Genomic DNA, 57,671 nt, shown 5'->3' on the forward strand with positions numbered 1-57,671 from the left:
CGCCCGGTTACATTCCGAACCCGGAAGCTAAGCCTCACAGCGCCGATGGTACTGCAGGGGGGACCCTGTGGGAGAGTAGGACGCCGCCGAACAAATATTGGGAAAACCCCCGCATCTACGGATGCGGGGGTTTTCTGCGTTACAGGTCTTTGCGGCCCGGCCCCAAGGGGGCCTGACCAGGGATTCAGGGGATTCAGGGATTCAGAGTCGTCCCGCCGCCTTCAGAGCCAGGTACGCGTCCGCCAGTGCGGGGGCGAGATCGTCCGGTGTCGCGTCCACGACGGTCACCCCGTGCCGACGGAGTTGCTCCGCGGTCCGGTGCCGTTCGCTCTGGGCCTGGGCGGCTGCGGCTGCCTCGTACACCGCGTCGGTGTCGCCACGGGCCGTCGCCATCCGGGCGATGCCCGGGTCGGCCACAGAGGCGAGGAGCACGGTGTGGCGTTGGGTCAGCTGGGCCAGGACGGGAAGCAGCCCCTCTTCGACCGGGGCGGCGTCGAGCGTCGTGAGCAGCACGATCAGTGAGCGTCGGGGAGCCGTACGGAGCGCCGTCGCGGTGAGACCCCGGGCGTCGGTTTCCACGAGCTCCGGTTCGAGCGTCGCCATCGCGTTGACCAGGGAGGGAAGCACATCGCCTGCCGCGCGGCCCTGGACGAGAGCGCGGACCCGGCGGTCGTAGGCCAGCAGGTCCACACGGTCGCCGGCGCGCGAGGCGAGGGCGCCCAGGAGAAGCGCCGCGTCCATCGAGGCGTCCAGGCGCGGAGCGTCGCCGACCCGGCCCGCCGAGGTGCGGCCGGTGTCGAGAACGAGCAGGATGTGCCGGTCGCGTTCGGGACGCCAGGTGCGTACCGCCACCGCCGACTGCCGTGCCGTGGCCCGCCAGTCGATGGAACGGGTGTCGTCGCCCGGGACGTACTCACGCAGGCTGTCGAACTCCGTGCCCTCGCCTCGGGTCAGGACGCTGGTGCGGCCGTCGAGTTCACGCAATCGGGCGAGTTTCGACGGGAGATGCTTGCGGCTGGTGAACGGGGGGAGAACCCGTACGGTCCAGGGCACTTTGTGGCCGCTCTGGCGGGAGAACAGGCCCAGGGGGCCGTAGGAGCGAATCGTGACGCGGTCCGCCTGGCGGTCGCCGCGGCGGGTGGGGCGCAGGCGGGTGGTGACACGCCGGCGTTCGCCCGGGGGGACGGTCAGGGAGTGACGTGAGGCCTCGGCCTCGGTGCCGGGTTGCCAGCTGCTGGGTGGCCAGCCGTCCCTGAGGCGGGCCCGGAGCAGGCGCCGGGAAGGGTTGGTGATCGTCAGGGTGACGTCCGCGGTCTCGCCGAGGCGGGCCGATGTGTCGCCGGAGCGACTCAGCACGAGGCGTCGTACCGGAGCCGCGAGGGCGACGTCGCAGGCGCAGGCCAGGGCCAGCGTGCCGTCGACCGCGAGGATCCCTGTCCACCCGGGCCCCCACAGGCCGACGGGAATCGATCCGATGGCCGCGATCAGGGCGGCCCGTCCGGTGAGGGGCATCAGCGGGGAACCGGGACGTGGGCGAGGATCGCGTTGATGACGGAGTCGGCGGTCACGCCCTCCATCTCGGCCTCGGGGCGGAGTTGGACCCGGTGGCGGAGGGTGGGCAGGGCGAGGGCCTTGACGTCGTCGGGGATGACGTAGTCGCGGCCGGTCAGCCACGCCCAGGCGCGTGACGTGGCCAGCAGGGCGGTGGCGCCGCGTGGGGAGACGCCGAGCGTGAGGGACGGCGACTCCCGGGTGGCGCGGCAGATGTCCACCACGTAGGCGGTGATCTCGGGGGACACGGCGGTCTTGGCGACCGCGGCCCGGGCGGCTTCCAGGTCGTCGGGGCCTGCCACGGGCCGTACGCCGGCGGCGCGCAGGTCGCGGGGGTTGAAACCCCCGGCGTGGCGGGTGAGGACGTCGATCTCGTCCTGGCGGGAGGGGAGCGGGATCGTCAGTTTGAGGAGGAAGCGGTCGAGTTGGGCTTCGGGCAGGGGATAGGTGCCCTCGTACTCGACGGGGTTCTGGGTGGCGGCGACCAGGAAGGGGTCGGGCAGCGGGCGGGGTGTGCCGTCCACGGTGACCTGGCGTTCCTCCATGGCTTCGAGGAGGGACGACTGGGTCTTGGGCGGGGTGCGGTTGATCTCGTCGGCGAGGAGGAGGTTGGTGAAGACCGGGCCGGGCTGGAAGGAGAACTCGGCGCTGCGGGTGTCGTAGACGAGGGAGCCCGTGACGTCGCTCGGCATGAGGTCCGGGGTGAACTGGACACGTTTGGTCTCCAGTTCGAGGGCGGAGGCGAGGGCGCGGACGAGCAGCGTCTTCGCGACTCCGGGGACTCCTTCGAGCAGGACGTGTCCGCGGCAGAGAAGGGCGACGACGAGGCCGGTCACGGCGGGGTCCTGGCCGACCACGGCTTTCGCGATCTCGGCGCGCAGGGCCTCCAGGGCGGCCCGGGCGTCGGCCGGGTTCCCGGTGATCCCGGCGTTGTCAGTGGTCGGGTCCATCATGGACGGCGTACCTCTCTTTCGAGGGCGTCGAGCTGGTCGGTGAGGGCGACGAGGGCCGTGTCGTCGCCGGGCGGCGGTCCGAAGAGCAGGGGGTGCAGGGCCTGTGCGTCGCCGTGCAGGTGGGCGGAGAGGGCGGGGATCAGCGCCTCGGGCGCGTGGGCCTGGGAGACGGGGACGCCTACGAGGGGGGCGAGGCGGGTGCGAGTGGTGGAGCGAAGAGCGGCGGCCGCGCGGTCGCGGGCGTTGGCCTTGCGGTAGAGGCGGGCGCGGCCTTCGACGGTTTCGGAGGCGCGGATCGCCACGGGGAGTTTCTCGGGCACCAGGGGGCCCAGTCGGCGTGCGCGCCAGAAGGCGGCGAGGCCCGCGGCGACGAAGAGCTGGAGTGTGGCCCAGAGCCATCCGGAGGGGAGCAGGTCGAACAGGCTTTTCTGGTCGCCCGTGCCGGTGGCCGAGGTGTCGGAGAGCGAGGGGAGGTACCAGGCCAGATGGGGGCGGGAGCCGAGGAGCTGGAGGGCGAGCGAGGCGTTGCCCTGCTTGTCGAGGTGGTCGTTGAGCAGGATGTCGGGCGAGCCGAGGACGACGGTGTCGCCGCCTCCGGAGGCGGCGGGGACGCGGATCAGCGTGGCCAGGCGCTGGCTGGGGTAGCAGGAGTCCGCGTCGAGGTGGGTGGTGGTGTAGCGGACGCCACCGGTGTCGGCGCTTCCCGCGCGGCGGGCTTCGGCCAGCTCGCAGTGCGGTTCGAGGACGGACCTGGAGCTGGTGGCGGGGTCGGCGGTGACGCCTGGGGCGAGTCGTTCGACGGACGTGCTGCCTGCGGCGACCAGGACGGTGCGACCGCCCGACGCGCCGGTCGCCGCCCGCAGTCCGGACTGCTGGCGCGGTGTCAGCAGGTCGGGGACGGCGACGAGCAGGGTGGTGTCGGGGCCGGTCGCCGCGCGGGCTTCGGCGAGGGTGGTCACCACGCGGGTGGACACGCCCCGGTCGGCGAGGAGTTCGGCGACGGCGCGGCTGCCGGAGGGGTCCGCGGAGCGTGGGTCGAGGACGCCGTGCCGGGTGTCGGAGCGGATGACGGCGATGGCGACCGCACCGACGAGCAGCAGCACCACGGCGAGGACGACGCCTCGGGACCGGGTCCACACCTGGCGGCCGCTGGGCGCGGTGGAGGTGGTCGGGAGAGGGGCCGCCACCTCGGGGGCCGTACCGGTGGTCATCGCGCGGCTCCCCGGTGGGCGTCGTGGGCCGTGGTGGGGGTGCTGCTGGTGAGCATCGGCCTGGTGCGTTCCAGGTCGCGGTCGAGTTCGGCGATGCGCTCGTACGATGCCTGGGTCGCCCGGCGTCCGCCGTATGTCACGTCGTCGAACTCGCGGGCGGCGGCGCGCAGCCGGTCGGTGTGGGCGGGCAGGGCGCGGCCGGCTTCGGCGGCGGCCTCGTCGGCGGTGCGGCCCGGGCGGACGTCGAGCAGGGCGCGTTCTTCGAGGGCGCGGACGACGGCGCGCATGCGTTCCTGGAGGGCCTGGCTCCAGTGGCCCTGGGCGGCGTGCGCCTCGGCGGCCGCGCGGTGTTCGGCGGCGCTGCGGGGGCGGTCGTCGAACAGGGTGGCGCCGGAGGCGGGCTGGTGGCGGGGGGTGCCCAGGCGCCACCACAGGGCGCCCAGCACGGCGACGACGGCCAGGACCACGATGACCAGGCCCAGGGTGCCTCCGGGGGTCGCGGACGCGGCGGCGGAGAGCAGGCGGTCGATCCAGTGGAAGATCGCGCGCAGCGCGCGCATCAGCAGCCCGGGGTCGTTCTCGTGGTACATCCGTTTGGACAGTTCGCGCCGTGCCGCCTCCCGCGCGGGGTCGCGCGGGAGGGTCACGGGTGGCTCGTCGCCCGAACCGGTCAGCGACGTCAGGGCCGCTTCCCGGGCGTGCAGCAGGCCTCGTACGGCTTGGCCCGCGGCGCGCGGCAGGGCGGCGGGCACCGCTGTGAGGACTCCCCCCGTCCCGTTCACCGCATCAGCTCCCTGGGACGGCGCCGGGAGTGGCGGTGCCGTGGGTCTCGACACCGGAGGCGCGGGCCAGTTCGAGGTCGAGGGCCTCGCGGCGGATGCGCTGGTCGATGTAGAGGAGCACGGTGACGCCGGCGTTGATCGGGAAGGTGAGCATCGAGCCGATCACCGAGCCGATGCCGCTGATGACGAGGAACGTCCAGCCGGTGTTGTCGCCGGTGCTCTCGAGGAAGCCGGAGAAGCCGTTGCCGCTGACGACGGCTCCGAGCAGGGCGAAGGGGATCACGGCGAGCGACGAGACGATGTTGGCGATGATGCCGGCCAGGAACTGGATGCCGAAGACCCGCCACCAGGAGCCGCGGACGAGCTTGGCGGAGCGGCTCAGCGACTTGGTGATGCCCTGCTTCTCCAGCATGAGGGCGGGCGAGGCCAGGGAGAAGCGGATCACCAGCCACCCGGCGACGACGGCGCCCGCGAGGATGCCGAGGACGAGCAGGGCGGCGATGGCGCCGCCGGGGCCGCCGGCGATGGCGACGACGATGCCGGGCAGGGCGCCGGCGAGCAGGACGCCGACCGCGATGAGTCCCAGCAGGACGATGAGCCCGAACAGCCTGAGGACCTGGGGGCGGGCGTCGCGCCAGGCCTCGCCGATGGTCACGGACCTGCCGAGTACGGCGCGGCTGGTGACGGTGGTCAGCAGGGCTGTCGCGATGATGGTGCCGACCAGGGTGATCAGCAGGACGGCGCCGGAGCTGGCCATGACGCCGGCCGCGGCGCGGCTCACCTCGCTGAGGGAGGCGTTCGGGTCGTTGAGGGCGTCGGTGGTCTGCGTGTCGTTCAGGACGAGGCCCTGCAGGAGGATCACCGCGACCTCGGTGACCACGGCGACCGTGAGCGAGATGCCGAGGACGGTGCGCCAGTAGGTGCGCATGGTGGAGACGGCGCCGTCGAGGATCTCACCGACGCCGAGCGGGCGCAGGGGGATCACGCCGGGCTTGGCGGCGGGTGGGGGGCCGCCCCAGCCGCCGCCCCAGGCTCCGTATCCGCCGGGCGGCCCGTAGCCGGCCGGGCCGCCGGGCGGGGTGGGTCCGCCGTAGCCTCCGTAGCCGCTGGGGGGCCGGCCGCCCCAGCCGGAGCCGGGGGGCGGTGGGGGCGGTGGTGCCTGGCCCGGTGCCGGGGCGCCGGTGGGCGCGGACCACTGGCCGGGCGGTGGCTGTTCCTTGGACCACTTCGAACCGGGGCCCTGTGGATCCGTGACCGGCTGGTCGGCTGGCTGTTCGGCGGGCCCTGCGGGGACGGGGCGGTCGGCAGGGGCGGACGCGCCGGGTTCCCGCCCGTCGGACGGGTCGGATCCGGGCGAGGCCCAGCCCGGAGTGTCGTTCATCGAAGCTCCTTCACGGTGCCCGTCCGCGGTCGCGGTGGCAGGTTGGCTGCCATCGTGCCATGGGGCGGTCGCCCGGTGACCTGCCGCGGTAGAGGCTGCACACCTCCAATTGTCCGCGGGATACGGGGAAGACTGACCGCATGGCTGATCAGTACGCGCAAATCGGCGAGGACAAGCGGCCGGCGGGCATACCCGCGATCCGGTGGGAGGAGCCGCCCGAGGGGCCGGTGGTGGTCCTTCTCGACCAGACCAGACTGCCGGCGGAGGAGGTCGAGCTGGTGTGCACGGACGCACCGGCGCTGGTGGAGGCGATCCGGTCGCTTTCGGTGCGGGGGGCTCCGCTGCTCGGGATCGCGGGGGCGTACGGCGTCGCGCTCGCCGCCGCGCGGGGCTTCGACGTGGACGAGGCGGCGGCGGCGTTGGAGGGCGCCCGGCCCACCGCCGTGAATCTGTCGGTGGGGGTGGGCAGGGCCGCGTCGGCGTACCGGTCCGCGCTCGCCGCGGAGGGCGATCTGGGGGCGGCGGCCGCGGCCGCGCTGGCTGCGGCGCGGGCGCTGCACCGGGAGGACGCCGAGGCCAGCGGCCGGATGGCCGAGCACGGGCTGGCGTTGCTGGACGAGCTGTTGCCCGGCGGAGGGCATCGGATCCTGACCCACTGCAACACCGGTGCGCTGGTGTCGGGAGGGGAGGGCACGGCGTTCGCGGTGGCCCTGCGGGCGCATCGGGCGGGGCGGCTGCGGCGGCTCTGGGTGGACGAGACGCGTCCGTTGCTCCAGGGCGCCCGCCTGACGGCGTACGAGGCGGCTCGCAGCGGTATGGCGTACACCTTGCTCACCGACAACGCGGCCGGTTCGCTGTTCGCGGCGGGGGAGGTGGACGCGGTGCTGGTAGGGGCGGACCGGATCGCGGCCGACGGTTCGGTGGCGAACAAGGTGGGGAGCTATCCGCTCGCGGTGCTCGCGCGGTACCACCATGTGCCGTTCATCGTGGTGGCGCCGCTGACGACGGTTGATCCGCGGACGCCGGACGGGGCGGCCATCGAGGTCGAACAGCGTCCGGGATATGAGGTGACCGAGGTCACAGCGCCGCAGGTGCCCATGACGGGGGCGGGGGGCGGGATTCCGGTGGCACCGTTGGGGACCCAGGCGTACAACCCGGCCTTCGACGTGACGCCGCCCGAGTTGGTGACGGCCGTCGTCACCGAGGAAGGGGCCGTTTCGCCGGTGACAGCCGAGGCGCTTGCCGAACTGTGCGCCAGGTCGCGCCGGGTCACCACGAGTCAGTGAGGACATGGGTTGATCACACGTGCCGTTGCCGGTGCTCTGCTGCTGTGCGGTGGGTTGCTGAGTGCGCGGGAACTCGAGCGGCGGGCTTCCGGCCGGAGCCGGCAGAAGGGCCTGATGTGGCTTGCACTGGCTCTGTGTGCTGTCGGCGTGCTGATCAGCCAGGCGTAGTGGGCGACGTACGGGCGGGTGTCGGCATCCCCGCCTGACGTCGTCGTCGGCGGACCGGGGGCAGACAGTGACGGTTCCCTGCGACTATGGTCACTGGCCGGTGACCCTGGTCACCTGCGCAACCTTCACTGTTATGAGAATGGGATGATGTCGTTTATGAAGGGACGAGTCCTTGTCGTCGACGACGACAGCGCACTGGCCGAGATGCTCGGCATCGTGCTGCGTGGTGAAGGTTTTGAGCCGTCTTTCGTAGCCGACGGTGACAAGGCGCTGGCCGCTTTCCGTGAGACCAAGCCGGATCTGGTGCTGCTGGACCTGATGCTGCCCGGTCGGGACGGCATCGAGGTGTGCCGCCTGATCAGGGCGGAGTCCGGGGTGCCGATCGTGATGCTCACGGCGAAGAGCGACACCGTCGACGTGGTCGTGGGCCTGGAGTCGGGCGCGGACGACTACATCGTGAAGCCGTTCAAGCCGAAGGAGCTGGTCGCCCGGATCCGGGCGAGGCTGCGGAGGTCGGAGGAGCCGGCTCCCGAGCAGCTCACCATAGGTGACCTGGTCATCGACGTGGCCGGGCACTCGGTGAAGCGGGACGGGCAGTCGATCGCGCTGACGCCGCTGGAGTTCGACCTGCTGGTCGCGCTCGCCCGCAAGCCGTGGCAGGTGTTCACGCGTGAGGTGCTCCTGGAGCAGGTCTGGGGCTACCGCCACGCGGCGGACACCCGTCTCGTCAATGTTCACGTCCAGCGGCTGCGCTCCAAGGTCGAGAAGGACCCGGAGCGGCCGGAGATCGTGGTGACCGTCCGTGGCGTCGGATACAAGGCAGGACCGAGCTGACATGTCCGAGGACAGTGCCGCTTCGGCCCCCGGCCGGTCCGGGGACCGCCCGGAGCGGCCTGTCGGCGGAAACCGGCCCGGTTCGCGCTGGCGGTTGCTCTTCGAGGGCGGCCTGCTCGAGGGCGGGGTCCAGGGCAGCCCGGTGCTGCGGCTGCTCATCCGCTGGGTGCGTCGGCCGCTGCTGCCGGTCATGCGGCTGTGGCGGCGCAACATCCAGCTCAAGGTCGTCGTCACGACCCTGCTGATGTCGCTGGGCGTGGTTCTCCTGCTCGGCTTCGTCGTCATCGGCCAGGTGCGCAACGGCCTGCTGGACGCCAAGGTGAAGGCCTCGCAGTCCCAGGCCACCGGCGGCTTCGCGGTGGCCAAGCAGAAGGCCGACGAGGCGGCCGCGGCCGGCGCCGCCGACACGGCGGACGGACGGCAGTCGCAGACCCTCATCTCATGGATGAGCGACCTCGTGGAGTCCCTGTCCAGCGGCGGACAGGGTGCCTTCGACGTCGTGACGCTGCCCACCGGTGACAACAACAGCGGCGGCGGCCGCACCCGGGCCTCGGGGTTCGTCGACCCGACGGCCAGCGTGCCCGCCGACCTGCGCACGCGGATCAACGGCAGCATGACCGCCGCGCAGAGCTACACCCGGATCATGTACACGGACGACAAGGAGTCGCAGCCCGCTCTGGTCATCGGCAAGCAGGTCACCGACCCGAACAACAACCCGTACGAGCTCTACTACCTCTTCCCGCTCACCCAGGAGGAGAAGTCGCTCAGCCTGGTCAAGGGCACGCTCGCGACCGCCGGGCTCTTCGTCGTCGTACTCCTCGGGGCCATCGCCTGGCTGGTGGTGCGGCAGGTCGTCACACCCGTGCGGATGGCGGCCGGGATCGCCGAGCGGCTGTCGGCGGGGCGGCTCCAGGAGCGGATGAAGGTCACCGGCGAGGACGACATCGCGCGGCTCGGCGAGGCCTTCAACAAGATGGCGCAGAACCTCCAGCTGAAGATCCAGCAGCTGGAGGACCTGTCGCGGATGCAGCGCCGGTTCGTGTCGGACGTGTCGCACGAACTGCGCACCCCGTTGACGACCGTACGGATGGCCGCCGACGTCATCCACGAGGCGCGCGAGGACTTCGACCCGATCACCGCGCGGTCGGCGGAGCTGCTCGCCGACCAGCTGGACCGGTTCGAGTCGCTGCTCGCCGACCTGCTGGAGATCAGCCGCTTCGACGCGGGCGCGGCGGCGCTGGAGGCCGAGCCGATAGACCTCCGGGAGGTCGTACGGCGGGTGGTCAGCGGCGCCGAGCCGCTCGCGGAGCGCAAGGGCACGCACATACGCGTGGTCGGCGACTTGCAGCCGGTGGTGGCCGAGGCGGACGCGCGACGGGTGGAGCGGGTGCTGCGCAACCTCGTCGTCAACGCCGTCGAACACGGTGAGGGCAGGGACGTCGTCGTCAAGCTGGCCTCGGCCGGTGGCGCCGTCGCGATCGCGGTGCGCGACTACGGCGTGGGTCTCAAGCCCGGTGAGGCGACCCGGGTCTTCAGCCGCTTCTGGCGGGCGGACCCGGCACGCGCGCGTACCACCGGTGGTACGGGGCTGGGTCTTTCGATCGCCCTGGAGGACGCACGGCTGCACGGCGGCTGGCTGCAGGCCTGGGGAGAGCCTGGCGGCGGATCGCAGTTCCGGCTGACCCTGCCGAGGACCGCGGACGAGCCGCTGCGGGGCTCGCCGATACCTCTGGAGCCCAAGGACTCCCGGCGCAACCGGGGCCTCGACGACGCCGGTCTCCCGCGCGGCGGCGAGGACAAGCGGGCGACCGTGCCGGTGCAGTCCGGCGGCGGCCAGCCGTCACCGCTCGCGTCGATGACGCAGCGGGCGGCCACCGTGGCGCCGACCGCCGACCCGACCGCGCTGCCGGGCAGCGGCGCGCGCGTGGTGCCCCGGCCGACGCAGGGCGCCGGACGTCAGGAGGGCCCTGGGGCCGGCCGGGCGGACGACTCGAACAAGCCAGGGGAGGCATTTCGTGGGCGCTGACCGCGAGGGGGGCGCCCGACGCAGACCGGTGCGCGCGGTGGCTTACGCGGCCTGTGGTGTCGTCCTGCTGGCGGGCTGTGCCTCCATGCCGGACAGCGGCGACCTGCGGGATGTCGAGTCCACGCCACGGCAGGACACCCAGGTGCGGGTGTTCGCCATGCCGCCGCAGCAGGACGCCTCGTCCACCGAGATCGTGCAGGGCTTCCTGGAGGCCCTGACCAGTGACGACCCGCACTACGACACGGCGCGCAAGTACCTGACGACAGCGGCGGCGAAGACCTGGCGGCCGGAGTCGCAGGCGACCGTGCTGGCGAACGGGCCGAGCATCCAGGCCACCGGACGCCCGGCCGACCAGGACGACGCGGACAGCGTCACCTACCTGCTTCAGGGCAGCCGGGTGGCGACTGTCGACGCGGCGCAGGCGTACGCGCCCTCCGACGGGGCGTACCGCAAGACCGTGCATCTGACGAAGGACGCCAAGAGCGGTCAGTGGCGGATCGACGCGCTTCCGCAGGGTGTCGTGCTGGGCAAGTCGGACTTCCAGCGCAACTACACCTCCGTCGACAAGTACTACTTCGCCTCGGACACCTCGGCGGGGGAGACCGGGCAGCCGGTGGCGGTCGCCGACCCCGTCTTCGTACGCAGCACGGTGGATCCCACCACCCAGGTGGTGCGTTCGCTGCTGAGCGGTCCCACCACCTGGCTCGGCCCGGTGGTCCGGTCGAGTTTCCCGACCGGTACGGCGCTGAAGAAGGGTGTGTCCGGGCTGGCGCCCGACGACCAGAACCGGGTCACCGTGCCGCTGAACGTGCGGGCGTCCCGGATCGGCGCGGCCAAGTGCACCGAGATGGCGACCCAGTTGCTGTTCACGCTGCGGAATCTGACGCCCACCGTGGACTCGGTCGCCCTGCAGTCCGTCACCGGCGCCCACATGTGCGACGTCGACGAGGACCAGGCCGAGGCCACCGCCTGGCGCGCCTCCACCAAGCGGCCCGAGTACCTGTACTTCCTCGACAGCAAGCACCGGCTGGTGCGGATGCCGACCGCCGGCACCGGTACCGGCGCGGTGGCGGTACCGGGTCCGTTCGGTGCGGGCACCAGGCCGCTGCGGTCGGTTGCGGTCGCCCGCGACGAGCGCACCGCGGCCGGGGTCACCGGCGACGGCCGGGACCTGTACGTCACCTCGCTCGCGTCGGACGGTTCGCTGGGCGGCGCGGTGCTGACCAGCCACGGTGCGACCGCCGACGACCGGCTGACGGCGCCGAGCTGGGACGCCCGGGGCGACCTGTGGGTGGCCGACCGCGACCCCGGCAAGCCGCGGCTGTACGTGCTGGCGAAGGGCGTCGGGCAGCCGCTGACGGTGCAGGTGCCCGAGCTGAACGGCCGGATCAAGGACGTGCGGGTCGCCGCCGACGGGGCGCGGATCGCGCTCGTCGTGGAGAAGGACGGCGAGCAGTCGCTGTACGTCGGACGGATCGAGCGCACCAAGTCCGGTGACCAGCAGGAGGTCTCGGTCCTCGAGCTGCGCTCGGCGACTCCCGGCTCCGAGGAGGTCACCGCGATGTCCTGGGCCGGTGACAGCCGGCTCGTGGTGGTGGGGCGGGAGCAGGGCGGCGTGCAGCAGACGCGTTACGTCCAGGTCGACGGTTCCACGCCGGACGGGCCGGCGCCGGCGGCGCTCACGGGTGTCCGCGCGATCGCCGCGTCCGAGGACGACCGGGTGCCGCTGGTGGCCGACTCGCAGGACGACGGGATCGTCCGGCTGCCGACGGGGGACCAGTGGCAGAAGGTGATCAAGGACGGCTCGGCGCCGGTCTATCCGGGCTGAACCTCCTCCTCACCCGTGTGGGTGACGTGTCGCGTGGCGCGTACGGAGATGTCCACAGGTGGTTGTCCACAGGGGTGGCCGGTCCGGGTGCGGATGGGCACAGTGGGCACATGCGGGGGTGGTGGCAGGACCTCACCGACCTGGTGCTCCCGGCCGAGTGCGGAGGCTGTGGGACGCCTCGCACGGTGCTCTGCGCGCAGTGCCGTGCCGCCCTGAGCGGGGCCGCACCGCGCCGGGTGCGACCGGTGCCGGAGCCGCCCGGGCTGCCGGCGGTGTACGCGGCGGCTCCGTACGCGGACGCGGTGCGGGCGGCTCTCCTCGCCCACAAGGAGCGGGGCGCGCTGGCGCTCGCCGGAGCCCTGGGCGCGGCCCTGGCGGGAGCCGTGCGGGCCGGGTCGCGGGAGGCGCGGGCCGTGCGGATCGTCGCCTCCTGGCGGGACGGCGCGGAGGGTGCGGGTACCCGGACAGGTGACGGAAGGGACTGCGCCGGTGCCACGGACCCCGTGCTGCTCGTCCCGGTGCCGTCGGCGCGGTGGGCCGTGCGGGCGCGGGGACACGATCCGGTGCGGCGGATCGCCTTCGCGGCGGCCGCGGAGCTGCGGCGCTGCGGCGTTCCGGCCCGGGTGGTACCGGTGCTGCGGCACCGGCGGGCCGTGGCCGACCAGTCGGGGCTCAACTCCCGGCAGCGACTGGCCAACCTCGCGGACGCGCTGGAGGTGACGGGGAGCGGTGCACGGTTGCTCGCCGGGGGCCGGGTCGTCCTCGTCGACGACCTGGTGACCACCGGCGCCACTCTTGCGGAGGCGGCGCGCGCGGTACGGGAGGCGACAGCGCCTGGTGGGACAGGAAAGACGACAACGGCTGTGTATCGGCGCGCGACCTGGGAAGTAAGGGAGGAACGGACGGCCGGATCAGCAGAAGAACCAGCGAAGTGGACACGAGACGCACCGGGAATGGCCGCAGGGAACGCCCTCGCGGGGCCGGTCCGTGCCGCAGTGATCGCGGCCGCACCAGATTCTTTCGAAAAGAACCGGAACTGACTGCCAACGAACATCGTTGCAGGTAGTGACAGGACCAATTCACTGGAATGGAGGTACGCATCAGTAGAGGGTGACGACATCCGTCCGGGCGAGATATGTTCGGTTGTGAGGGAGAAAGCCGCAGGCCATGCCTCTCCTATCCGAATGCCGTGCCGCGGGTTTTCCGTAATCATCGCGGTGCCGGGGTGCAGATCTTGCCCATGGGGGGAGGAGGAGGTGAAGTCGCCGAGTCCGAGGCTCCGGGGTTCACCGGAGTCGGGTGCAAAAAGGGAGATGCTCCGCCAGTGGAGCGGAGCGATCCGGGAACGGAGTTCTGCGTGGACATCGTCGTCAAGGGCCGCAAGACCGAGGTGCCCGAGCGGTTCCGCAAGCACGTGGCCGAGAAGCTGAAGCTGGAGAAGATCCAGAAGCTCGACGGCAAGGTGATCAGCCTCGACGTCGAGGTCTCCAAGGAGCCCAACCCCCGACAGGCCGACCGTTGTGACCGAGTGGAGATCACGCTCCGCTCCCGCGGTCCGGTGATCCGGGCGGAGGCAGCGGCCAGTGACCCGTACGCGGCGCTCGACCTGGCGGCGGAGAAGCTGGACGCGCGGCTGCGCAAGCAGCACGACAAGCGGTTCTCGCGTCGCGGCGCGCGGCGGATCTCGGCCGCCGAGGTCCCCGACCACGTCCCGGGCGCGGCCACACTCAACGGGAACGGCACCCCCGTCTCGTCGGAGGACACGGACGGCGTCCCCACCAAGAAGATCGGCTCGCTGGAGGTCCGGGGCGAAGGCCCGCTGATCGTCCGCGAGAAGACCCACGTCGCCTCCCCGATGAGCCTCGACCAGGCCCTCTACGAGATGGAACTGGTCGGACACGACTTCTACCTGTTCGTCGACTCCGAGTCCAAGGAGCCGAGCGTCGTCTACCGGCGGCACGCGTACGACTACGGCGTCATCCACCTCAGCACCGACCCGATGGTCACCCAGGCGCAACCCCCGGCGGCGGGAGGCACGCTGGGCGGCTGACCCGCCCGGCAGACAGCTGAGCCTGTGCCCCTGGAAGCGCGTGTGCGCCCCCGGGGGCACCGGTGTGCGACCACTTCGCGCCCCGCTCTGGCACCGCGTTGTCGGCCCGGCATGGAATCATGGCCGCAGTGACCCAACCGGTGGGCCGCTGCCTTGGGTTGGCGATGGCACCGCACCACAGGCCACAGCCTTCAGGGGGAGGAACGATGGCGGAAAGCTTCGGACCGATGCAGGACGGGGGCGCCCGCGACGGCGTCGTCGGCATGGGCCCGGACGCGGGCGGCACTCCACGCAAGGAACCGATCAGAGTCCTTGTCGTCGATGACCACGCCCTCTTCCGCCGCGGTCTGGAGATCGTGCTCGCCGCCGAGGAGGACATCCAGGTCGTCGGGGAGGCGGGCGACGGCGCCGAAGCCGTCGACAAGGCCGCCGACCTGCTGCCCGACATCGTGCTCATGGACGTCCGGATGCCCAAGCGCGGAGGTATCGAGGCCTGCACCTCCATCAAGGAGGTCGCGCCCAGCGCGAAGATCATCATGCTGACGATCAGCGACGAGGAGGCCGACCTCTACGAGGCGATCAAGGCGGGCGCGACCGGTTATCTCCTCAAGGAGATCTCCACCGACGAGGTGGCCACCGCCATTCGCGCGGTGGCCGACGGACAGTCGCAGATCAGCCCGTCCATGGCGTCGAAACTCCTCACCGAGTTCAAGTCGATGATCCAGCGCACCGACGAGCGCCGGCTGGTGCCGGCGCCGCGGCTCACCGACCGGGAACTCGAGGTGCTCAAGCTCGTCGCCACGGGGATGAACAACCGCGACATCGCGAAGGAGTTGTTCATCTCCGAGAACACCGTGAAGAACCACGTGCGCAACATCCTGGAGAAGCTCCAGCTGCACTCCAGGATGGAGGCGGTGGTCTACGCGATGCGGGAGAAGATCCTCGAAATCCGCTGAGGCCCCCGGCCCCGTCAGCGCAGCGCGGCGATCAGGGAGCGGGTCACTTCCTTCATGAGCGGCTCGCGCAGCTCGGGAGCGTCCACGCGCTCCACCCGCACCGTCGTGCAGTCCACCCAGCTCGCCGCCTCCACCAGCGCCTCCGCGACGGCCGGGACCGCCTTCGGGCCGTCCAGCGTGACCTGGCGGGCCACCAGGACCCCGCCGGCCTCGCGTGCCGGATCCACCCGGCCCACCAGACGGCCCCCGGCCAGCACCGGCATCGCGTAGTAGCCGTGCACCCGCTTCGGCTTCGGTACATAGGCCTCCAGCCGGTGGGTGAAGCCGAAGATCCGCTCCGTGCGCGCCCGGTCCCAGATCAGGGAGTCGAACGGGGAGAGCAGCGTCGTACGGTGCCGGCCGCGCAGCGGCGCGGCCAGGACCGCGGGGTCGGCCCAGGCGGGCTTCCCCCAGCCCTCCACCTCCACCGGGACCAGCCCCGAGTCGGCGATCACCGCGTCGACCTGCTCACCCTTCAGCCGGTGGTAGTCGGCGATGTCCGCACGCGTGCCGACCCCCAGCGACTGCCCGGCCAGCCGCACCAGGCGGCGCAGGCACTCGGCGTCGTCCAGGTCGTCGTGCAGCAACTCCTGCGGGACCGCGCGCTCGGCGAGGTCGTACACCCGCTTCCAGCCGCGCCGCTCGACACACACCACCTCGCCGTACATCAGCGCGCGCTCCACGGCGACCTTGGTGCCGGACCAGTCCCACCACTCGCTGGTCCTCTTCGCGCCGCCCAACTCGGTGGCGGTCAGCGGGCCCTCGGCGCGCAGTTGCTTGATGACCTGGTCGTAGACCCCCTCGGGAAGGTCGTGGTTCCAGTGCGGGCGGTCGCGGTAGGCGCGGCGGCGGAACGCGAAGTGCGGCCATTCCTCGATGGGGAGGATGCAGGCCGCGTGCGACCAGTACTCGAAGGCGTGGGCGTCCTGCCAGTAGGCGGCCTCCACCGCCCTGCGGCCCACGCGGCCGAGGCGGGCGTACGGGACGAGCTCGTGGGAGCGGGCGAGGACCGAGATGGTGTCGAGCTGGACCGCGCCGAGGTGGCGGAGCACGCCCCGGACGCCCGAGCGGCGGTCGGGGGCACCGAGGAAGCCCTGTGCCTTCAGGGCGATACGGCGGGCTTCGTCCGCCGAGAGGGCGGCGGGGCGCGGAAGGGTCGTCATGTCCCGGACCCTAGAGGGTGCCACTGACAGTACGGAACGAGCTGCGGTTTCAGTCCCGGGAAAGGGCGGGGAGGTAGGGCGCGGCCGACGGCAGGCCCAGGTCCGAGGGGAGCAGGGAACCCACCCAGCAGTCTCGTCGTACGCCCTTGTTGTTGAGGCAGGAGCGGAGGGTGCCCTCCATGGTGAAACCCGCGCGTTCCGCGACCGCGCGCGAGGGGTGGTTGCCGACCTCGGCACGCCATTCGACCCGGTCGATCGCCATCTCGGTGAAGGCCCAGCGGGCGACGGTGCGGGTGGCCTCGGTGATGTATCCGCGGCCACGGTGCTCCTGTGCCGCCCAGAAGCCCACCTCGGCCGTCCCCAGCGAGCGCATGGTGAGCGCGAGCATCCCGGCCAGCCCCTTGGTGGGGAGGAAGACCCCGAAGGTGAACATCGAGCCGTCGGACCAGCCGTCGGGGACCATCTGCTCCGTGAAGCCGCGCGCGTGCTCCGGGAGGTAGGGGGAGGGAATCGTCGTCCAGCGCTGGATGTCGGGATCCTGGACGGCCGCGTACACCGCGTCGGTGTCCTGCGGGCCGACCGCGCGCAGCAGCAGACGAGGAGTGGTGAGCGTGACGGGTTCCATCGGTTGATTCTGCTCGGCCCGGCGCCCGGCCCGCCATCTCTTTCGCGCTCCGTGAGCGGGTGACCACATTTCGCGCAATTCCTCGGCCCTGCGCGGCACCATCTGCGCACCCCGGCCGTTGTCCCGTATGAATCGGAAAAGCAGCCGACGGTCGTCGGGCCGCCAGGCCTCCCGGCGCGCCCGGGTCCTCGCATACGATGGCCGTTGCTCAGTAAGTCAAATGGAAACCGACCGTCCCAGGCCCGACCGGCAAGGAGACAAACCCCCGTGTCCGTCCTCTCGAAGATCATGCGTGCAGGCGAAGGCAAGATCCTGCGCAAGCTGCACCGCATCGCGGACCAGGTCAACTCCATCGAAGAGGACTTCGTCGACCTCTCCGACGCCGAGCTGCGGGCCCTCACCGATGAGTACAAGCAGCGCTACGAAGACGGCGAGAGCCTCGACGACCTGCTCCCCGAGGCGTTCGCGACCGTCCGCGAGGCCGCCAAGCGCGTCCTCGGCCAGCGCCACTACGACGTGCAGATCATGGGCGGCGCGGCCCTCCACCTCGGCTACGTGGCCGAGATGAAGACCGGTGAGGGCAAGACCCTCGTCGGCACCCTGCCCGCGTACCTGAACGCGCTGGCGGGCAAGGGCGTGCACCTCATCACGGTCAACGACTACCTGGCCGAGCGCGACTCCGAGATGATGGGCCGCGTCCACAAGTTCCTCGGCCTGACCGTCGGCTGCATCCTGGCCAACATGACGCCGGCCCAGCGCCGTGAGCAGTACGCCGCCGACATCACCTACGGCACGAACAACGAGTTCGGCTTCGACTACCTGCGCGACAACATGGCGTGGGCCCAGGACGAACTGGTCCAGCGCGGCCACAACTTCGCCATCGTCGACGAGGTCGACTCCATCCTGGTCGACGAGGCCCGGACGCCGCTGATCATCTCCGGCCCGGCCGACCAGGCCACCAAGTGGTACGGCGACTTCGCCAAGCTGGTCCTGCGCCTGAAGAAGGGCGAGGCCGGCAACCCGCTCAAGGGCATCGAGGAGACCGGCGACTACGAGGTCGACGAGAAGAAGCGCACGGTCGCCATCCACGAGTCCGGTGTCTCCAAGGTCGAGGACTGGCTGGGCATCGACAACCTCTACGAGTCGGTGAACACCCCTCTGGTGGGCTACCTGAACAACGCCATCAAGGCGAAGGAGCTCTTCAAGAAGGACAAGGACTACGTCGTCATGGACGGCGAAGTCATGATCGTCGACGAGCACACCGGCCGTATCCTCGCCGGCCGCCGTTACAACGAGGGCATGCACCAGGCGATCGAGGCGAAGGAAGGGGTGGACATCAAGGACGAGAACCAGACCCTCGCCACGATCACGCTCCAGAACTTCTTCCGCCTCTACAAGCGTCACGACCACAACGGCAAGGAACTGCCCGGTCTGTCCGGCATGACCGGTACGGCCATGACCGAGGCCGCCGAGTTCCACCAGATCTACAAGCTCGGCGTGGTGCCGATCCCGACGAACAGGCCGATGGTCCGCAAGGACCAGTCGGACCTGATCTACCGCACCGAGGTCGCCAAGTTCGAGGCGGTCGTCGACGACATCGCGGAGAAGCACGAGAAGGGCCAGCCGATCCTGGTCGGCACGACCTCCGTCGAGAAGTCGGAGTACCTCTCGCAGCAGCTCTCCAAGCGCGGCATCCAGCACGAGGTGCTCAACGCCAAGCACCACGAGCGCGAGGCGTCGATCGTGGCGCAGGCCGGCCGCCGGGGCGCCGTGACGGTGGCCACCAACATGGCCGGCCGTGGTACCGACATCAAGCTCGGCGGCAACCCCGAGGACCTCGCCGAGGCGGAGCTGCGCCAGCGCGGCCTCGACCCCGAGGAGCACATCGAGGAGTGGGCGGCCGCGCTGCCCGCCGCCCTGGAGAAGGCCCAGCAGGCGGTGAAGGCGGAGTTCGAGGAGGTCAAGGAGCTCGGCGGGCTCTACGTCCTCGGCACCGAGCGGCACGAGTCGCGCCGGATCGACAACCAGCTGCGCGGCCGCAGCGGCCGTCAGGGCGACCCCGGCGAGTCCCGCTTCTACCTCTCCCTCGGCGACGACCTGATGCGCCTGTTCAAGGCCCAGATGGTCGAGCGCGTGATGTCCATGGCGAACGTGCCGGACGACGTGCCGATCGAGAACAAGATGGTCACCCGCGCGATCGCGTCCGCGCAGTCGCAGGTGGAGCAGCAGAACTTCGAGACCCGTAAGAACGTCCTGAAGTACGACGAGGTGCTCAACCGGCAGCGCGAGGTCATCTACGGCGAGCGCCGCCGGGTCCTGGAGGGCGAGGACCTGCAGGAGCAGATCCAGCACTTCATGGACGACACGATCGACGCGTACGTCGGCGCGGAGACCGCCGAGGGCTTCCCGGAGGACTGGGACCTCGACCGGCTGTGGGGTGCCTTCAAGCAGCTCTACCCGGTGAAGGTCACCATCGAGGAGCTGGAGGAGGCGGCCGGCGACCGTGCGGGCCTGACCGCCGAGTACATCTCCGAGTCCATCAAGGACGACATCCACGAGCAGTACGCCTCGCGTGAGGCGCAGCTCGGCTCCGAGATCATGCGTGAACTGGAGCGCCGGGTCGTGCTGTCGGTCCTGGACCGCAAGTGGCGTGAGCACCTCTACGAGATGGACTACCTCCAGGAGGGCATCGGCCTGCGCGCGATGGCCCAGAAGGACCCGCTGGTCGAGTACCAGCGTGAGGGCTTCGACATGTTCACCGCGATGATGGACGGCATCAAGGAGGAGTCCGTCGGCTACCTGTTCAACCTGGAGGTCCAGGTCGAGCAGCAGGTCGAGGAGGTCCCCGTCGAGGACTCCGGGGCGGCCCCGGAAGGCGTCCAGGACGCCGTGCCGGCGCAGGCGGGCTCCTCGCGTCCCGAGATCCGTGCCAAGGGCCTGGAGGCGCCGCAGCGGCGGGGCATGCACTTCTCCGCGGCCACCGTGGACGGCGAGGGCGGCCTCGTCGAGGGCGACTTCGACTACGACGACGAGAAGCCGGCCCGTTCCGAGGCCGACGGCCTGACCCGCGCGGAGCGCCGCAAGCAGGCGAAGGGCAGCCGCCGCCGGAAGTGACGGCGACGACAGCGCCTTGAGGAGGGCCGGCCATCCCGATGGGGGAGGGCCGGCCCTCCTTGTCGTGGATCTCAGTCGGCCCGGGGTGGGCGGGGGCCGCCCAGTTCCACCGCCGTGCAGCGCCAGCGGAGGTCGGGGCCCTGTTCCAGGCGGAAGGCCATGGCGCGGAGCTGGTCGCCTGCCGCGATGCGGGCGAAGACCTCCAGGGCGCCGGTGCGGGGGACGAAGTAGCCGATGTCGCGGACGACGGGGTCGGTCCCGCGGGTGCGCAGGGGGCCGCGTTCGGCGAGGCGGGCCAAGTCGTCGTAGGCGGCGCCCGCGGTGTGCCGGAGCATCCAGTGGACCGGGCGGCGCCCGCTCAGCACGGCCAGCAGACGCTCCGCGAAGAGGTCGGTGGGCCGTGGGCCGGTCGGGGTCGCCGGTGGGCCGAGCGGCCTGCGGGACGCGGGACCGGCCGGGCGGCGGGAGTCGCGGCGGCCGGGTGGGCGGGTGGCGGTGGGGCGGGGCTGGGCGGTCCGGGTCATGACCTTGTTCATGGGGGGTCCCCGTTCGGCGGCCCGGCTGGTACCGGGCGGTAACTTGAGGTTGGGGATCTTGTACGGGGACCGGGACGGCGGCGGCAAGGCGAGAGCGGCCCGTGTCGGGAGTCCGGGGAATTCACCTATCCGAGTGATCGCGGGCGGGGAAAACCCGCCGGGCAGGCGCCGGTACCGGGTGAATCGAGGGGTGCCGGGTGGACGCCCGCGGAGTCACCGCCCGGGACCCGAAAGGGGACGCCCGCACGTATCCTGAAGGCCGTCTCCGGAAGGCCCGTCGGCTTTCGGGAGAGCGGCACCGGCAGAGTCGAAGCGTCCAGAGAGAGCGGCCAGCATGCGCGTCTATGTCCCCCTGACCCTCCCCGCGCTCGCCGAGGCGTACAAGACGGGCGAGCTGGGGACCGGTCCGTTCGTCGCCTACGCCGTCACACCCGCCCTGCGTGAGTGGTACCTCTCCGACGACATGGAGGAACTGGAGTACGCGGCGCTCAACCGCGCCGCGCTGGCCTCCCTGCGGCTGCTGGCCGCCGACCCGGACGCGCCGCGGCGCCGGGTCGTGGTCGCCGTGGACGTGCCCGACGGCGCGGCGGCGTCCGATCCGGACCGTGGCCTCGACCCGGCGGCCCTGGGCGAGGTGCGGGTGGCCACGACGGTGGCGCTGGCCAGGGCGGCCGCCGTGCACGTCGACTCCGACGACGCGCAGGAGGACGTGACCGCGGCGGCCGGAGCGCTGCCGGCCGCGGACGGCGGGGACGACGACGCGCAGTTCGTGGTGGACGGGGCCGAGGACCACGAACTGCTCTGGTACGCCACGCAGGAGATCCCCCACCTGGTGGGACTCGGCTGACCCCCGCGCGAACCGCTTCCCTGTCAGTGACGGCGGGTAGCGTTTTCGGCATGGGGAAGCAGGAACGCGCACACATCGTCTGGGACTGGAACGGGACGCTGTTCCACGACAACGACGCGATCATCGGGGCGACGAACGCGGCCTCGGCCGAGCTGGGCCTGGCGCCGATCACCCTCGAGCAGTACCGGGCGCTGTACTGCGTGCCGGTGCCCAGGTTCTACGAGCGGCTGATGGGGCGGTTGCCGACGCAGGCCGAGTGGGAGGTCATGGACGAGATCTTCCACGCGTACTACGCCGAGCACCGCGGCCGGTGCGGGCTGACCGAGGGGGCGGCCGAGCTGCTGGCCGGGTGGCGTTCGGCGGGGCGCAGCCAGTCGCTGCTGAGCATGTACGTGCACGACGAACTCGTGCCGCTGGTGCGTGGGTTCGGCATCGAGCCGCACTTCCTGCGGGTGGAGGGGCGGATCGGGCCGTCCGGGGGCAGCAAGGCCGAGCACATGGTGCGGCACCTGCGGCAGCTGGAGGAGGTGGCGCCCGGCCGGACCGTGGTGATCGGGGACGCGGCGGACGACGCGGTGGCCGCGCGGGCGGCGGGCGCGAAGGCCGTGCTGTACACCGGGGGGTCACACGGCCGGGCGAGTCTGGAGGAGGCCGGCGTGCCGGTGGTGGACTCGCTGGCGGAGGCGGTCGAGGAGGCGGAGAGACTCGTGGCGTGAGCCGGGGGCGCGGGGGGCGCCGTTTTACCGCGGTATTGCCTAGGTGGGCGGCCGTCGCTGTGCAGAACGTCAAACTTGCACCCCCTGTTTTGTACACATACGGCTCATGACGGGCCCCCGGTCATGGGCGATAGCCTGGTGGCGTGATCAGCGCGATAGTTCGCGGGGGCGTCGCCCCTGCCCTGCGCCCGGTGAGCACGGAACAACTCCGTGACCGGGTGGCGGTCGCTGGTCTTCTCGGGCGGAGGGCGTCGATGACGGCCCTGGCAGTGGTGGCGCCGAGAGCGACGTCACACCCTCGGGGCCCGTCGAGAATGGCCGAATACCCCCCGCTCGTCTCACCCTGCGGCATAGCGTCGGAGCCGACCGGAGACCCCGGCCGTGGCGTCGAGCCGCAGGGGGAAGAGCCCGTACTTCCTTCTACGTCACGCAATGGCGCGCGACAGGAGCCAGAGGACAATGCAGACCAAGCTGGACGAAGCCAAGGCCGAGCTGCTCGATCGGGCCGCCCGGGTAGCTGAGAACAGCCCGGCCGGGGGCCACCTACCGACCGGGACGACGGGAGAGGTGGACCAGGAGTCCGTCCTCACGTTCCTCCAGCGCTACTACCTGCACACCGCACCGGAGGACCTGGCCGACCGCGACCCGGTCGACGTCTTCGGCGCCGCCGTCTCGCACTACCGACTGGCCGAGACCCGTCCGCAGGGCACCGCCAACGTCCGGGTCCACACCCCGACCGTCGAGGAGAACGGGTGGACCTGCAGCCACACCGTGGTGGAGGTCGTCACCGACGACATGCCCTTCCTCGTCGACTCGGTCACCAACGAGCTGACCCGGCAGGGGCGTGGCATCCACGTCGTCATCCACCCCCAGTTCGTCGTCCGCCGCGACCTCACCGGCAAGCTGATCGAGGTGCTGCCGACCCAGGCCGCCGGCCAGGACCTGCCGCACGACACGCACATCGAGTCGTGGATCCACGTCGAGATCGACCGGGAGACCGACCGCGCCGACCTCAAGCAGATCACCGCCGACCTGCTGCGCGTCCTGTCCGACGTCCGTGAGGCCGTCGAGGACTGGGAGAAGATGCGGGAGTGCGCCGTCCGGGTCGCCGAGCAGCTCGGTGACGAGCCGGTCCCCGCCGACCTGCCGGGCCCCGAGGTCGAGGAGGCCCGTGAGCTGCTGCGCTGGCTGGCCGCCGACCACTTCACCTTCCTGGGCTTCCGTGAGTACCAGCTGCGCGAGGACGACTCCCTGGCCGCCGTGCCCGGCACCGGCCTGGGCATCCTGCGCTCCGACCCGCACCACGCCGTCGACGAGGGCCACCCCGTCAGCCCGTCCTTCGAGCGGCTCCCGGCCGACGCGCGCGCCAAGGCCCGCGAGCACAAGCTCCTCGTCCTGACCAAGGCGAACAGCCGGGCGACCGTGCACCGGCCGTCGTACCTGGACTACATCGGCGTCAAGAAGTTCGACGCGGACGGCAACGTGGTCGGTGAGCGGCGCTTCCTCGGGCTGTTCTCGTCCGCCGCGTACACCGAGTCGGTGCGCAGGGTGCCGGTGATCCGGCGCAAGGTCGACGAGGTCCTGGAGCGGGCCGGGTTCTCGCCCAACAGCCACGACGGCCGTGACCTGCTCCAGATCATGGAGACCTACCCGCGCGACGACATGTTCCAGACTCCGGTCCCGGAGCTGGAGTCGATCGTCACGAGCGTCCTCTACCTCCAGGAACGCCGCCGGCTCCGTCTCTACCTGCGCCAGGACGAGTACGGCCGCTACTACTCGGCCCTCGTCTACCTGCCCCGCGACCGCTACACCACCGGCGTCCGGCTGCGCATCATCGACATCCTCAAGGAGGAACTCGGCGGTACCAGCGTCGACTTCACGGCCTGGAACACCGAGTCGATCCTGTCCCGGCTGCACTTCGTGGTCCGCGTCCCGCAGGGCACCGGGCTGCCCGAGCTGTCCGACGTCGACAAGGAACGCATCGAGGCCCGCCTGGTCGAGGCGGCCCGTTCCTGGGCCGACGGCTTCGCCGAGGCGCTCAACGCGGAGCTCGGCGAGGAGCGCGCGGCCGAGCTCCAGCGCAGGTACACCAACTCGTTCCCCGAGGGCTACAAGGCCGACCACACCCCGCGCGCGGCGGTCGCCGACCTCGTCCACCTGGAGCGGCTCACCGAGGAGACGGGCAACGACTTCGCCCTCAGCCTCTACGAGCCGGTGGGCGCCGCCCCCGGCGAGCGCCGCTTCAAGATCTACCGCAAGGGCGCGGCGATCTCCCTGTCCGCGGTGCTGCCGGTCCTCAACACGCTCGGTGTCGAGGTGATCGACGAGCGGCCGTACGAGCTGCGCTGCTCGGACCGGACCACCGCGTGGATCTACGACTTCGGGCTGCGCATGCCGAAGGCCTCGGGTGCCGCGAGCGGCGACTACCTCGGTGACGACGGACGGGAGAGGTTCCAGGAGGCGTTCGCGGCGACCTGGACCGGACAGGCCGAGAACGACGGGTTCAACGCGCTGGTGCTGAGCGCCGGGCTGACCTGGCGGCAGGCGATGGTGCTGCGGGCGTACGCCAAGTACCTGCGGCAGGCCGGCTCCACGTTCAGCCAGGACTACATGGAGACCACGCTCCGCCACAACGTCCACACCACCCGGCTGCTCGTCTCCCTGTTCGAGGCGCGGATGTCGCCGGACCGGCAGAAGGCCGGCCTGGAGATCGTCGACGCCCTCCTCGAAGAGCTGGACGCGGCGCTCGACCAGGTGGCGAGTCTCGACGAGGACCGCATCCTGCGGTCCTTCCTGACCGTCATCAAGGCGACCCTGCGCACCAACTTCTTCCAGGAGACGGCGGTCGGCAAGCCGCACTCCTACGTGTCCATGAAGTTCGACCCGCAGGCCATCCCCGACCTCCCGGCGCCCCGCCCGGCGTTCGAGATCTGGGTGTACTCGCCGCGTGTCGAAGGCGTGCACCTGCGCTTCGGCAAGGTCGCGCGCGGCGGTCTGCGCTGGTCCGACCGGCGTGAGGACTTCCGCACCGAGATCCTCGGCCTGGTCAAGGCGCAGATGGTGAAGAACACCGTCATCGTGCCGGTCGGCGCCAAGGGCGGCTTCGTCGCCAAGCAGCTGCCGGACCCGGCCAAGGACCGGGACGCGTGGCTCGCGGAGGGCATCGCCAGCTACAAGACGTTCATCTCGGCGCTGCTCGACATCACCGACAACATGGTGGCCGGCGAGGTCGTGCCCCCGCAGGACGTGGTCCGGCACGACGAGGACGACACCTACCTGGTGGTCGCGGCCGACAAGGGCACGGCGACCTTCTCCGACATCGCCAACGAGGTCGCCGGCAGCTACAACTTCTGGCTCGGGGACGCCTTCGCCTCCGGCGGCAGCGCGGGCTACGACCACAAGGGCATGGGCATCACCGCGCGCGGTGCCTGGGAGTCCGTGAAGCGGCACTTCCGGGAGCTGGGCGTCGACACCCAGAGCGAGGACTTCACGGTCGTCGGCATCGGCGACATGTCCGGTGACGTGTTCGGCAACGGCATGCTGCTCTCCGAGCACATCCGGCTGGTCGCCGCCTTCGACCACCGGCACATCTTCATCGACCCGAACCCGGACGCGGCCACCTCCTACGCCGAGCGCCGCCGCCTGTTCGAACTGCCCCGCTCCAGCTGGGGCGACTACAACACGGAACTGCTCTCGGCGGGCGGCGGCGTCTTCCCCCGCAGCGCCAAGTCCATCCCGGTCAACAGCCACATCCGCGAGGCCCTCGGCATCGAGGACAAGGTGGCCAAGCTGACCCCGGCCGACCTGATGAAGGCGATCCTGCACGCGCCGGTCGACCTGCTGTGGAACGGCGGTATCGGCACCTACGTCAAGGCGTCGACCGAGTCCAACGCCGACGTCGGCGACAAGGCCAACGACGCCATCCGGGTCGACGGCGCCGACCTGCGCGTCAAGGTGGTCGGCGAGGGCGGCAACCTGGGCCTGACGCAGCTCGGCCGGATCGAGTTCGCCCGCCGTGGCGGCAAGATCAACACCGACGCGATCGACAACAGCGCCGGGGTGGACACCTCCGACCACGAGGTGAACATCAAGATCCTGCTGAACGGCGTGGTCGCGGACGGCGACATGACGGTCAAGCAGCGCAACAAGCTGCTCGCCGAGATGACCGACGAGGTCGGCTCCCTGGTGCTGCGCAACAACTACGCGCAGAACGTGGCCATCGCCAACGCCCTCGCCCAGTCCGGGGACATGCTCCACGCCCAGCAGCGCTTCCTGCGCCACCTGGTCAGGGAGGGCCACCTGGACCGCGCCCTGGAGTTCCTGCCCACCGACCGGCAGATCCGCGAGCGCATCGGCACCGGCCAGGGCCTGACCGGCCCGGAGACGGCCGTCCTGCTGGCCTACACGAAGATCACCGTCGCCGACGAGCTGCTGGCCACCACGCTGCCGGACGACCCGTACCTGAGCGGCCTGCTGCACGCGTACTTCCCGACGGCCCTGCGCGACCAGTTCGCCGCCGCGCTCGCCACCCACCCGCTGCGCCGTGAGATCACGACCACCGTCCTGGTCAACGACACGGTCAACACCGGTGGTACGACCTACCTGCACCGGCTGCGCGAGGAGACCGGGGCCTCCCTGGAGGAGATCGTCCGGGCGCAGACCGCGGCCCGCGCGATCTTCCGCTCGGCGCCGGTGTGGGACGCCGTCGAGGAACTCGACAACAAGGTCGACGCGGCCGTGCAGACCCGGATCCGGCTGCACTCGCGCCGGCTGGTCGAGCGCGGCACCCGCTGGCTGCTCAACAACCGGCCGCAGCCGTTGCAGCTCCTGGAGACCGTCGACTTCTTCTCCGAGCGGGTCGAGCAGGTCTGGCAGCAGCTGCCGAAGCTGCTGCGCGGCGCGGACCTGGAGTGGTACCAGCACGTGTACGACGAGCTGTCGGCGGCCGGTGTCCCGGACGAGCTGGCGACCCGGGTGGCCGGGTTCTCCTCGGCCTTCCCGGCGCTGGACATCGTCTCGGTGGCCGACCGCACGGGCAAGGAGCCGCTGGACGTCGCCGAGGTCTACTACGACCTCGCCGACCGCCTCGGGGTCACCCAGCTGATGGACCGCATCATCGAGCTCCCGCGCGCCGACCGCTGGCAGTCGATGGCGCGCGCGTCCATCCGCGAGGACCTGTACGCGGCCCACGCGATGCTCACCGCCGACGTCCTCGCCGCCGGTGACGGCACGTCGACGCCCGAGCAGCGCTACCAGGCCTGGGAGCAGAAGAACACGGCGATCCTGGGCCGGGCCCGGGCCACCCTGGAGGAGATCCGCAGCTCGGACTCCTTCGACCTGGCCAACCTGTCGGTGGCCATGCGGACGATGCGGACGCTGCTGCGCACGCACGCGTAGCCGTACGGCGCGAAAGGCGCCCCAGGCCGGTGCGGCTCGGGGCGCCTTTCGCGTACGTCCGGCTCAGGTGGACGGGGCGGCCGTCACCGGGGCGGCCTGCTTCGGCGGCGCGGCCGCCGGCTTGGGCTTCGTCTTGTCGGACTTGTCGCCGGTGAAGGACTCGTACTCGGCGAGGACCTCCTCGGTCGGTCCGTCCATGCGCAGCACACCGCGCTCCAGCCACAGCACCCGCTCGCAGGTGTCGCGGATGGACTTGTTGTTGTGGCTGACCAGGAACACCGTGCCCGCGTGCTGGCGCAGCTCGCGGATGCGCTCCTCGGAGCGCATCCGGAAGGACGCGTCACCGGTGGCCAGCGCCTCGTCGATGAGCAGCACGTCGTGGTCCTTGGCGGCGGCGATGGAGAAGCGCAGCCGGGCGCCCATGCCGGAGGAGTAGGTCCGCATCGGCAGGGTGATGAAGTCGCCCTTCTCGTTGATGCCGGAGAAGTCGACGATGTCCTGGTAGCGGTCCTTGATCTCCTCGCGGGACATACCCATGGCGAGGCCGCCGAGGTAGACGTTCTTCTCACCGGTCAGGTCGCCCATCAGGGCGGCGTTGACGCCGAGGAGGGAGGGCTGGCCGTCGGTGTAGATGGCGCCGTTCTCCACCGGCAGCAGGCCGGCGACGGCCTTGAGCAGGGTGGACTTGCCGGAGCCGTTGGTGCCGATGAGGCCGATCGCCTCGCCCTTGTAGGCGACGAAGGAGACGCTCTTGACCGCGTGCACCAGGCGGGTGCCCGCCGCCTTCTCGGCCTGCTTGCGGCGCAGCATGCGGTTCAGGGCGGCGGTGGCGGAGCCGCGGCCGGCGCCGGTGCCGTGGACCCGGTAGACGATGTCCACCTTGTCGGCGACGACCGTGGGGATGGGGGTGTCGTTCACGTTCTCAGCCACGGCCGTACGTCTCCTCAGCCTTCCAGAAGTAGATGAAGCCGCCGACGCCGGCGAGCAGGGCCCAGCCGGTCGCGAGGACCCAGACGTGGGGCGGAAGCTGGTGCGCGTGGAAGCTGTCGATCAGGGCGTAGCGCATCAGGTCGATGTAGACCGCGGCCGGCTGCGCCTTGAGCACCGGGTTCACCCAGCTCGGCAGGCCGCTGTGGTTGCCGGTCAGCTTGTCGATGTTCCACATGACGCCGGAGACGTACATCCAGGTGCGCAGCACGAACGGCATCAGCTGGGCGATGTCCGGGGTCTTGGCGCCCCACCGGGCCATGATCATCGCCACGCCGGTGTTGAAGCTGAACTGCAGGACCAGCGCCGGGATCGCCAGCAGCCAGGAGGCGGCCGGCGGCACGCCGAAGCAGAGCAGGATGACGACCAGGGCGCCCATGGAGAACAGCAGCTGCTGGAGCTGCTGGATGCAGAAGGAGATCGGCAGCGCGGCCCGCGGGAAGTGCAGGGCCCGGACGAGGCCGAGGTTGCCGGAGATCGCGCGCGTGCCGACCATGATCGAGCTCTGCGTGAACGTCCAGATGAACACGCCCGTGACCAGGAACGGGATGTAGTCCGGCACGCCCTTCTTGGTGTGCAGCAGGACACCGAAGATGAAGTAGTACACCGCCGCGTTCAGCAGCGGGGTCATGACCTGCCAGACCTGCCCGAGCTTCGCCTGGGCGTACTGGGCGGTGAGCTTGGCGGTGGCGAAAGCGGTGATGAAGTGGCGCCGGTCCCACAGCTGGCGGATGTACGCCGGCAGGGAGGGGCGGGCGCCGCTGACCGAAAGGCCGTGCCGGGCGGCGAGCGCCGCGAGGTCGTCCTCGGCCGTGACCGGAGTCGGGGGCGGTGTGTGGAGAACCTGGGTCACATCCGCTGCTTTCACTCGGGGGGTGGGGGTGCTGCGGCGTCCGGCTGGTCGCCCGGCCCCGTCACCCGGCGTTCACCCGCGTTTTTCTTTGCGTTTTCTTGCGTCGGGACGGGACCGTTTCGTCGCAACGGGAGCGTAGGCCGTGTTGGCGTCGGAACGCAACCGTTTCGTCGTCACGGAGGCCTGTGCGTCGTGACACTCCCGAGGTCGGGTCGCGATCGATTCGTTGCGGACGACGACTCGGGGCAGGGTTCACCACGGCGGTGAGCTGGGAGGGGGGCGACGCCGGGCGGTTGCAGCGATCGAGTGGTGAGTGTCGTCGGAACGCAACCGTTTCGTCGTTACGCCCCTATGCTGGGGGCATGACGACGAACGCCGAGGAGTCCCAGGCGCGTCCGCGCCGACGAGCCCCCGCCGGGGCGGCCGTCCTTCGCGAGGACGTGACCGAGGCCATCCGGGCCGCCGTCTTCGAGGAGCTCGCGTCGGTCGGCTACGCCCGGATGTCCATCGAGGGCATCGCGCGCCGAGCGGGCGTCGGCAAGACCGCCGTCTACCGCCGCTGGCGCTCCAAGCTCCACCTCGTGCTCGACGTCGTCTCGGCCCTCGCCGTACTGGGCCTGCCGACGCCCGACACCGGCTCCCTGGAGGGCGACCTGCGCCTGCTGTACGAGGTCACCTCCCGCGCGCTGCGCCACCCGGTCGCCTCGCAGATCATCCCCGACCTCCAGGCCGAGGCGGCCCGCAACCCCGACATCGCCGACGCCATGCAGAAGACGCTGCGCCAGGGCCAGGAGGGCGTCGCCAGCAAGATCATCGAGGCGGCGCAGCGACGCGGTGAACTCGCCGCGGACCTCGACGACGACCTGGCCATGGACCTGATCTCCGGCCCGCTGTACTGGCGTTCGGTGGTGATCCGGACGCCGAAGCTGCCGAAGGGATACCTGGCGGCGCTGGCCCGCGGGACCGCGGAGGCGCTCAAGGCGCTGTGAACCACCCGGCCGGGGATGTCACAGGCGGGTCGGCCGTCTCGTCGTAAGGGGCGCAGACATCCTTGACCCGGGAGCAGATGATGAACGTCGCCCTGTGGACCGCCGCCGGACTGCTCGCCGTGGTGGCGCTGACCGGTGGCATCAGCAAGACGTGCGTGCCGAGGGAGAGGCTGGCCGCGGCCCACGGCGGCGGCTGGACCGGTGACGCCGGCGACGGTTTCGTGAAGTCGCTCGGCGTCCTGGAACTCCTGGCGGCGGCGGGCCTGGTGCTGCCCGCCGTCACCGGGGTCGCACCGGTGCTGGTGCCCGTCACCGCCGTGTGCTGGACCCTGCTGATGATCGGCGCGATGATCACCCATGGCCGACGCGGCGAACGCGCGTTCGTGGTGCTGAACCTGGCCTACCTGGTGCTCGCGCTGGTCGTGGCGGTGGGGCGGTTCGGCCCCGGGTCCTTCTGACCGGCCGGGCGGTGGACGTCGAGGGGGGAGCGCAGATGTGCAGGGACACCGACTCGGGCACCCAAAAGGGCGCGGACGGGGGTACGGGCGCGGGCGAGGGCAGGGGTGCGCGCGGTGACGTGGGCCCGCATCCTCGTGCGGACGTCCGGGCGGACCCCGGCAAGGCCCTGGAGTTCCAGGAGCTGCGGCCGATGCTGTTCTCGATCGCTTACCGGATCCTCGGCAGCGTCAGCGAGGCCGAGGACGCGGTCCAGGAGACCTGGCTGCGCTTCGTGGGCTCGCCGACGGAGGTCAGGTCGCCGAAGGCCTTCCTGTCGGCCGCGGTGACCCGGATCTCCATCGACGTCCTGCGCTCCGCCCGGGTGCGGCGCGAGGCGTACGTCGGTCCGTGGTTCCCCGAGCCGCTGCTCGCCGACCCGTACGAGGACCCGGCGCGGTCGGCCGAGCTGGCCGACTCGGTGTCCATGGCGGCCCTGCTGCTCCTCGAGCGCCTCAGCCCCCTGGAGCGCGCCGTCTTCGTCCTGCGCGAGGTGTTCGACTTCGGCTTCCCCGAGGTCGCGACGGCGGTGGGCCGCTCGGAGAGCGCGTGCCGCCAGCTGGCGGTGCGGGCCCGGCGCCACATGGCGGAGGGCCGCCCCCGCTTCGAGGCGGACCGCCGGGAACGCGACGCGCTGGCGTCCCGCTTCTTCGAGGCCCTGCACGACGGCGACCTGGCCGGTCTGCAGGACCTGCTCGCCGCCGACGTGTCCCTGGTCGGCGACGGCGGCGGCAGGGCCCCGCAGCTGGCCCGCGCGGTCGCCGGCGCCCGGAACGTCGCCCGCCTCCTCGCCGCCGTCTTCCCGGCGCTCGACCGCATCGCGGTGTCCTGCGAACGGCACGAGGTCAACGGCCAGCCCGGCGCGATCTTCCGTGACCGCGACGGCAAGGTCCTGCAGACCTTCTCCCTCGACATCCTCGACGGCCGAGTCCAGGCCATCCGCCTGGTCCTCAACCCCGACAAACTCGCCCACATGGGTCCGGTGGCCGACGCCTGGTCCATCTCCGAACAACTCAAACAGACCCGCAGGACGGCGGACTGACCACACCGCCCGGGCCCGCGGGCGCCCGGCGGTTCAGCCCCGGGCCGCCTCCGGGTGCAGGCGGAGCCAGCCCTGCCAGGCCGAGGTGATCATGTCCTGGACGTCGTGCTTGGCCTTCCAGGTCAGTTCCGTGGCGATGCGGTCGGCGGAGGCGACCACACTGGCCGGGTCGCCTGGGCGGCGGGGGGCGACGGCCGGGTCGAGGTCGTAGCCGGTGACCGTGTTGATGAGGTCGATCATCTCGCGGACCGAGACGCCCTCCCCGCGCCCGATGTTGAGGGTCAGGGAGCGGCCCGGCTCGGCCTGGAGGGCGCGGGCCGCGGCCACATGGGCCTCGGCCAGGTCCACCACGTGGATGTAGTCACGGACGCAGGTGCCGTCCGGCGTCGGGTAGTCGTCGCCGAAGACGAGCGGGGGCACGTTCTCCGTGAGCTTCTCGAAGACCATGGGGACCAGGTTGGAGACGCCGACGTCGGCCAGTTCGGGGCTCGCCGCGCCCGCCACGTTGAAGTAGCGGAGGGAGGCTGTCGCGAGGCCCGTGGCCCGGCCTGTGGCGCGGACCAGCCACTCGCCCGCCAGCTTGGTCTCGCCGTACGGCGACATCGGCAGGCACGGCGTCTCCTCCGTCACCAGGTCGACGTCCGGCATGCCGTAGACCGCCGCGGAGGACGAGAACACGAACGACGGGACCCTCGCCTCCGTCACCGCCTCCAGCAGAACGCGCAGGCCCTCGACGTTCTCGCGGTAGTAGCGCAGGGGGAGTTCCACCGACTCGCCGACCTGCTTCTTCGCCGCCAGGTGCACCACCCCGGTCACCTCGTGCTCGGCCAGCACGCGCGCGACGTTCTCACCGTCCAGCGTGGAACCCGTCACCAGCGGCACGTCCTCGGGCAGCCGCTCGGCGATGCCGGTGGACAGGTCGTCGTAGACCACCGTCCGCTCGCCCGCCTCGGTCATCGCGCGTACGACATGCGCCCCGATGTAACCGGCGCCGCCGGTGATCAGCCAGGTCATGAGTGGCGGTCCCCTCCGTCAGTGGCCCGTGGTGCTCGTCAGACACCTTGTCGTCAGTCACTTTTCAGTGAAGCAGGTGCCGCCGACAACCGGGGACGGCTGAGGTGACTCCCCGTGACCGGCGTGCTGTGCGCGGTGCCCTGCGGCCGGCGGGTGGCGCGCCACAGCCGGGTCAGGGACAGGGCGGCGGCGCTGACGAGCAGGCCGTTGCGGGCGAGCATCAGCAGGCAGCCCGTCCAGGTGCAGCCGACGACCTCGCCGTAGAAGGCGGGGTAGGCGACGGAGCTGACCGCGCTCGCCGCCACGACCAGGGCGGCGACCGGACGCTGCGTGGTGTGCCGCGAGGTCAGGCACACGGCCGCCAGGCCGAGCAGCCAGATCATGTACTGGGGGCTGATCACCCGGCTGGTGACGGTGAACAGGAGCACCGCGCTCAGGGCCGCGTCGTACGGGGTGGCACGCGTCCAGTGCCGGGCGCGGACGCGCCACAGCAGCAGGAGCGCGAAGACGGCCGCGGTGAGCACGAGGGACGCGGTCGCGACGGCGTGCACGTGCGGGCCGACGAGTTCCATCGCGCCGTACCGGTAGCGGACCGTGCCCCGCCAGCCGGCGTGCCGCGCGAGGCTGAGCGCGGTGCCGCCGAGCGACTCGATCTGCACGCCCCGGCCGCCCTGCTGGCGCAGGAAGGCCAGCGGGTCGCGGAACGACACCACGAGGACGGCGAGGGTCGCGGTCCCGGTCAGGGCGGCGGACAGCCACGCCGACCGGGTGGGGCGACCGCGCTCCAGGCCCAGCAGGACCAGCGCCGGCCACACCTTCACCAGCGCGCCCAGTGCCGCGAGCGTCCCGCACGCGCGCGTGGAGCGCGACAACGCCAGCAGGGAGAGCACGGCGAAGGCGGTGACCTCCACGTCGTAGCGGGCGAGCGGGAGATGCAGGAGGAGTGGGAGGCCGCCGGTCCACAGGACCGCGCCCAGCAGGGTGCGCCCGGAACGCGTGCCCGCGCGCGCGAGCGCCGCCGTGACCAGCGCGTCCGTGGCCAGGGTGAGGGCCACGAACGCCTGGAAGTAGCTGAGCCCGGGCACCAGCCCCGGCGCCAGCAGCACCGCGCCGGCGCCCGGCGGGTACTGCCACAACGTGTCGTGCGCCGGGAACGCGCCGTGCGCCAGCACGCCGTACCAGTGGAAGTACAACCGCCATACTTCGCGCGCGACCGCTCCGTGTCCCAGGAGTCGCTCGTTGTTGTGGACGAGGAGCCACAGCATCAGCGCGCGCGTGGCGAGCCAGAGGGCGGCGAGCCCCAGGAGTCGGGAGAGCCGGGAGAGTCGGGAGAGGCGTGGGAGTCGAACGGGCGGGGCGAACGGGGCGCGGGGGAGCGGGAAGTACGGGCGGTGATTCATCAACCGTGAGCGTAAGCCGCCCGGATGGTGTATCCATGCCGATACGCCGTCAATACCCGGCAAAGGTTGGCTAATCGCAAAAGATCGGGCCGTGGTGAGTATCGGGCCTCTCGTAAAAGCACATCAGCGGACAAGGCGGAGGGAGGACTTCGGCCGGCCGGCTTCGTCGAGCCGACCGGAGCAGGAACCGTTGGGCGGACCGCCCTCCGGACCGCCCCCCGGACCGGACCCTGGACCGCCCTCCGGACCGCCCTCCGGACCGGACCCTGGAGCGCCCTCCGGACCGCCCTCCGGACCGGACCCTGGAGCGCCCCCCGGACCGCCCTCCGGACCGCCCCCTGGAGCGCCCCCCGGACCGACCTTCGGACCGCCGTCCGGACCGACCTTCGTGCCGGCCCCCGGGCCGCCTTCCGTGCCGATCCCCGGGGCGTCGGCCGGATCCTCGTCCGGGCCTCGGTGGCGGCGCCGGGTGCGGTGTGCCGTCGCTGTGGGGGTTCCCGGTGCGGTGATGTTCGCGGTGGGGCTCTGGGGGCTGCACCGCGGCGGGATGTGGCGCGACGAGGCCGTCACCTACCAGGTCGCCGGGCGCACGGTGCCGCAGATCTGGCGGTTGCTGCACGGCGTCGACGCGGTGCACGGCCTGTACTACCTGCTGATGCACGTGGTCCTCGCCGCCGCCCCCGGCCGCCCCGGCGAGGTCGACCTCCGGCTGCCCTCGGTCTGCGCGGCCGCCGTCACCGCGAGCCTGGTGGCCGCCCTCGGCGCCCGCCTCGCCCGGCCCCGCGTCGGCCTGTGGGCCGGACTGCTGTTCGCGGTCACGCCGCTGGTCGGCCATTACGCCCAGGAGGGCCGCTCCTACGCCCTGGTCGCCGCCGGGGCGACCGGCGCGACCCTGCTGTTCGTCCGCGCGGCGGCGCAGGAGGGGCGGCGGGCCTGGGCGTGGTACGGCGGTGTCCTCGCGGTCACCTGCTGGCTGCACGAGTTCGCGGTCCTGCTGCTGCTCGCGCACGCGGGAACTCTGGCGCTGGCCCGTTCGTCGGGAAGGGCGTGGCGGGGGTGGTGCTGCGCGGCCGGGGGCGTGGCGCTGTCGCTGCTGCCGATGGTCGTCGTCTCGCACACGCAGTCGGCGCAGGTGGCGTGGCTGACGGAGCCGGACGTGGAGACCGCGCAGGAACTGCTGCGCCAGTACCTCGGCCCGACCGACGGGGTGTACTGGACGTGCCTGGCGCTGGGCCTGCTCGGGCTGACCCGGCTGGTGGGCAGGCGCGGCGAGGTGACGCTCGCGGCGGTCGCGCTGCCGCTCGCGGTGCTGCCACCGGTGGCGTTGATGCTCGCCTCGCAGTTCACCCCGCTGTACGTCGACCGGTACGTGCTGTACGCGCTGGCCGGGGGGCCCCTGCTGGTGGCGCTCGGCGCGGACCGGGTCGCCGGGCTGCTCGGCCGGCTCTGGTCCCGGGGCACGCCGACCGCGCCCAGGTCGCCGGTGTCCACCCTGGCGGGGGTGCTGGCGGTGGTCCTCGCCTTCACCCACCAGATTCCGCTGCTGCGCGCGGACCGGGTGCCGGGCACCCGGCCCGACGATCTCGGCGCCGTCGCGAGGGCGGTGGCCCGGACGCTGCGCCCTGGTGACCCGGTGCTGTTCCTGCCGGCCCACGCGCGCGGCACGCAGCTCGCCTATCCGGCCGACTTCACGGGCACGCGGGACGTGGCGCTGGCCGAGTCGGGGCCGCGGTCGGGGACCCTGTACGGGCGCGAGGTGACGGTGGGGACGCTGCGGCGGCGGCTGGCGGGGGCCGACGAGGTGTGGGCGGTGGTGGAGAAGTACGCGATGGTGCGCGGATACCGGCCGCGGTTGCCCACGGAGCGGGCCAAGTTCGCCGTGCTGAACCAGGAGTTCGTACTGCGGCAGGAGATGGTCGTCGACCGGATCGCGCTGCGGCTGTACGTGCGGCCGATCCGGGGCGCCGACGGTCAGCCGTGAGCCGCGGGGCGGTCAGCAGGAACCCTCCTCCAGGGCGGCCGCGTCCAGGGTGCCCGTCAACTGGTCCAGGCGGGCCTTCAGGTCGCGGATCTCGTCCACGTCGAAGCCGGTCGCCGAGACGATCCGGCGCGGCACCTCCAGCGCCCGCTCGCGCAGCGCCGACCCCGCCTCCGTCAGCCGTACGTCCACCGAGCGTTCGTCCCGTGTGCTGCGCTCGCGGTGCACCAGACCCGCCGTCTCCAGGCGCTTGAGGAGCGGGGAGAGGGTGCCGGAGTCCAGGCGGAGGTGCTCGCCGAGCTTCTTGACCGGCAGGTCGCCCTCTTCCCACAGCACCAGCATCACCAGGTACTGCGGGTAGGTGAGACCGAGGTCCTTGAGGATCACGCGGTAGACGCTGTTGAAGGCGCGGGATGCCGCGTGCAGGGAGAAGCAGATCTGGCGGTCCAGGCGGAGCCACTCCGCCTCGGGGACGTGGGCGGAGGACGGGGCGGGGGCCTGGGCGGGGGTCGGGGTCGTCGCGGTCATGGCTCCAGCGTAGCTCTTGCGAGCCATTTAGTTGTGCACAACTTAATTGTGTGCTCTACTTGTGGTCGTGAGGGCGGCCGGAACGGAGCCGCCGGAACACCGCAGCAGTGAATTTCGAGAGGGATGGTCTTCCATGGACGCGCTCTACACCGCAGCCGCCACCGCCACCGGCCGGGAAGGACGGGCGGTCAGCTCGGACGGGCAGCTGGACCTCACGCTGGCGTTCCCGGCCGTGCTCGGCGGCAACGGCCAGGGCACCAACCCCGAGCAGCTCTTCGCCGCCGGTTACGCCGCCTGTTTCGCCAGCGCCCTCGGTGCCATCGGCCGCCAGGCCAAGGTCGACACCGGTGAGATCTCCGTGACCGCCGAGGTCGGCATCGGCAAGGACGAGTCCGACGGCGGCTTCGCGCTCAAGGTCACCCTGCGCGTCGAGCTTCCCGAGGAGCTCGCCAACGAGACCGGCGAGAAGCTGGTCCACCAGGCCCACGAGTACTGCCCCTACTCCAAGGCGACCAAGGGCAACATCCCGGTCGAGCTCATCGTCGAGTAGTCGGCCGGGCGGCCACCGGAACGCCCCTCGTCCGGGTGAGCCGCGCGAGCACCTCACCGGTTCGCCGGCTCCAGTCCACGACCACCGCCTCCTCGGGCAGCCGCTCCCGCCGCGTCAGCAGCAGCCAGCGCACCCGGGGGCGGTGGTCGTGGCCGTCGGTCGGCTCGATGCCGTAGCCGGGCAGCAGCCGCACGGCGTAGTACGCGTCCGTGACCACCGGCTCGCCGCGGGCGATGTGCCGGGCCGCCCAGTCGTACGACGGCCAGCGCGGCGGCTGTACGAAGCCGACCGGGTCCACCGAGCGCGGTACGACCGCGCCGGCCTGCGCGGCCAGGAGACCCAGGCAGGCCCCGCCCGCGGTGGCCCAGCCGAGCGCCCGCCGCCACCCCGGCCAGGGTCGTGCCGCCGTCAGCTCCACGGCCAGGGCGCACTGGGGTGCCAGCAGCGCGAGCCCGAGCAGCTCCCCGAAGCCGTGCCGGCGCCCGCCGCCCGCCATCACCAGGCACTCCGCGGCGAACAGCAGAACCAGCGGATCACGCCAGGCCGCCTCCCGCGCCTCCCCGCCAGCCGGCCCTCGCCCCGGCCCGCGACCCGCGCCGCACCGCACCTGACCGAGCCCCTCCCCGCCACCCGGCCCAACCGCCTGCCCACGCCCCGCACCACGCACCTCCTGGCCGAGCCCCCCGTCACCAGCCGGCCCTCCCGCCGGCCACCGGCTCGCCCCGCACCGGCTCCGGTCGCCGCCTCGTCCCGGTCGTCGGGCGCGCAGCCACAGGGCCGGTACCCCCAGCAGCAGTGCCAGCCAGCACTGGGCGGTCAGGCCGTCGTACCGTTCGTACGGCTGGGGCAGCACGCGCGCGTGCGTACCCGACGCGACCACCGCGGCCGCCACCGCGCACAGCAGCCCCCACCGCACCCGCACCGGGCCCCGCCAGTCCCGCTGCCACCCCGCCGCGAACGCCGCCGCCCCGGCCGCCGCCCCCACCCCGAGCACCGGATCGACCAGCGCCACCGCCCCGTACAGGACGCCGAGAGCCGCGTAGCCGGTCGGGCTGCGCAGGCCGTCCGGGCCGACATAGCGCACCCGGCGCAGATCGCGGGCCCGGCCGCCGGTCAGGGCCCAGGCCCAGAACGTGAGGCCGAGGGCGAACGCGGACGGGTAACCGAGGCTGCCGGTCAGCGGCAGCAGCGCCAGGGTGCCGCCGCCCCGGGCCGGTTCCGTGCCCCACAGCACGGCCGTGAAGGCCAGGGCCAGCACCGGTGCGAAGGGGCGCGGGGTCAGGACCCGGACCAGTCGTCCGAGGCCGCTCAGCAGGACCAGCAGGTTCAGCGGGCCGCACAGCCGCAGCAGCTGCCACCCGGTCAGACCGGTCAGCCTGGCCACCGCGCCCTGCGCCAGCACGTACGGGGAGACGGCGGCGTCCGCCAGGCCCGAGTGCAGCCCCTCCACCGCCGCCGCGTGCTGACCCGCGTCGCAGCACGGCGGCACCCGCCAGGACGCCAGCGTCATCAGCAGCCAGAACAGCAGGCCGAAGACCTGGTACGGGGTGAGTCGGCGGACCCGGCCGCGGCGCAGGGCGGTGCAGCCGTGCGCGGCGCGCCGGACCAGCGCGCCGGTGCTCACCGGCGGGGACGGACAGGACGGACCATTTGCCGAGTGTTCCCGCTCGCCCCGCCCGCCGTGCCGCCCGTCACCTCATCGAGTGAGCCACCGACAGTGTTCGCGACGCTCACCTCATCGAGTGAGCCACCGACAGTGTTCGCGACGCTCACCTCACCGGGTGACGCCGAGCGTCCTCGGCACCCCCTGTGCGGGCACCGCCGTCATCCGGTGCGCCAGTGGCTCCAGCAGCAGCGGCACCCCCACCACCGGCAGCAGCCAGGCCAGCACGATCAGCCGGTCGCCCCAGACGTTGATGTCCGGATGCGCGGCCTGGGTGAGGATCCCGGTGCCCGCCGCCGCCAGCAGGAAGACTCCGAACGCGGGCCGCCGCCGCGCCCCCCACACCCCGGCCGCCAGCGCCGCCGCGAACAACGGCGCCATCGCCTGCCGGCGCAGCCACTCCACCCAGAAGTTCCCCTCCAGGTGCAGGAACTCCCCCCAGGGGTGGACCCGGTCCGGGTGGGCGTAGTGGTTGGTCAGCAGGTCCTGCATGCTCTCCGCCTCGGAGGGATAGTGCAGCAGCCGGGCGAGGAGCAGCGTGCCGGCGACCGCCAGGCACCCGGCGGCCGCGACCGCCACCACCCCGCGCCCCGGCGCCCGGCCGTGCCGTCGGCGCCGCAGCGCGACCGCGGCGCCCGCCCCGGCCAGGCACACCCCGAGGAACAGCGCCTGCGAGTGCTTCACGGCGAACAGCGCGAGCAGCGGGCCCGCCACCAGCGCCGTGCCGGCCCGTGCCCGCCCGGTCAGGGCCAGCGCACAGCCCCACACCGCCGTCAGGGTCAGCGCCAGCATCAGGCCCTCGGTCATCGGCCGCATCGCGGTCGTACCGACCGGCAGGACGTAGTACAGGGCCTGACCGGTCAGCGCGAGCGGCACCGGGACCGACAGCGTCCGCAGCACCAGGAAGACCAGCACCCCGCCCGCGACCGTGACCAGCACACTGGCCAGCCACACCCCCCAGGTCACCCCGAACACCGTGACGAACGGCAGCAGGAACACCGGATAGCCGGGCCGCACCTCGAAGATCGCCCGCAGCCGGGGGCCCACGAACGGCACGACGTGCCCGTCCGTCTGATCACCGCCCGCCCGCAACCTCCGCTCCACCCGCGTGAGTTCGTCGGACCGGCAGGCGGCGTACACCTTCCCCGCCGGACTCGGCGCATGGAAGCGCAGCACGTCCACGCGCCGTGCGCGCTCCGCCCCCGACGCACGTCCGGCGCACACCCAGTCGACCGTCTCCACCGCCGCCTGCCGCTGGTCCGCGCCGCCGAGGGTCAGCGCGTACGACACGTAGTTCTTGGAGTCGGGGGTGTCCCGGCCGGTGACGTCGGCGAGTTGCAGCACCGCGAACACGACCGCCAGCACCAGCACCCAGGTACGCGGTCTCATGTCGCCGCCAGCAGATCGTGGCCCGCCGCCGGCTCCGGCACCCGGGCACCGGCCGGTGGCATCGACTCACCCAGCAGCAGCGTTCGCACCACCCGTTCGGCGGCCCGTCCGTCGTCGAACTCGCAGAACCGCGACCGGAAGTCGGCCCGCAGCCGTGCCGACTCCTCGTCCCGCCAACCGCCCGAGGCGAACAGCCAGGCCAGCTCCCGGTAGGAGTGCGAGACGTGGCCGGGTGCCTCGGCGGTGATGTCGAGGTAGGCGCCCCGGCTCGCGGTGAACGTGGCCCAGTCGTCGGCGTGCACGACGATCGGCCGGTCCAGGTTGGCGTAGTCGAACATGAGGGAGGAGTAGTCGGTGACGAGCACGTCCGAGGCGAGCATGACCTCCTCGGCGTGCGGTTCGCAGGTCGCGTCGACCACGATCCCGCGCCGGTGCAACTCGGCCAGGCCGAGACCGCGGGCCGGGCCGGTGGCCAGGGCCGGATGCAGCCGGACCACCAGGGTGTGACCGGGACCGAGGTCCGCCGCGAACCCGGTCAGGTCGATCCGGTCGACGTGACCGCCCCTGACGTAGTCGCGGCGGGTCGGGGCGTAGAGCACCACGGTGTGGTCGGCCGGGATGCCGTACCGCTCCCGGAAGCCGCCACCCGCCACGCCCCCACCCCCGCCCCCGGCTTCCCGGCGGCCGGCGTTCACCAGTACGTCGTTGCGCGGGCTGCCGGTGCGGGCCGAGGCGAAGTGGCAGGGGTAGGCCCGCTCCCAGACCAGCTCCGAGTGGCGGTTGGCGACCAGGCTGTGGTCCCAGCGGTCGGCCCGGCGCAGCATCTGCGGCACGTCGAAACCGAGCCGGGCGCCGGGCTTGCCCAGCAGGTCGGCGCCCAGGTACTTGAGCGGGGTGCCCCGATGGGTGTGGACGTGCACACTGCCGGGCCGTTTCACCAGCGTGCCGGGCCAGTTGACGTCGTTGACGAAGAACTTCGCGCGGGCGGTCAGCCGCAGGTACTCCGGGGAGTCGAGCAGCACGTGCTCCACTCCTGCGGGCAGCCCGGCCGCCACCTCCTCGTCCTTCACCACCCACACCCCACGCAGTCCCGGCGCGATCTCCCGGGCCGCGCGGTACACGGCCGCCGGGTCGCCCAGCATGCCCCGGTGCGAGAAGGCCGAGTACAGGACCAGGTTCTCGTCCAGCGGCCGCAGGGCGCGCAGCCCGGTGAGCGCGCGCCGCACCCGGACGCCCGCCGCCCGCCGGACCCGCAGCGCCTGCCGTCCGCCCTCCCGGCCGGCCCGCTCCGCCTGCTGTCGCAGCCGGTACGCGGGGTACGAGCCGCCCAGGACACCCAGGTCGGCCCCCTCTGGCCGGAACGCCCGGTACAACTCCGCCGTGCGGCGGAAGAACTCGCCCCGGGCGGCGGGCGGCAGCCGGTCCGGCTTGGCCAGGATGTCCAGGCAGTGCTCGCCCATCTTCCGGTGCAGCAAGGGCCGCCAGCCGGCCAGTTCGGGACGGGAGTCGAGGAAGGCGAAGACCCGTCTGTACTGGTCGTGGACGTCGAAGTGCTTGCGGCTCGTGGTGGAGAGGATGTTCCCCTGGCGGCGCTGGCGGTAGTTCAGGCAGATCCGGTCGAGGGTGGCGATCCGGTCCGCGCTGAGCATGACCGGGAAGGTCCACGGGGTGTCCTCGTAGTAGCCCGGCGGGAACTGGAAGCCGTTCTCCTCGACGAAGTCCCGCCGGTAGACCTTGTTCCAGACGACCATCAACAGGTCGAGGATCGCCGGGTGTTCGGCGGCCGTGAAGGTGTCCGACCGGGCGCCGAGGAGCTCGGCGAGGGCGTTGCGCCGGGTGCCGCCCCACCAGTACGTGCGGGCGTAGTCGAAGACCAGCACGTCCGGGTCGCCGGTCTCCGCGAGCCGGTCGGCGATCGCCCGCAGCGCGCCCGGGGTGAGGGTGTCGTCGCTGTCCAGGAAGAAGAGGAAGTCACCGGTGGCGTAGGGCAGTCCGGCGTTGCGGGCCCGCCCCAGGCCGACGTTCTCCGGCAGGTGCAGCACCCGCACGCGCGGATCGCGGGCCGCGTACTCGTCGAGGATGGCGCCGCAGCCGTCCGGGGAGCGGTCGTCCACGGCGATCACCTCGATGTCGTGGAAGGACTGTTCCAGGACCGAGTCCAGGCACTCGCGGAGGAAGCCCTGCACCTGGTAACAGGGGACGATCAGACTGAATCGGGGCACGGTCAGCTCCTGACGAGGTTCGCGGACGGTGCGGGCAGCCGTTCCGCCAGCGGGATCACCGCCGGGATCGACTCCGGCGGCTGGCCGAGCAGCACCCGCCGTACCACCCGTTCGGCGGCCAGGCCGTCGTCGAACTGGCAGAACCGCTCCCGGAACGCGGAGCGCAGTTCCTTGGACTCCGGGCCCCGCCAGGAGCCGTCGCGGAAGATCCGGGCCAGTTCCTCCGGGGTCCGGGCGACCGGCCCGGGCGGCTCCGCCATCAGGTCGAAGTAGACGCCCCGGGTCCCCCGGTAGACCTCCCAGTCGTCGGCGTAGACCACGATCGGCCGGTCCAGGTTGGCGTAGTCGAACATGATGGACGAGTAGTCGGTGACCAGCGCGTCCGCGGCCAGGCACACGTCCTCGGCGGAGCGGTGCCCGGTGACGTCGATGACCCGGCCGGTGCCCCCGCGCAGGCGTCCCCGGTCGTAGAAGTAGTGGGCGCGCAGCAGGACCACCACGTCCTCGCCGGCCGCGTCGCAGAACGCCTCCAGGTCGAGGCCGGGCTCGAACCCGGTGTGGTGGTCGCGGTGGGTCGGCGCGTACAGCACGGCCGTGCTGCCGTCCGGGACGCCGAGCCGGCGCCGGATCCGGATCACGTCGTGGGCGGACGCCGTGTAGTAGACGTCGTTGCGCGGGTAGCCGTACTCCAGCGCCTGGTACGAGCCCGGGAAGGCACGCTCCCACGTCTGCGTGGAGTGCCGGTTGGCGGAGAGGTTGAAGTCCCAGCGGTCGACGCGGCCGAGCAGTCTGGTGAAGCTGCCGCTGCGTGCGGCGACCACCGGGTACGTCGACTGGTCGACGCCCATCGTCTTCAGCGGGGTGCCGTGCTGCGTCTGGAGGTGGACGCTGCCGGGCCGTTTGACGACCCCCTCGGCGAAGTTGGCGTTGTTGACGAGGTACTTGGCGCGGGCCAGCACCTGCCAGTAGCGGCGGCTGCCGATCACCGCGTGGTCGACGTCCTTCGGCAGGGTGTGCTCCTGGCCGGCCTCCACCAGGAACACCGAGTGGATCCGCGGGGCGAGCGCGCGGGCCACGGCGTGGATCGCGGCCGGGTTGCAGACGTAACCGCGCCCCCAGTACGCGCAGTACACGGCGAGGTTCGGATCCAGCGGCCGGCGCAGTTCGAGGGCGTAGCGCAGCCGGGTGAGCGGCATGCGCGGCCGGGGCAGCCGCCCGGCGGCCCGGACCGCCACCCGGTTGACCCCGCGCAGCGCCCGGAACGCCGTGTAGGCCCCCGCCGCGAGCAGCCGGTGCTGCACCCCCACGCTGCCGCCCGGCATCCGGAACCCGGCGGGCCGGTGGGCGCGGTGCAGCCGCCCGGCCCGGCGGAAGAAGGCCCGGTGCCCGGACGGCATCCGCTCCGGCCGCGCGGCCGTCCTCAGCACCAGCCCGAAGACCTGCTCGAACAGCACCCGCGCCCGGTCGTCCGGCAGCCCCGCGGCCTGCTGGAGGACCAGTTCCACCTGGTCCAGGAGGTCCCGCTGGTGCGGTCCCGGCAGATTCAGCCGACTGCCCTGACGGCGCAGCCGGTGCCGTACGATCACCGCCCGCAGCGCCGCGACCCGGCCGGCGGCGACGGTGGTCAGGCCGCCCCAGCCGACGTCCGTGAAGTGACCGGCGGGGAACGCCAGTCGCCGGTCCGCGACGAACGCACGGCGGTAGGCCGCGCTCCAGGCCGGCAGCGCCACCCCGGTCAGCCCCGGCGCCTGCTCCGGCGTGCACGGGCCCGGCGGGGCGGACGCCAGCAGCGGTGCCGCCGGGTTGGTCGGCTCACCCTCCCACCACGGCGTCCGCTCGTGCTCGAAGTACAGGACGTCGACGTCGCCGGTGGCGTTGAGCCGTGCGTCGAGCAGCGCCAGCGCACCCGGCACCAGCACGTCGTCGCCGTCCAGGAACAGCAGGTAGGTGCCGCTCGCCGCCCGCACGCCCGTGTTGCGGGCCCCGCTCAGCCCGGCGGACGGTGGGGAGTGCACCGGGACCACCCGGGAGTCCCGCTCGGCGTAACCGGCGGTGACCGAGGCGGCCGGGGCGTCGGGACCGTCGCAGACCGGGATCAGCTCCAGGTCACCGAAGGACTGGGCGAGGACCGAGTCCAGCGCCTGGGACAGCCGGCCGGCGACCCCGTGGGACGGGACGATGATGCTGAAGCGGGGCATGCTGCTCTTTCTCAGGTGTGCAGACGACCCGGTCGCCCCGCCGGCCGCCAGGTGGACGGCCGGGACGGAGTGGGCCGCGAGGTGTTCGGGGGCATGAGAGAACTCCCTGCGAGGCAAACGGCGTTCAGCGGCTCTCGGTGACGGGCAGATGGCCGGAAGGTTGCGGAACGGTGGCCAGCGGGGACTGGACGAACCCCGCGGCGGCCGACGGCACCGGGTGCCGCTCGCCCGGCGGGACGACCTCCGGCAGCCCCGCCGGCTCGCCGAGCACCACGTGCCGTACCACCCGTTCGGCGGCGCGTCCGTCGTCGTACCGGCAGAACCGCTCCCTGAAGGCGGCGCGCAGCTGGGCGGAGCGGGAGCCGCACCAGTGCCCGGTGGCGAAGATGTCGATCAGCTCGTCCTCGGTGCGGGCGACCGCGCCGGGCGGGCTGGCGCGCAGGTCGAAGTAGGTGCCGCGGGCCGCGTGGTAGGCGTCCCAGTCGGCGGTGTGCACGACGATCGGGCGGTCCAGGTTGGCGTAGTCGAACATGATCGAGGAGTAGTCCGTGATCAGCGCGTCCGAGGCCAGGCAGAGGGACTCCACGCTCGGGTGGTCGCTGACGTCGATCACCCGGGAACCCGTCGCCAGGGGGCCGCCGTGCCAGTAGTGGGCGCGGGCCAGGACCACGAACCGCGGGCCGAGGCGGCGCACGATCCGGTCCAGGTCCAGGACGGGGCGCTGGGTGCGCCGGTAGTCGCGGTGGGTGGGCGCGTACAGGAGGGCGACCGTGCCCTCGGGGACGCCGAGGGACTCGCGGATGCGGGTGACGTCGGCCGAGGTGGCCTGCTGGAAGACGTCGTTGCGCGGATAGCCGTACTCGAGGGTGGTGTAGCCGCCCGGGTAGACGCGTTCCCAGGTCAGGGTGGTGTGGCGGTTCGCGGACAGCACGTAGTCCCACTTGTCGACGCCGCGCAGGAGTTCCTCGAAGTCCATGCCGGCGCCGGCCGCCGGGTGTTCCTGGAGATCCAGGCCCATGTGCTTGAGCGGGGTGCCGTGCTGGGTCTGGACGAACACCTGGCCGGGGCGCTTGCGCAGCCGCCGGTCGAAGTTGACGTTGTTGACCAGGTACTTGGAGCGGGCCAGCGCCGTCCAGTAGCCGAGGCTGCCCGGGCGCAGCCGGCGCGGGCCCGGCGGGATCGTGTGCTGGTGCTCGGGGCGGGCGATCCAGGCGGTCCGGATGTGCGGGGCGTGGGTGCGGAACGCCTTCTCCAGCGCGCCCGGGTTGCAGCCGTGGCCGCGGTTCCAGTAGGCGGCGAACACGGCCCGGTCGGCGCGCAGCGGAAGCCGCAGCTGGACGCGGTAGTGCAGCTGGAGCAGGGCCGAGCGCACCCCGCGGGCGGACTTGACGCCTGCTTTCAGTGCCCGGCGGCGGGCCCACAGCGCCAGCTGGAAGGCGCGGTAGGTGCGGTGCATGCCGTGGTGGACGAGGGCGTGCCGGAGCCGGGTGCGCCAGGGGACCGGGCCGCCCCTGGTCCGGTAACGGCGGCAGTGGGCGCGGGCCTTGCGCAGGAACTCGGCGCGGGTGCCGCGGGGCAGCCGCTCCTTCTTGGTGAACACCGTCGAGAAGTGGTCGATCATCCGGCGGAACAGCACCGGCCGCCAGTGCGCCAGTTCGGGCCGCTCGCCGAGGAACGCGAAGACCCGGTCGTACTGGTCGAAGATGTCGAAGTGCCTGCGGCTGGTGGTGCCGAGGATGCTGCCCTGCCGTCGCTGCCGGTAGTGCACGCACACCCGGTCCAGGGTCGCCAGCGACCCGGCGGCCATCAGGACCGGGTAGGTCCAGGGGGTGTCCTCGTAGTACCCCGGCGGGAAGGCGAAGCCGTGCTCCTCGACGAACTCCCGCCGGTACGCCTTGTTCCAGGCCACCATCAGCACCCGGAGCAGCCCCGGCCGGTCTTCGAGCCGGAAGGGCGCCGGGCCCTCTTCGGCCAGCTGCGCGGCGAGCTTGTTGCGCTCCGCCCGGCCCGTCCAGAAGGTCCGCGCGTAGTCGTACACCAGGACGTCCGGCTCGCCCGTCTCCTTGACCCGGTCGGCGACCGCCCGCAGCGCGTCCGGGGTGAGGGTGTCGTCGCCGTCCAGGAAGACCAGGTAGTCGCCGCGCGCCTGCGCCATCCCCGCGTTGCGGGCGCCGCCCAGACCCTGGTTCTCCGCCAGGTGCACCGCCCGCACCCGCGCGTCCCGGGCCGCGTACTCGTCGATGATCGTGCCGCAGGCGTCCGGGGAGCGGTCGTCGACGGCGATCAGTTCCAGATCGGGGTACGACTGCGAGAGCACCGAGTCCAGACACTCGGGCAGATACGCCTGGACCTTGTACGCGGGGACAATGACACTGAACCTGGGCAAGGGGCATCCATGGGTCGGTCGGCGCGGGCGTTCTGCCCGGGAACGGCCGATGGAGTGATGTGGTTACGGTTCCCTACGTCATGTGGGTGACGTACGGCGAGCGGAAGGGAGGGCGGGCCGGTCACCGGCCCGCCCTCCCTTCCGTCGGCACGGATGCCTCCGGCGCGGCTATTTGACCGCGCCCGCCATCACCCCGGTCACGAACTGCCGCTGGAACGCGAAGAAGACGGCCAGCGGGATGACCATCGAGATGAACGCGCCGGGTGCCAGCACGTCGACGTTGTTGCCGAACTGGCGTACCTGGGTCTGGAGCGCGACCGTGATCGGCTGGGTGCCCGACTTGGTGAACACCAGCGCGACCAGCATGTCGTTCCACACCCACAGGAACTGGAAGATGCCGAGGCTGGCGATGGCCGGCCCGCCGAGCGGCATCACCACCCGGGTGAACAGGCGCAGTTCACCGGCGCCGTCCAGGCGGGCCGCCTCCAGCAGTTCGCGCGGGATCTCCGCGAAGAAGTTGCGCAGCAGGAACACCGCGAACGGCAGACCGAAGCCGACGTGGAACAGGATCACGCCGAAGATCGTGCCGAACAGCCCGATCTTGCCGAAGAGTTCGGCGATCGGGATGAGCGCCACCTGGACCGGCACCACCAGCAGGCTGACCACGATCAGGAACCACCAGTCCCGGCCCGGGAACTCCATCCACGCGAACGCGTATCCGGCCAGCGCCCCGATGACCACGACCAGGATCGTCGCCGGGACGGTGATCAGGACCGTGTTCCAGAGGGAGTGGGTGATGTCGCCGTTCTCCAGGAGCTTTCGGTAGCTGTCGAACGTCAGCTGGGACGGCTTGCCGAACACGTGCCACCAGCCGTTCGCGCTCATGTCCTCCGGCGAGCGCAGCGACGACGCCAGCAGCCCGATCGTCGGCACCAGCCAGAACAGCGCGACGACGATCAGGAAGGCGCGCACCAGACCGCCGTTGATCTTCTCCAACAGCCAGCTCATCGCCGCTCCTCCCGCCTAAGCCGACGCACGTTACTGCGCCGTCCCGGGGGGCGACCCCCGGACCCCCAGCCGAAAAACAGGCGGTGCCAGCTCATCGCCGCTCCTCCCGCCTAAGCCGACGCACGTTACTGCGCCGTCCCGGGGGGCGACCCCCGGACCCCCAGCCGAAAAACAGGCGGTGCCAGCTCATCGCCGCTCCTCCCGCCTAAGCCGACGCACGTTGAACCACATCACCGGGATCACCAGGAGGAGCAGGAAGACCGCGATCGCGCTCGCGATGCCCGGCTGGCCCTCCGAGAAGCCCTTGCGGTACAGCTCCAGGGCGAGCACGTTCGCGTCGTCCTGCGAGGAGCCCGGCGCGATGATGTACACGAGGTCGAAGACCTTCAGCACGTTGATCATCAGGGTGACGGTGACGACCGCGAGGACCGGGGCCAGCAGCGGCACGGTGACCTTGCGGAACACCTGCCACTCGGTCGCCCCGTCCACCCGCGCCGCCTCCAGGAGCTCCCGGGGCACGCCCGCCAGCCCGGCGGCGATCAGCACCATCGCGAACCCCGCCCACATCCAGACGTACGACCCGATGATGGCCGGTGTCACCAGGGACGGGCCGAGCCAGTCGACGCCGTTGTAGGGCTGCTTGAAGTTGCTCGCGGGCAGCCGCAGTCGGGCCCCGTCGGCGCTGGCGGGCAGGGTGAAGGTGCCGTCGGCGGCGGCCTTCGTGGACGCCACCACCGTGCCGTTCTTCACCGCCTCGATCCGCATCCCGTCGTAGCCCAGCTCGGACGGGTCGGGAGCACCCAGCCTGCCGACGCCCTTGCCGCGGGTGAAGTCCTGCCAGGTGGTGCCGGTGATCTTCCCGGGGTCCGGCTTCGCCGCCACGGCGCTCTTCGCACCGCCCGGCATCTGGTCGGGCGCGACGCCGACCAGGGGAAGGGCGACGGTCTGGCCGGTGTGCACGGTGGCCGTGGTGAGGAAGCCACCCTGGTCCGGTTCCAGGGGCGACTCCCGGCCCAGGTGGGCGTTCGGGAACGCCGAGGACTGGGCGAAGGTGTCATGGATGCCGACCCAGACCGCGTTCGCCACGCCCTTGTCCGGGTCCTGGTCGTAGACCAGCCGGAAGATGATGCCGGCGGCCAGCATCGAGATCGCCATCGGCATGAAGACGACCAGCTTGAACGCCGTCCCCCAGCGCACCCGCTCGGTCAGCACCGCGAAGACGAGACCGAGGGCGGTGGAGACGGCCGGCGCGAACACCACCCAGATGATGTTGTTCTTCAGGGCGGTGCGGATGCCGTCGTCCGTGAAGATCGCCTTGTAGTTGTCGAAGCCGGCGAAACCGCTCCCGTCGGCGTTGTAGAAGCTGCGGATCAGCGAGTACCCGATCGGGTAGACCACGAGCGCGCCGAGCAGCACCAGGGCGGGGAGCAGGAAGAGAGCCGCCACGGTCCTGCGGGTGCCGGTCACGCTCTTGCGACGGCCGGGAGCGGCGGGGGTCCTCCCGACCCCCGCCGCGGCGGGCGATGCCATCCCCGGGTCAGCTTCCGCTGCCGTAGGCGGCCGCCGCGTCCTTCTCCAGCTTCGCCTGGGTGCCCGCGACGTCCTTCGGGTTCTGCAGGAAGTCCTGGAGGTCCTTCCACTCGCCCTTGCCCGGGGTGCCGCCGAACGCCTGCGGAGCCTGGTCGGACATGTCGAAGCGGAAGTCGTCACCGGAGGCGATCAGCGCCTGGGCGATCTTGCGCTGCACCTCGTTCGGGTACGACGAGTTCGCCACGCTCTTGTTCGGCGAGAGGTAGCCGCCGAGCTTCGCCTGGATCGTCGCCGCGTCCGGGGAGGCCAGGAACTTCGCCAGCGCCTGGGCGCCCTTGGAGTCCTTGAAGACGACGGCCGCGTCACCACCGGAGACCACCGGCGCGGTCGAGCCGACCGCCGGGAACGGGAACACCTTCGCGTCCGCGCCCACCTTCGCCTTGGTCTCACCGATGTTGACCTGCACGAAGTCGCCCTCGTAGACCATGCCCGCCTTCGGCTGGTCGCCGCCGGTGAAGGTCTGGGTGACCGACGCCGGGAACTCCGTCTGGAGCGCACCGGCCGCGCCGCCCGCCACGTACCCCTTCTTGCCCCAGATCTGGGCCAGCGTGGTCAGCGCCTGTTTCACGGACGGATCCGTCCACTTGATCTTGTGCTGGGCGAGCTGGTCGTACTTGTCCGGACCGGCCTGCGAGAGGTACACGTTCTCGAACCAGTCGGTCAGCGTCCAGCCGTCCGCGCCGCCCACCGAGAACGGGGTGACGCCCGAGTCGTAGACCGACTGAGCCGTCGTCAGCAGGTCCTGCCAGGTCTTCGGCTCCTTGGCGCCCGCGTTCTCGAAGACCTTGGTGTTGTACCAGATCAGCGACTTGTTGGCGGCCTTGTAGTAGACGCCGTACTGCTTGCCGCCGACCTTGCCGATGTCCTGCCAGCCCTGCGAGTAGTTCTTCTGCACCTCCGTGACCGTGTCGGCGCTCAGCGGCTTCGCCCAGCCCTTCTGCACGGCCTGCTTGATCGCGCCCGGCTGCGGCAGCAGCGCGATGTCCGGCGGCTGACCACCCGCGATCTTCGACCCGAGGAAGTTGATGATCGGGTCCTGGGCGGGCACGAAGGTCACCTTCGCGCCGGTGCGCTTCTCGAACTCGGCGAGCACCTGCTTGAAGTTCTTCTGCTCCTGCCCGGTCCACACGGCGGCGACCTCCAGGGTCGTGCCGTTGAGCTTCGGGAGGCTGAGGGTGCTCGTCGGAGTGGCGGAGGCGCTGTTGTCGTCGGAGGACTTCTTGTCGCTGCCGCCGCAGGCGGTGAGCGCGAGGGCCCCCGTCATCAGCGCGGCGAGTGTGGTGACGGCCCTGCCGGTCCGGATGGTGCTGCTGTTACTGCGCATCACTTCCCCGTTCGTCGTTCTTCATTGAACGTCAGAACTCTGTCCCGTGCGCTCCGGTGTACGCGGGGGCCGCGTGCCCGGCAAGGGTGCCTACAGGTCAGCGCGGGGGATCGTGATCACGTTGTGATCGGCGGCGCCGGAGAACCACCCCTGGAGAACCGCCCCTGGAGAACCGCCCCTAGAGAAGCGACGGCACCTGCGCCGCCGACACTTCCTTCGCCGCCCGCTCCACGGCGCTCGCCAGCAGCGCCAGGTCCGTCGGGCCGTTGCCCAGTTCCCGGACCGGGCGGCGGGCGGGCGGATCACCCATCCGGTGCCATTCCAGGGCGACCACCGTGGGGCGCTGGGTGGCCGTGCGAGGGATCCGGCCGGTGACCCGGCCCGCCTGGAACGCCGTGCTGCGGCCGTCCGGGGTGGTCAGGCGGCCGCGGCCCGGCGCCGGTTCGTCCGGGCCGGACGCGGGCGCGTCCAGGGCGACGCGCAAGGTGGCCTGCCGGGCGGGTTCCGTCTCCGCCGTACGACCTCCCGTGCCGGCCGCCGCGACCAGGTGGACGCCGAGCCGGTCGCCCTCCTTCGCCACCGCCTCCAGCGCCCGCATCACGGAACCCGCGGCCGGGCGGCCCGGCGAACCGAGCGCGGGGGAGACCAGGGCGTCCAGGTCGTCGACCACGACCACCAAGCGGGGCAGCGGGGGCGGTGCCTCGGCCTGCCTGCGGGCCGCCGCACCGGCCGACGGACGCAGCCGGAGCGTGGAGCTGGGCGGCGCTTCTATGTCGGCGGCTCCCGCGGCGGCGGGGCGGCCGCGCTGGGGGACGATCCGGCCCGAGATCTCCCGCTGCGCGTGCCAGTCCGCGAAGTCGGAGCGGCCCAGCAACTCGGCCCGCCGCTTCAGTTCGGCGCTCAGCGACTGCGCCAACTCCCGCATCCGCACCGGGTCGTTGGCGGTGAGGTGGGTGGTGACATGCGGTATGTCCGTGCACACCCGCAGGCCCTCGCCCTGCCCGGCACCCGTGCCGACGCCGTCCCGGCCGTCGATCAGCACGATCCCGAGCCGGTCGGGGCGCTCGGCCGCCGCCAGCGACGCGACCAGCGCCCGCAGCAGTTCCGTACGGCCGCTGCCGGGTGGGCCCTCGACCAGCAGATGCGGTCCCTCGGCGACCAGGTCGGCGACGAGCGGACCGCGCGGCCCCGCGCCGAGCACCGCCCGGGCCCGGCCGCCCAGCGCCTCGGTGTCGTCGGCCGCGTCCGCCCACCGGGCCATCAACGACGCCGGGGTGGCCCGCGCCAGCCCCAACTCGTCCAGGAGCCGCGCGGACTGGGGCAACGGGGCTGCCACGCGCGCGTGCCGGTCGGGGACGGGCCCGTCGGCGCGGAGCGGGGCCAGTGCCCGCGCGAACCGCTCCGCCCAGGCGGGCGAGACCGCGTCCACCGCGGCCAGGGTGCCGGGACCGACGGGGCCGGCGGAGACCCGCACCAGATGCAGCGCCGTGGCCACGTCCCCGCTGAGCAGGGCCACCGCCCCGCACTCGCGGAACGTCGGTGCCACCGCGCACGCCTGCTCGTAGGTCTCGGCGACCGGTGAGGCGGGGGAGGTGGGCGCCGTCTCCGCCAGACAGATCACGTGCACCCCGGCCCGCGGTCCGGCCACGGCCAGCCGGGCCACCGCGTCCCGCAGCGCCGTACCCCCCGGATCGCCGTCCACGACGACGACCGTGTACGGCCCCGGGAAGCCGCCGCTGCCGTCGTCGGGGTCACCGCCGTCGCGGGCCCAGGAAGGACGGTGGACGTCATCGGCGGGCGGCGCGTCCGCCGTGGGGGCCAGGGCCGGGCGGTCGGACGGGGTGGCCGGGCGCCGGGGGGCGGCGAGGTCCTCCACCCTGCGCAGCAGCTCCTCCACCCGGGCCGCCGCCTGCTCGCGGTCGTACGCCAGCAGCAGCCGGCAGTCCTGCCCGTGCCCGGGGCGGACGTGCGGGAGCCAGCCGAGCCAGGACCACTCGGCCGTCCGCTCCTCCAGGGGGCGGGCCCGGTCCGCGCTCACCAGCACGATCTCCAGCAGGTCGGGCGAGTGCAGGGCGGCGAGCTGGGCCAGCACCGAACGGGCGAGCCCGGCGAGACGGCCGCGCGGGCCCGCGAGGCCGAGGGCGCCTGACTCGCGCAGACCGGCGGTGACGGGTACGGCGGGCAGCAGTCCGGAGCCGTCGGGTGCCGGGCGGTCCGCCGTGCCGAGCCGGACGGTGAGCGCCTCCGGGTGACCGGGGCCGCGCTCCCAGAGGCGGGGGCCGGGGCCGAGCGCGGTCAGCAGCAGGGCGGCAGGGTCGGGCCAGGTCTCGGGCTGGGCGGCGACACCGGCCGACGGGGCGACGCCGTCCTCGGCCGCGGTCTCGCCGACGGCGGCGGACGGGGGCTCACCGCGCCCGCCGGCCAGCCGCCGCGCCCAGGCCCCGAGACCGCCGCGCCTGCGGGCACCGCCGGGCAGGGCCGGGGCGTCGGTACCGCGGAGGGGAGTGCCTTTGCGTCTCCCGGAGGGGGCGGCGGGGTCACCGGCTTCGCCGGTCGGGGGCGCCGGGTGCGGGAAGGGTCGGTGCGGCGTGGCCGGACCGGGGGGCGCCGGGTCGGATGCGGAGGAGGCGCGGCCGGGGCCGGTGGTCCGGCCGCCGGGGGTGGTGCGTGCGCCTCGGGTGTCGGGGTGCGTGTCGGTGGTCCGGCCGCCGGGGCCGGGGCTGGTGCGTGCGCTTCGGGCGTCGCGGCCGGGGGGCGTGCCGGTGCTCAGGGGGTCGGGACGCGTGCCGTAGTCCCGGCCGCCGGGGCCGAGGATTCCGGCGCGACCGGCGTGCGTGTCGCCGGAGCCGTACGGTCCCTCGGCTCCGTCGCACGGTCCCTCGGCTCCGGAGCCGGAGCCGGAGCCGTGCGTCCCGTCGCCGGACGAGCCGTCGAAGCCGTGGGCCCCCGTGGCACCACCGCGCGGACCGGGCAGCCCCCCGCGCCCGCCCCCCGGCGTCGAGGGCGGCTCGTGATGTCCGCGTCCGGTCCGGGCCGCGCCACCTCCCCGCTCGCCCTGGGGCACACCGCGTCCCCACTCGTCCTGCGGCGCGCCCCCTCGCCGGCCGGCCCCCGGGAGTCCCTCCCGGCTCTCTATCCGCGGCGCGTCCCCCTGCGCCGGGACGACCGGTGCGTCCGCCGGGCCGTACTCGTGGCCCCCCGGCGGCCCGCCCGGGGCTCCCCAGCCCGCCGGGCCGTACGCGTGCTGGGTGCGGCCCGCCGGACCCGACATGGTCTCGACGGCGGGGGCGTCCACGGGGTCCCCGCCGGCCTCCCCGCCCTCCCCGTCGAGCAGCACCCGTACGCAGCCCTCGCCGTCCGGGGCCGTACCCACTCGGGCCCCCGGCCCCCCGGACGGCGTAAGCCGCAGGGCGGATTCCCCGATGCGCAGGAGCGCTCCCGGGGTGAGGCGGACCGGGCGGTCGGTGACGCGGCTGCCGTCCAGGGCCGTGCCGTTGGTGGAGTGCAGGTCGGCGACCGAGACCCGGCCGTCGGCGCCGACCGTCACCGCGCAGTGCAGCCGGGAGACGTCCGGGTCGTCGAGCGGGACGTCGGCGTCGGCGGAGCGGCCGATGGTGATCTGGCCGCCGTGCAGCAGATGGACCCCACCCGCGTCGGGGCCGGCGATCACATGCAGCTGGGTGGGGGCGTCGTCCAGTTCGGGGTGCGGCTCGGGAGCGGCGGGGGCGCCCAGGGACAGCACCGCGCCGTCGACCAGCGGGGGCTCGCCCAGGATGCGGCGGCGGGCGTCCAGCCGCTCCACCCCCGCGTACAGCACGACCGGGGCACCGCTCGCCTCACGGCCGCCCAGACTGCCGTCGCCGGTGACCGCCGAGGCCAGCGCGGACGCCACCGCGGCCAGATCCGTGCCCGTCGGCGCCGTCACCAGCACGTCGCGGCTCACGGCCCGGCCCCGCTGCGCGGCAGGGCCCAGCGGGTCTACGACGGTCAGCCGGATCTGCATCGCCGTCAGCGGTCCCTTCTGCGCGGGCGCGGAATTCCCCCCACCGCCACGAGCACGTCGGCCAGTTCTGCTGTCGCACGCATCCTCGCACCTGCCACTGACAACGCGCCCACGCCCCGATGGTAAGTGATCTTGATTGGTCGGCTCTGCCCCCAAAAGTGCCTGACCAGTACCGCGTGCGCGATCACTTGAGATCGGTCACGTCCGGGCCCGGCAACCGACGGACCGAAGCACGCGTCTTTCCATCGAACGCGCGCGGGAACGCCTACGTATGGGGATACGTCCGGAACGCATGTCGGCTGCCGACCGGACAGGCGCAGGCACAGCCGGACGACAGCCCGGCCCCGGGCACCACAGCACTACAGTGGGTCGGACACACAAGGCCCGGACACACCAGCAAGCAGCAGGGAGCGCATGACGTGCGGCCGGTAGGCAGCAAGTACCTCCTGGAGGAGCCGCTCGGACGCGGCGCCACCGGCACCGTCTGGCGTGCCCGCCAGCGGGAGACCGCGGGCGCCGAGGCGGCCGTGCCCGGCCAGCCCGGTGAGACCGTCGCGATCAAGGTGCTCAAGGAAGAGCTCGCGAGCGACCCCGACATCGTGATGCGCTTCCTCCGGGAGCGCTCCGTCCTGCTCCGCCTCACCCACCCGAACATCGTCCGGGTCCGCGACCTGGTCGTCGAGGGCGATCTGCTCGCCCTGGTCATGGACCTCGTCGAAGGCCCCGACCTGCACCGCTACCTGCGCGAGAACGGCCCCTTCACGCCCGTCGCCGCGGCCCTGCTCACCGCCCAGGTCGCCGACGCGCTCGCCGCCAGCCACGCCGACGGCGTCGTGCACCGCGACCTGAAACCGGCCAACGTGCTGCTCGCGCAGTACAACGGCCAGATGCACCCGATGCTGACCGACTTCGGCATCGCCCGCCTCGCCGACTCCCCGGGCCTCACCCGCACCCACGAGTTCGTCGGCACGCCCGCGTACGTGGCCCCGGAGTCCGCCGAGGGCCGCCCGCAGACCTCCGCCGTCGACATCTACGGCGCGGGCATCCTGCTGTACGAGCTGGTCACCGGCCGTCCGCCGTTCTCCGGCGGCAGTGCCCTGGAGGTCCTCCACCAGCACCTCAGCGCCGAGCCGCGGCGCCCCTCGACCGTCCCCGACCCGCTGTGGACGGTCATAGAGCGCTGCCTGCGCAAGAACCCCGACGACCGGCCCAGCGCCGAGAACCTCGCCCGCGGCCTGCGCGTCGTCGCCGAGGGCATCGGCGTGCACGCGAACTCCGCGCAGATCGCCGCGGCCGAGGGCGTCGGCGTACTGCTGGCCCCCGACCCGGCGCCGGCGGCCGTACCGGGCTCCGCCGATCCCACGCAGGTGCTGCCGAACACCGGCGCGTACGACCCGAACGCCGCGACCAGCGTCCTGCCGCACACCGGCGGTCCGGCCGGCGCGGCGGACCCGACCGCGGTGCTGCCGAACACCGGAGCCGCCGACCCCACCGCCGTCATGCCGCCGATGCCACAGGGGGCGCCGGGCGGCCCGCAGCAGCCGGAACAGCCGCACCCCTGGCAGACCCAGCTCCGCGCGGCCCGCGACCGCAACGAGCAGACCCAGGTCCAGTACCTCGACCCGGGCGAGGACCCGCTCCGCCGCCGCCCCCAGCGCCAGGTCGCCCGGCCGCAACAGCAGCAGCCGCGCCCGGCCCCGCAGCAGCAGCCGGTCCGCCGCCCGCAGCCGCGCGGCCGGCAGGGCGGCCAGGACGGGTACGGGCAGCAGCCGGCCGGGTACGGACACCAGCCGCAGCAGTACGCCCCGCCACCGCAGCAGCCGCAGCAGCGCTACGCGCCCCCGGCCGAGCCGCAGCGGGCCCCGCGTGAACCCCGCGAACCCCGCCGGCGCAGCGCCAACCCGATGCGGATCCCCGGCCTCGGCTGCCTCAAGGGCTGCCTGTTCATGGTCGTCATCCTGTTCGTCGCGGGGTGGCTGATCTGGGACCTGACCCCGGTGCACACCTGGGTCGGGCAGGGCCGCGGCTACTGGCACCAGCTGAGCGACTGGGCCGGCACGGTCAGCAGCTGGGTCAAGGATCTGGGCAGCGGCTCCGGCCACTGATCGCGAGTTTGGGGACTTGTCGACATCTGGCGGGTGATTTCCGCCTCCATGGTGAAGGTTGGCTCTTCGGACGCGTACTTTTATCGGCAACACGCGTCGGTAGGAGCAGTCTTGGCACGGAAGATCGGCAGCCGGTACACCGCCCACCAGATCCTGGGGCGGGGCAGCGCCGGCACGGTGTGGCTGGGCGAGGGTCCCGACGGGCCCGTCGCCATCAAGCTGCTGCGCGAGGACCTCGCGTCCGACGAGGAGCTGGTGGGCCGCTTCGTGCAGGAGCGCACGGCCCTGCTGGGCCTGGAGCACCCCCACGTCGTCTCCGTCCGCGACCTCGTCGTCGACGGCAACGACCTCGCCCTCGTCATGGACCTGGTCCGGGGCACCGATCTGCGCACCCGGCTGGAACGGGAGCGGCGCCTCGCCCCCGAGGCCGCCGTCGCCGTCGTCGCGGACGTCGCCGACGGGCTGGCGGCCGCCCACGCGGCGG

40 protein-coding genes and 1 rRNA gene (1 of these 41 running past the window's edge) are annotated in these 57,671 nt (G+C 72.4%); 19 read left to right on the forward strand and 22 right to left on the reverse strand.

Going from position 1 to position 57,671, the window contains the following annotated elements; genetic code table 11:
- Positions 1 to 92: ribosomal RNA gene (rrf, locus tag AB0958_RS19690) — 5S ribosomal RNA — on the forward strand; the annotation flags it as partial.
- A gap of 109 nt (positions 93 to 201) precedes the next feature.
- Here rrf and AB0958_RS19695 read toward each other — a convergent pair.
- From AB0958_RS19695 to AB0958_RS19715, 5 genes are read right to left on the reverse strand one after another with little or no spacing between them, the layout of a single operon-like run.
- Positions 202 to 1,512 carry a DUF58 domain-containing protein gene (locus tag AB0958_RS19695; protein ID WP_366891736.1) on the reverse strand — a complete coding sequence of 437 codons (1,311 nt, stop codon included), beginning with the start codon at positions 1,510 to 1,512 and terminating at the stop codon, positions 202 to 204.
- Complete coding sequence (locus tag AB0958_RS19700) at positions 1,512 to 2,501, reverse strand: MoxR family ATPase (protein ID WP_366891794.1); 990 nt, start codon at positions 2,499 to 2,501, stop codon at positions 1,512 to 1,514. Before AB0958_RS19700 ends, AB0958_RS19695 begins: the two co-directional genes overlap by 1 nt.
- Positions 2,501 to 3,715 (reverse strand): DUF4350 domain-containing protein, encoded by a 1,215-nt coding sequence (locus tag AB0958_RS19705; protein ID WP_366891737.1) that lies wholly within the window; start codon positions 3,713 to 3,715, stop codon positions 2,501 to 2,503. The genes AB0958_RS19700 and AB0958_RS19705 overlap by 1 nt, the downstream gene beginning before the upstream one ends.
- Positions 3,712 to 4,497 carry a DUF4129 domain-containing protein gene (locus AB0958_RS19710; RefSeq protein WP_366891738.1) on the reverse strand — a complete coding sequence of 262 codons (786 nt, stop codon included), beginning with the start codon at positions 4,495 to 4,497 and terminating at the stop codon, positions 3,712 to 3,714. The genes AB0958_RS19705 and AB0958_RS19710 overlap by 4 nt, the downstream gene beginning before the upstream one ends.
- A gap of 4 nt (positions 4,498 to 4,501) precedes the next feature.
- Positions 4,502 to 5,878, reverse strand: coding sequence for a glycerophosphoryl diester phosphodiesterase membrane domain-containing protein (locus AB0958_RS19715; RefSeq protein ID WP_366891739.1), 1,377 nt, complete (start codon positions 5,876 to 5,878; stop codon positions 4,502 to 4,504).
- Between the two features lie 140 nt (positions 5,879 to 6,018).
- On the opposite strand from AB0958_RS19715, the gene mtnA reads away from it, so the two are divergent.
- From mtnA to AB0958_RS19750, 7 genes are all read left to right on the forward strand, one after another.
- On the forward strand, positions 6,019 to 7,164 hold the full coding sequence (gene mtnA / locus AB0958_RS19720; RefSeq protein WP_366891740.1) for an S-methyl-5-thioribose-1-phosphate isomerase: 1,146 nt from the start codon (positions 6,019 to 6,021) through the stop codon (positions 7,162 to 7,164).
- 312 nt (positions 7,165 to 7,476) lie between these two features.
- Complete coding sequence (mtrA, locus tag AB0958_RS19725) at positions 7,477 to 8,166, forward strand: two-component system response regulator MtrA (RefSeq protein WP_207921802.1); 690 nt, start codon at positions 7,477 to 7,479, stop codon at positions 8,164 to 8,166.
- Position 8,167: 1 nt separating this feature from the next.
- Positions 8,168 to 10,192, forward strand: a complete 2,025-nt coding sequence (gene mtrB, locus AB0958_RS19730; RefSeq protein WP_366891741.1) for an MtrAB system histidine kinase MtrB — start codon at positions 8,168 to 8,170, stop codon at positions 10,190 to 10,192.
- On the forward strand, positions 10,182 to 12,020 hold the full coding sequence (locus tag AB0958_RS19735) for an LpqB family beta-propeller domain-containing protein (RefSeq protein WP_366891742.1): 1,839 nt from the start codon (positions 10,182 to 10,184) through the stop codon (positions 12,018 to 12,020). The genes mtrB and AB0958_RS19735 overlap by 11 nt, the downstream gene beginning before the upstream one ends.
- Positions 12,021 to 12,130: 110 nt before the next feature.
- Entirely contained in the window at positions 12,131 to 13,060 is a 930-nt protein-coding gene (locus tag AB0958_RS19740) for a phosphoribosyltransferase family protein (protein ID WP_366891743.1), read from the forward strand.
- 284 nt (positions 13,061 to 13,344) lie between these two features.
- Positions 13,345 to 14,070, forward strand: a complete 726-nt coding sequence (gene raiA, locus AB0958_RS19745) for a ribosome-associated translation inhibitor RaiA (RefSeq protein ID WP_366891745.1) — start codon at positions 13,345 to 13,347, stop codon at positions 14,068 to 14,070.
- A gap of 206 nt (positions 14,071 to 14,276) precedes the next feature.
- Positions 14,277 to 15,026: a response regulator transcription factor gene (locus tag AB0958_RS19750; protein ID WP_366891746.1), complete on the forward strand. Its 750-nt coding sequence runs from the start codon at positions 14,277 to 14,279 to the stop codon at positions 15,024 to 15,026.
- Positions 15,027 to 15,040: 14 nt separating this feature from the next.
- Here the strand turns inward: AB0958_RS19750 and AB0958_RS19755 are convergent, their stop codons facing one another.
- The gene (locus AB0958_RS19755) at positions 15,041 to 16,228 is read right to left on the reverse strand and encodes a crosslink repair DNA glycosylase YcaQ family protein (protein WP_366891747.1); all 1,188 of its coding nucleotides are present in this window, start codon (positions 16,226 to 16,228) and stop codon (positions 15,041 to 15,043) included.
- Between the two features lie 49 nt (positions 16,229 to 16,277).
- Positions 16,278 to 16,853, reverse strand: coding sequence for a GNAT family N-acetyltransferase (locus AB0958_RS19760; protein ID WP_366891748.1), 576 nt, complete (start codon positions 16,851 to 16,853; stop codon positions 16,278 to 16,280).
- A 267-nt stretch (positions 16,854 to 17,120) separates the two neighbouring features.
- Here AB0958_RS19760 and secA point away from each other — a divergent pair, with 267 nt between their 5' ends.
- The gene (secA, locus tag AB0958_RS19765; protein ID WP_366891750.1) at positions 17,121 to 19,967 is read left to right on the forward strand and encodes a preprotein translocase subunit SecA; all 2,847 of its coding nucleotides are present in this window, start codon (positions 17,121 to 17,123) and stop codon (positions 19,965 to 19,967) included.
- A 71-nt stretch (positions 19,968 to 20,038) separates the two neighbouring features.
- Here secA and AB0958_RS19770 read toward each other — a convergent pair whose 3' ends face one another.
- On the reverse strand, positions 20,039 to 20,668 hold the full coding sequence (locus tag AB0958_RS19770; protein WP_366891795.1) for an Rv3235 family protein: 630 nt from the start codon (positions 20,666 to 20,668) through the stop codon (positions 20,039 to 20,041).
- 169 nt (positions 20,669 to 20,837) lie between these two features.
- Here AB0958_RS19770 and AB0958_RS19775 point away from each other — a divergent pair, with 169 nt between their 5' ends.
- The 3 genes from AB0958_RS19775 (at position 20,838) to AB0958_RS19785 (ending at position 27,463) form a co-directional block, all read left to right on the forward strand.
- On the forward strand, positions 20,838 to 21,350 hold the full coding sequence (locus AB0958_RS19775; RefSeq protein ID WP_366891751.1) for a hypothetical protein: 513 nt from the start codon (positions 20,838 to 20,840) through the stop codon (positions 21,348 to 21,350).
- A 50-nt stretch (positions 21,351 to 21,400) separates the two neighbouring features.
- On the forward strand, positions 21,401 to 22,066 hold the full coding sequence (locus AB0958_RS19780) for an HAD family hydrolase (RefSeq protein WP_366891752.1): 666 nt from the start codon (positions 21,401 to 21,403) through the stop codon (positions 22,064 to 22,066).
- Positions 22,067 to 22,525: 459 nt separating this feature from the next.
- Positions 22,526 to 27,463 (forward strand): NAD-glutamate dehydrogenase, encoded by a 4,938-nt coding sequence (locus AB0958_RS19785; protein ID WP_366891753.1) that lies wholly within the window; start codon positions 22,526 to 22,528, stop codon positions 27,461 to 27,463.
- A 63-nt stretch (positions 27,464 to 27,526) separates the two neighbouring features.
- On the opposite strand, the gene AB0958_RS19790 is transcribed toward AB0958_RS19785, so the two are convergent.
- Together AB0958_RS19790 and AB0958_RS19795 are read right to left on the reverse strand one after the other, a co-directional pair.
- The gene (locus tag AB0958_RS19790; RefSeq protein ID WP_366891754.1) at positions 27,527 to 28,393 is read right to left on the reverse strand and encodes an ABC transporter ATP-binding protein; all 867 of its coding nucleotides are present in this window, start codon (positions 28,391 to 28,393) and stop codon (positions 27,527 to 27,529) included.
- Positions 28,386 to 29,303: an ABC transporter permease gene (locus AB0958_RS19795; protein WP_366891755.1), complete on the reverse strand. Its 918-nt coding sequence runs from the start codon at positions 29,301 to 29,303 to the stop codon at positions 28,386 to 28,388. Before AB0958_RS19795 ends, AB0958_RS19790 begins: the two co-directional genes overlap by 8 nt.
- A 362-nt stretch (positions 29,304 to 29,665) precedes the next feature.
- Here AB0958_RS19795 and AB0958_RS19800 point away from each other — a divergent pair, with 362 nt between their 5' ends.
- The 3 genes from AB0958_RS19800 to AB0958_RS19810 all read left to right on the forward strand — a co-directional run bounded on the left by AB0958_RS19800 (position 29,666) and on the right by AB0958_RS19810 (position 31,829).
- Positions 29,666 to 30,292 (forward strand): TetR/AcrR family transcriptional regulator, encoded by a 627-nt coding sequence (locus AB0958_RS19800; RefSeq protein ID WP_366891756.1) that lies wholly within the window; start codon positions 29,666 to 29,668, stop codon positions 30,290 to 30,292.
- Between the two features lie 80 nt (positions 30,293 to 30,372).
- Entirely contained in the window at positions 30,373 to 30,750 is a 378-nt protein-coding gene (locus AB0958_RS19805) for a DoxX family protein (protein ID WP_366891796.1), read from the forward strand.
- A gap of 35 nt (positions 30,751 to 30,785) precedes the next feature.
- Complete coding sequence (locus AB0958_RS19810; RefSeq protein ID WP_366891757.1) at positions 30,786 to 31,829, forward strand: RNA polymerase sigma-70 factor; 1,044 nt, start codon at positions 30,786 to 30,788, stop codon at positions 31,827 to 31,829.
- Positions 31,830 to 31,862: 33 nt separating this feature from the next.
- Here AB0958_RS19810 and galE read toward each other — a convergent pair whose 3' ends face one another.
- On the reverse strand, positions 31,863 to 32,843 hold the full coding sequence (galE, locus tag AB0958_RS19815) for a UDP-glucose 4-epimerase GalE (protein WP_366891758.1): 981 nt from the start codon (positions 32,841 to 32,843) through the stop codon (positions 31,863 to 31,865).
- Positions 32,844 to 32,896: 53 nt separating this feature from the next.
- Positions 32,897 to 34,108 (reverse strand): glycosyltransferase family 87 protein, encoded by a 1,212-nt coding sequence (locus AB0958_RS19820; RefSeq protein ID WP_366891797.1) that lies wholly within the window; start codon positions 34,106 to 34,108, stop codon positions 32,897 to 32,899.
- 622 nt (positions 34,109 to 34,730) lie between these two features.
- Between AB0958_RS19820 and AB0958_RS19825 the strand changes: the two genes are divergently transcribed.
- Positions 34,731 to 36,224 carry a glycosyltransferase family 39 protein gene (locus tag AB0958_RS19825; RefSeq protein ID WP_366891759.1) on the forward strand — a complete coding sequence of 498 codons (1,494 nt, stop codon included), beginning with the start codon at positions 34,731 to 34,733 and terminating at the stop codon, positions 36,222 to 36,224.
- 12 nt (positions 36,225 to 36,236) lie between these two features.
- Here AB0958_RS19825 and AB0958_RS19830 read toward each other — a convergent pair whose 3' ends face one another.
- The gene (locus tag AB0958_RS19830; protein WP_366891761.1) at positions 36,237 to 36,749 is read right to left on the reverse strand and encodes a MarR family transcriptional regulator; all 513 of its coding nucleotides are present in this window, start codon (positions 36,747 to 36,749) and stop codon (positions 36,237 to 36,239) included.
- 133 nt (positions 36,750 to 36,882) lie between these two features.
- Here AB0958_RS19830 and AB0958_RS19835 point away from each other — a divergent pair, with 133 nt between their 5' ends.
- Positions 36,883 to 37,299 (forward strand): organic hydroperoxide resistance protein, encoded by a 417-nt coding sequence (locus AB0958_RS19835; protein ID WP_366891762.1) that lies wholly within the window; start codon positions 36,883 to 36,885, stop codon positions 37,297 to 37,299.
- Here AB0958_RS19835 and AB0958_RS19840 read toward each other — a convergent pair.
- The 9 genes from AB0958_RS19840 to AB0958_RS19880 form a co-directional block, all read right to left on the reverse strand.
- Positions 37,286 to 38,923: a hypothetical protein gene (locus AB0958_RS19840; protein WP_366891763.1), complete on the reverse strand. Its 1,638-nt coding sequence runs from the start codon at positions 38,921 to 38,923 to the stop codon at positions 37,286 to 37,288. The two genes, AB0958_RS19835 and AB0958_RS19840, sit on opposite strands and share 14 nt — an antisense overlap.
- 150 nt (positions 38,924 to 39,073) lie before the next feature.
- The gene (locus AB0958_RS19845) at positions 39,074 to 40,351 is read right to left on the reverse strand and encodes a hypothetical protein (RefSeq protein ID WP_366891764.1); all 1,278 of its coding nucleotides are present in this window, start codon (positions 40,349 to 40,351) and stop codon (positions 39,074 to 39,076) included.
- Positions 40,348 to 42,573 carry a CDP-glycerol glycerophosphotransferase family protein gene (locus tag AB0958_RS19850; protein WP_366891765.1) on the reverse strand — a complete coding sequence of 742 codons (2,226 nt, stop codon included), beginning with the start codon at positions 42,571 to 42,573 and terminating at the stop codon, positions 40,348 to 40,350. The genes AB0958_RS19845 and AB0958_RS19850 overlap by 4 nt, the downstream gene beginning before the upstream one ends.
- Positions 42,574 to 42,575: 2 nt before the next feature.
- Positions 42,576 to 44,771, reverse strand: coding sequence for a bifunctional glycosyltransferase family 2 protein/CDP-glycerol:glycerophosphate glycerophosphotransferase (locus AB0958_RS19855; RefSeq protein WP_366891766.1), 2,196 nt, complete (start codon positions 44,769 to 44,771; stop codon positions 42,576 to 42,578).
- 124 nt (positions 44,772 to 44,895) lie between these two features.
- Positions 44,896 to 47,157: a bifunctional glycosyltransferase family 2 protein/CDP-glycerol:glycerophosphate glycerophosphotransferase gene (locus AB0958_RS19860; protein WP_366891767.1), complete on the reverse strand. Its 2,262-nt coding sequence runs from the start codon at positions 47,155 to 47,157 to the stop codon at positions 44,896 to 44,898.
- Positions 47,158 to 47,325: 168 nt separating this feature from the next.
- On the reverse strand, positions 47,326 to 48,165 hold the full coding sequence (locus AB0958_RS19865) for a carbohydrate ABC transporter permease (protein ID WP_366891768.1): 840 nt from the start codon (positions 48,163 to 48,165) through the stop codon (positions 47,326 to 47,328).
- A gap of 186 nt (positions 48,166 to 48,351) precedes the next feature.
- The gene (locus tag AB0958_RS19870) at positions 48,352 to 49,695 is read right to left on the reverse strand and encodes a sugar ABC transporter permease (RefSeq protein ID WP_366891769.1); all 1,344 of its coding nucleotides are present in this window, start codon (positions 49,693 to 49,695) and stop codon (positions 48,352 to 48,354) included.
- A 7-nt stretch (positions 49,696 to 49,702) separates the two neighbouring features.
- Positions 49,703 to 51,079: an ABC transporter substrate-binding protein gene (locus tag AB0958_RS19875; protein ID WP_366891770.1), complete on the reverse strand. Its 1,377-nt coding sequence runs from the start codon at positions 51,077 to 51,079 to the stop codon at positions 49,703 to 49,705.
- A 178-nt stretch (positions 51,080 to 51,257) separates the two neighbouring features.
- Positions 51,258 to 55,082 (reverse strand): FHA domain-containing protein, encoded by a 3,825-nt coding sequence (locus AB0958_RS19880; protein ID WP_366891771.1) that lies wholly within the window; start codon positions 55,080 to 55,082, stop codon positions 51,258 to 51,260.
- A gap of 419 nt (positions 55,083 to 55,501) precedes the next feature.
- Here AB0958_RS19880 and AB0958_RS19885 point away from each other — a divergent pair, with 419 nt between their 5' ends.
- Together AB0958_RS19885 and AB0958_RS19890 are read left to right on the forward strand one after the other, a co-directional pair.
- Positions 55,502 to 57,187 carry a protein kinase gene (locus AB0958_RS19885; RefSeq protein ID WP_366891772.1) on the forward strand — a complete coding sequence of 562 codons (1,686 nt, stop codon included), beginning with the start codon at positions 55,502 to 55,504 and terminating at the stop codon, positions 57,185 to 57,187.
- 111 nt (positions 57,188 to 57,298) lie between these two features.
- Positions 57,299 to 57,671, forward strand: partial view of a serine/threonine-protein kinase gene (locus tag AB0958_RS19890; protein ID WP_366891773.1) — the beginning only. 857 nt of this gene lie beyond the right edge of the window; the window shows 373 of its 1,230 coding nt (coding positions 1-373); the start codon lies at positions 57,299 to 57,301; its stop codon lies beyond the right edge, outside the window.

The sequence above is a fragment of the Streptomyces sp. NPDC006655 genome (assembly GCF_040703965.1).
Classification (GTDB): Bacteria; Actinomycetota; Actinomycetes; order Streptomycetales; family Streptomycetaceae; genus Streptomyces.

Bases quoted from the DNA above. Each gene is read 5' to 3' on its own strand.
- AB0958_RS19865 (WP_366891768.1), bottom strand. From the start codon at position 48,165: ATGAGCTGGCTGTTGGAGAAGATCAACGGCGGTCTGGTGCGCGCCTTC.
- mtrA (WP_207921802.1), top strand. From the start codon at position 7,477: ATGATGTCGTTTATGAAGGGACGAGTCCTTGTCGTCGACGACGACAGC.
- AB0958_RS19880 (WP_366891771.1), bottom strand. From the start codon at position 55,082: ATGCAGATCCGGCTGACCGTCGTAGACCCGCTGGGCCCTGCCGCGCAG.
- AB0958_RS19805 (WP_366891796.1), top strand. From the start codon at position 30,373: ATGAACGTCGCCCTGTGGACCGCCGCCGGACTGCTCGCCGTGGTGGCG.
- galE (WP_366891758.1), bottom strand. From the start codon at position 32,843: ATGACCTGGCTGATCACCGGCGGCGCCGGTTACATCGGGGCGCATGTC.
- AB0958_RS19870 (WP_366891769.1), bottom strand. From the start codon at position 49,695: ATGGCATCGCCCGCCGCGGCGGGGGTCGGGAGGACCCCCGCCGCTCCC.
- AB0958_RS19755 (WP_366891747.1), bottom strand. From the start codon at position 16,228: ATGACGACCCTTCCGCGCCCCGCCGCCCTCTCGGCGGACGAAGCCCGC.
- mtrB (WP_366891741.1), top strand. From the start codon at position 8,168: ATGTCCGAGGACAGTGCCGCTTCGGCCCCCGGCCGGTCCGGGGACCGC.
- AB0958_RS19740 (WP_366891743.1), top strand. From the start codon at position 12,131: ATGCGGGGGTGGTGGCAGGACCTCACCGACCTGGTGCTCCCGGCCGAG.
- AB0958_RS19695 (WP_366891736.1), bottom strand. From the start codon at position 1,512: ATGCCCCTCACCGGACGGGCCGCCCTGATCGCGGCCATCGGATCGATT.
- AB0958_RS19775 (WP_366891751.1), top strand. From the start codon at position 20,838: ATGCGCGTCTATGTCCCCCTGACCCTCCCCGCGCTCGCCGAGGCGTAC.
- AB0958_RS19845 (WP_366891764.1), bottom strand. From the start codon at position 40,351: ATGAGACCGCGTACCTGGGTGCTGGTGCTGGCGGTCGTGTTCGCGGTG.
- AB0958_RS19700 (WP_366891794.1), bottom strand. From the start codon at position 2,501: ATGGACCCGACCACTGACAACGCCGGGATCACCGGGAACCCGGCCGAC.
- AB0958_RS19835 (WP_366891762.1), top strand. From the start codon at position 36,883: ATGGACGCGCTCTACACCGCAGCCGCCACCGCCACCGGCCGGGAAGGA.
- AB0958_RS19780 (WP_366891752.1), top strand. From the start codon at position 21,401: ATGGGGAAGCAGGAACGCGCACACATCGTCTGGGACTGGAACGGGACG.
- AB0958_RS19785 (WP_366891753.1), top strand. From the start codon at position 22,526: ATGCAGACCAAGCTGGACGAAGCCAAGGCCGAGCTGCTCGATCGGGCC.
- AB0958_RS19800 (WP_366891756.1), top strand. From the start codon at position 29,666: ATGACGACGAACGCCGAGGAGTCCCAGGCGCGTCCGCGCCGACGAGCC.
- AB0958_RS19875 (WP_366891770.1), bottom strand. From the start codon at position 51,079: ATGCGCAGTAACAGCAGCACCATCCGGACCGGCAGGGCCGTCACCACA.
- mtnA (WP_366891740.1), top strand. From the start codon at position 6,019: ATGGCTGATCAGTACGCGCAAATCGGCGAGGACAAGCGGCCGGCGGGC.
- AB0958_RS19705 (WP_366891737.1), bottom strand. From the start codon at position 3,715: ATGACCACCGGTACGGCCCCCGAGGTGGCGGCCCCTCTCCCGACCACC.
- AB0958_RS19855 (WP_366891766.1), bottom strand. From the start codon at position 44,771: ATGCCCCGCTTCAGCATCATCGTCCCGTCCCACGGGGTCGCCGGCCGG.
- AB0958_RS19830 (WP_366891761.1), bottom strand. From the start codon at position 36,749: ATGACCGCGACGACCCCGACCCCCGCCCAGGCCCCCGCCCCGTCCTCC.
- AB0958_RS19820 (WP_366891797.1), bottom strand. From the start codon at position 34,108: ATGCTGTGGCTCCTCGTCCACAACAACGAGCGACTCCTGGGACACGGA.
- AB0958_RS19750 (WP_366891746.1), top strand. From the start codon at position 14,277: ATGGCGGAAAGCTTCGGACCGATGCAGGACGGGGGCGCCCGCGACGGC.
- AB0958_RS19715 (WP_366891739.1), bottom strand. From the start codon at position 5,878: ATGAACGACACTCCGGGCTGGGCCTCGCCCGGATCCGACCCGTCCGAC.
- AB0958_RS19810 (WP_366891757.1), top strand. From the start codon at position 30,786: ATGTGCAGGGACACCGACTCGGGCACCCAAAAGGGCGCGGACGGGGGT.
- AB0958_RS19760 (WP_366891748.1), bottom strand. From the start codon at position 16,853: ATGGAACCCGTCACGCTCACCACTCCTCGTCTGCTGCTGCGCGCGGTC.